The organism is Burkholderia ubonensis (genome assembly GCF_902833085.1).
In the GTDB taxonomy this organism is placed as follows: Bacteria; Pseudomonadota; Gammaproteobacteria; order Burkholderiales; family Burkholderiaceae; genus Burkholderia; species Burkholderia ubonensis.
The window spans coordinates 281,775-337,435 of the sequence record NZ_CADFEB010000009.1 but is presented as its reverse complement, the minus strand read 5'-3'; the positions used below and the strand labels follow the sequence as shown (position 1 = coordinate 337,435).

The following is a 55,661-nucleotide window of genomic DNA, read 5'->3' as shown; positions in this document are numbered from 1 at the left end:
TGTCGTTTTCACGGGGCGGCCACGTTGCGTGCGTCGGCCGTTTGCGTCAGAACGCCGGCACGATCGCGCCGCCGAACTTCGTCTCGATGAACTGGCGCACGTCGTTCGACTCGTAGGCGGCGACGAGCTTCTTCACCCACGGCTTGTCCCGGTCCTGCGCGCGCACCGCGATCAGGTTCGCGTACGGGCCTTTCAGGTCCTCGATCGCGATCGCGTCCTTCACCGGCGTGAGCCCGGCCTTCACCGCGTAATCGGTATTGATCGACGCGGCGTCGAGGTCGGGCAGCGCGCGCGGCAGCTGCGCGGCGTCGAGCTCGACGAGCTTGATCTTCTTCGGATTCTCGGCGACGTCGAGCGGCGTCGCGTTCACGCCGTTCGTGCCGGCGCCCGGCTTCAGCTTGATCACGCCGTACTTCTGCAGCAGCAGCAGCGCGCGGTTGCCGTTCGACGGGTCGTTCTGGATGCCGACCTTCGCACCCACCGGCAAATCCTTGATCGACTTGATCTTTTTCGAATAGAAGGCCATCGGCATCGTATAGGTCAGGCCGACGCTGACGATCTTGTAGCCGCGCTGCTTGATCTGGCTGTCGAGGAACGGCTGGTGCTGGAAGCCGTTCGCTTCGAGATCGCCGGCGTCGAGCGCGGCGTTCGGCTGCACGTAGTCGTTGAATTCAATGACCTTGATCGCGAGGCCGTCGCGCGCGGCCACTTTCGTCACCACGGCCCAGATGTCCGCGTCGGGACCGCTCATCGTGCCGATCTTCAGCGCCTGCGAATCGGCATGCGCGCCGGGCGCCGCGAACATCAGGGCCGCGCCGAGCGCGGCAAGGCCGGTCAACCAGTTCGAGCGTCGCATGTTGGTGTCCTCTGTCGCGTGTCGTTGTAAGAGCGCGCATCGTCGCACGGGGCCAGACCGGCACCAACCAAGCTTATTTCATGTGCATATTCCCGATCCGGGTGGAACGTCAGCCGAAATCGGCATAACCGCTGCGATCGCAACCGGGCATGATTTTGGTGTCGCATCGGCACCACACATTCTTCATATGACAGAAACTGTCACATTCATTACGCCGCCCGCCGTTAAAGTTGCCGCCGGTCCGCAAACGCGCCTGTAGAGCGCCGGAACCGCAACTGGACACGCAAATTACTCGCCTTACTCGCTCGGAGATTCCTTTGAACAAGAAACTGTTGACCGCTGCCGTCCTGGCAGCCACGGCCAGCGCGGCCCACGCACAAAGCAGCGTCACGCTGTACGGCTTGATCGACGCTGGTATCAGCTTCGCAAACCATTCGAAGACGGCAACCGGCAATGACCGCCTGTTCAAGTACGACGACGGCGTTGCCCAGGGCAGCCGTTGGGGCCTGCGCGGCACCGAAGACCTCGGTGGCGGCCTGAAGGCGATCTTCGTGCTCGAAAACGGGTTCAACAGCGGCACCGGCGCGCTCGGCCAGGGCGGCGCGATCTTCGGCCGTCAGGCGTATGTCGGCCTGAGCACGGCCCAGTACGGCACGGTGACGTTCGGCCGTCAGTACTCGTTCTCGACCGACATCCTCGGCGCGAATTACTCGACGGGCGGCAACACGGTCGCGGGCAACTATGCGTACCACGTGAACGACGTTGACCAGCTCACGTCGAGCCGCATCAACAACGCGGTGAAGTTCCAGAGCGCGAACTACGCCGGCTTCACGTTCGGCGCGTTGTACGGCTTCTCGAATTCGACGGACTTCGCCGGCTCGGCGGGCACGGGCACCCCGGCCACGGGCGGCTCGTCGCGTGCGTACAGCTTCGGCCTGAACTACGCTAACGGCCCGTTCTCGCTCGGCGCCGCGTACACGGACATCCGCTTCCCGGGCCAGTCGCTGACGCCGGCGGGGACGTCGAACTACTCGACGACGATCGCGGGCATCTCCACGGGCACCATCCGCGACCTGCGCTCGTATGGCGTCGGCGGCCGCTACATCTGGGGCCCGGCGACCGCATGGCTGCTCTGGACGCGCACGCAGTTCACGCCGGTCTCCGGCTCGGGCAGCTTCTACAACGCGTATGAAGCCGGCGTGAAGTACGCAATCACGCCGGCCCTGTCGGCAGCGGCGGGCTACACGTACACCAATGCGACGCTGCCGGGCCAGTCGGCTCACTGGAACCAGGGCGACCTCGCGCTCGACTACGCGCTCAGCAAGCGTACGGACGTGTACGGCCTCGTCGTGTACCAGCAAGCATCGGGCAACAACGTCCCGGCGCAGATCGGTTCGAGCACGAGCTACTTCAACACGTCGGGCAACGCGCAGAACCAACTCGCCGTTCGCCTCGGCATCCGTCACAAGTTCTAAAGCGTTCGCTTAACACGCGGATCACGACGGCAAAAGCGCCCCGCCTCCCAGGCGGGGCGCTTTTTTATGGGCTTTTAAGTTTCGCTTAATTCTGGGCTGAGACGATGCAGTCACCCCCCCTGTTGGCCGCCTGAGCATCGGCGGCTTTTTTTTTGATTCCGGCGGCGCGGCTGTCGGCCACTACGAGACAGGATCGGAGGCCACGATGATCGAAGATACCGTTTTCAGCCATCTGCATGCGATTCTGACGCGCGAGCACTCGCTGCCCGTCCAGAGTTGCCGCGTGTCGGTCGAGATGCAGCGCCCGTGGGGGCGCCCGTACCGGCTCGTCGAATGGACGATGCATCTCGACGCGCCTGCGCGGCGCCAGGTCGTGCCGGCCGAATCGACCGACGCGGAGATCGCCGAAGTGGTCGCGTCGCACGTGCCGGGACGGCTCTACGGCGACGGCCGGCTGCAGTTCTGACGCGCTGCCGCCTCGTGTGCGGCACTCGGCCCCGTTTGACGCGGCATTGAAGTCTGCTACGCTGCGCGTTTTCGTCCACGCCACACATGATGGAAAACGCTTTCAACGAACGGGGCGTGACGGTCACGCGCAACGGCCTGTCGGCCGCCGGGCAGGTCTTTCCCTTGCGTGACATTCGTCGCGTCGATGTCGTCAAGATCCCGAAAAACAAACTCGTGCCGTCGCTGATCTCGCTGATCGGCGCGGTGTCGGCTGTCGCGGGCGGCCTTTACGGATCGAACGCCGCGCTCGTCGTCGGCGTGATGCTGGTGGTCGTCGGCTATCTGGCGTGGACGACGCAGGACGTCACGTACCGCCTCATCGTCGAGATGCCCGACGGCAAGCGTGAAGCGCTGTCGAGCATCGACGCCGGGTTCGTCGAGCAGGTCGCGCAGGTCGTGCGCGACGCGCAGGCGGGGGCCGCCACCGCCGGCTGAGTGCTTCCGGCCGCTTTCCCCTTCCTCTCCGCCGCCATATGGCACAAAACCCCGTAAATCATTGATTTAACGGGGTTTCTTCTTTATGGCACCCGAATCGATTATCAAACGCTCACGCCGCCATCGCGAGCGGACCAATCGACGGCTTCTCGCCAATATTTCCAAGCATTGTTGCGCATTCGTTCCGTTCAGTCACGGAAGCATAGAGCCATGTCATGCGCATGGATCCATTACACTTCCCACCGACCAGTTTTAATTGCAACTTCCATCATCCCAACTGTGAGAGGGCGTTCCAGCACTTTATTTCCGGCACTGGCACTGAATGGCGACTTCAATGCTTCCAAAACAAATCTACCAAATTTTAAATTTCTTGACGGGTAATAATAATTTATATCGAAATCACTAATATCAACATCAAAAAATTCCGAGAACTTCTTCATCAGCCTCAACATGGCTCTATCAGAAATTTCCAGATCGATGCAGAGATCCGTCTCCGGGGTGATTTCAAGCTCTCCCCACAACGGTGAGTCCGCCTCATCCCTCACCATTTCTATTAGACGAGCATCCATTAAAGGCGATCCTCCGGTTTAACCTGGCCATTGTAATTGACTCCAGACCGATGCATTACGTGATAGATGCAGCGTCAATAACAATAAAACCAAAAAGCCCTGACAACGCAAGATCGATGTGAATTCCACAATTATATGCATTGTTAACGAATGTGAAATCCCGTCTGAAACACACTCAACAACTCTATTGAACCCCTGATTTTTACAGGAAAGCTGGTCACATCAATTCTGTCGCCGCACCGCCACGCTCGCGCGCCGACCGCCTAGTATGGAAAGACCGGCGCCCGGCGCCGCATCGACCAAGGGAGTCCGCATGAACGCTCAATCGCTGTCCGGCATGCTCCGCGCGCAGGAATTGCTGCTCGTCTCGATGATCCGTGCGCTTCCCCCCGATGCCCGCCGCGCGCTCGGCGAGATCTTCGCCGAGCAGATCGCGTTCGCGGAAGAGCACCACCTCGAAGGCCGCAGCGAGCGCGACACGCACGACGCGTTCATCGCCCATGCGCGCAATCTGCTGATCCGCCTCGAATCGCTGTCGTAACGCGGCGTCCGCGCGTGCGGGCGGCGTCCGCGCTGGCGGCATCCGCGCGTCCTTGCCGCCTCACGGCACCCGGCGCGCTCCTTCACCTTGAATTGATAATAATTCTCATTTACAATTCGGCACGTTTTACCCTTTTCCTTTCATCCAGCCGTTCGGCGCCTCGCGTGCGCGAACGGGCCAGCCAGGTGAACGCGTCACCCAGCCAGCCTTCGGGCTTGTTTCATCACTGGGAGACCACCTGTGCATTGCTACACGCTGGCGCGGCGGCCGATTTGCGCTGCGCTGTTCGGCGCGTTCGGCCTGTCCGTCGCTCCGGCTTTCGCCGATTCGTTGCCGCAAGGCGCCACCCCGCCGACCACCACCCGGCTCGCCGCGTCCACGCGCGGCGATGCCGCGCTGCTCGACCCCGTCACCGTCACGGCCACCCGCACCGCGACGGCCGCGAGCCGCACGGCCGCGTCCGTGTCGGTGATCACCGACGAGGATCTCGAGGAACAGCAGGCGGCGAACATCAAGGACGCACTGCGCTACGAGCCGGGCGTCACGGTGCGCCGCACCGCGTACCGGCCCGGCAGCGCCGCGCTGGGCGGCGGCCGCGACGGCGACTCGAGCATCAACATCCGCGGCCTCGAAGGCAATCGCGTGCTGCTGATGGAAGACGGCATCCGCCTGCCGAGCGCGTTCTCGTTCGGCCCGCTCGAAGCGGGCCGCGGCGACTATGCGGACCTCGACACGCTGAAGCGCATCGAGATCCTGCGCGGGCCGGCGTCGGCGCTGTACGGCAGCGACGGCCTCACCGGCGCGGTGAACTTCATCACGAAAGACCCGCAGGACCTGCTGTCGATCTATCGCAAGCCTTACTATTTCTCGTTCCGGCCGAGCTACGACTCGACCGACCGCAGCATCGGCGCGACGGTGTCGGCCGCGGCCGGCAATGATCGCGTGCAAGGGATGATCGTCGCCGACGGTCGGCGCGGCCACGAGATCGATACGCGCGGCAGCAACAACACTGCGAGCACGCTGCGCACCACGTCGAATCCCCAGGATGTCTACTCGGAATCGCTGCTCGGCAAGCTGGTGCTGAAGCCGACCTCGCGCGACACGATCAAGCTCACCGCGGAAACCGTGCAGCGGCGCATCAGCACGAACGTGCTGTCGGCGATCAATCCGCCGACGACGCTCGGCCTCACGACGAGCGACCGCCTCGAGCGCAACCGCTTCAGCATCGACTACGACTTCCACGACGATGTCTTCCGCTGGTTTCAGAACGCGCACGCGCAGTTCTACTACCAGGAGGCGACGCAGGACCAGTTCGCGTTCGAGACGCGCGGCGGCTCGCTGCGCTCCCGCTCGCGCGACAACCATTACGAGGAACGCACGTTCGGCGGCTCGGCGTTCGCGGAAAGCGGCTTCTCGACCGGCCCGTTCGCGCACAAGCTGCTTTACGGCGTCGACGGCAGCCTGTCGCGCGTGAAGAACTATCGCGACGGCACGGTGCCGGGCGTCGGCGAGGCATTCCCGAACAAGGCGTTCCCGGACACCGACTACACGCTGCTCGGCGCGTTCGTGCAGGACCAGATCGGCTACGGGCGGCTGCTCGTCACGCCGGGGCTGCGCTTCGACGCGTACCGGCTGAGCCCGAGCGCGAACGACCCGCTGTTCACCGGCAAGGCCGTGTCGACGAGCGCGCGCGAACTGTCGCCGCGCGTCGCAGTGCTGTACGAGATCACGCCCGCGCTGATTCCGTACGCGCAGTATGCGCACGGGTTCCGCACGCCGACGCCGGACCAGGTCAACAGCAGCTTCTCGAACCCCGTGTTCGGCTATACGTCGATCGGCAATCCGAACCTGAAGCCCGAGACGAGCGACACGTTCGAGGCAGGCCTGCGCGGCAAGGCGGGCACCGGCTACGGCGTCGTGCGCTACAGCGCCGCCGCGTTCACGGGCCGCTATCGCAACTTCATCTCGCGCACGACGATCGCCGGCAGCGGCCGGCCGAACGATCCGTTCGTGTTCCAGTACGTGAACTTCGCCGACGCCCGCATCCACGGCCTCGAAGGCCGCGCGGAATGGATCATGCCGAACGGCATCACGCTGAAGACCGCGCTGGCCTTCACGAAGGGCTCGACGCAGAACAACGGCGCGGCCAGCCAGCCGCTCGATTCGATCAACCCTTTCTCCGCGGTGTTCGGCGTGCGCTACGAGCCCGGCGAGCGCTGGTTCGTGCAGACCGACCTGCTGTTCCAGGCCGCGAAGCGCGACAAGGACATCCCGGCCGGCACGTGCTCGCAGTCCAACAAGCCGTGCTTCGCGCCGCCGTCGTCGTTCGTCGTCGACGTGCGCGGCGGCTACCGCTTCAACAAGCACGTGAGCGCGACGATCGGCATCCGCAATCTGTTCGATCGCAAGTACTGGAACTGGTCGGACGTGCGCGGCATCGCGGCCGATTCGCAGGTGCTCGACGCGTATTCCGCGCCCGGGCGCACCGTCGCCGTCAGCATGAAGGTCGATTTCTGATGCGTGCCGCCGGCGTTCCCTACCCATCCGTCACACGAAGGAGTCCGACATGATGCAATCCGCCGTTCCCGGTCAACCCGCCAGCCAGGCGCGCACGGCCGCCGCGCTGCGCGACGCGTTCGTCAAGCTCAAGGCCGAGCGCCAGCTGCGCAACCGCGACGCCGCGCAGGCGCTCGGCGTCAGCGAAGGCCAGGCGCTCGCCGCGTTCGTCGGCGAGCACGTCGTGCGGCTCGACGCGCGCTTCCCGGCGATGTTCGAGGAAATGCCGCGGCTCGGCCGCGTGATGGCGCTCACGCGCAACGAGACCGCCGTCCACGAGAAGGACGGCGAATATGCGCAGATGAGCCACGACGGCCCGGTCGGCCTCGCGCTCGGCGACATCGACCTGCGCATCTTCTACCGTCACTGGGCATTCGCGTTTGCGGTCAGCGACGCGACCGCGCACGGCACGCTGAAGAGCCTGCAGTTCTTCGATGCGCACGGCGATGCGATCCACAAGGTCTATCTGCGCGCGCACAGCGATCATGCCGCGTACGACGCATTCGTCGAGCGCTGGCGCGCGCCGTCGCAGGAACCGGGGCTCACGGTCACGCCGGCCGCGCCGAAGGCGCCCGAGCGCGCGGACAGCGAGATCGACGTCGAGGGCTTTCGCGCGGCGTGGGACGCGATGACCGACACGCACCAGTTCTTCGGCATCACGCAGCGCTTCGGCGTGAGCCGCTTGCAGGCGCTGCGGCTCGCCGATCCGCGATTCGCGTACCCGGTCGACACGCGTGCGCTGCGTCACGCGCTCGAACGCGCGGCCGGCAGCGGGCAGCCGATCATGGTGTTCGTCGGCAACGCGGGGATGATCCAGATCCATACCGGGCCGGTCGCGAACGTGCGCGAGATGGGCGCGTGGCTCAACGTGCTCGATCCCGGCTTCAACCTGCACGTGCGCGAGGACATGATCGCCGCCGCGTGGGTCGTGAAAAAGCCGACGAGCGACGGCATCGTCACGTCGCTCGAGCTGTTCGACCGCCAGGGCGAGCACGTCGCGCTGCTGTTCGGCGAACGCAAGCCGGGCCGGCCGGAACGCGACGACTGGCGGACGCTGGTCGCGGGCCTGCCGCCGGTGGAGCACGGAGACGCACGGTGAGCGGCGGGCCGCTCAACCGGCAGCGCCGCATCCTGCTCGCGAGCGCGGCAGTCGGAGCGCTCGCTAGCGCGCTGCCGGGCCGGGGGCACGCGCAGACGCCGGCGAAGCGCGTCGTCGTGATCGGCGGCGCGCTCGCGGAAACGGCGTTCGCGCTCGGCGCCGCCGACGCGCGCGGCTATACGCTCGTCGGCACCGACACGACCTGCACGTATCCCGACGCCGCGCGCCGCCTGCCGAAGGTCGGCTACCAGCGCGCGCTGTCGGCCGAGGGCTTGCTGTCGCTGCGGCCGGACCTCGTGCTCGCGTCGGCCGAAGCCGGGCCGCCGGCCGCGCTCGCGCAGGTGAAGGGCGCCGGCGTCGCGGTGTCGACGTTCCGTGAAGGCCACGACGTCGATTCCGCCCGCGCGAAGATCACGGGCGTCGCGCAGGCGCTCGACGTGCGCGACGCGGGCGCAGCGCTGCTGCAGCGCTTCGACCGCGACTGGCAGGTCGCACGCGCGACGGTCGCCGCGCAGCCGCCCGGCGGCGCGCAGGCGCCGCGCGTGCTGTTCGTGCTCAACCACACCGGCAACCAGGCGCTCGCCGCGGGCCAGCGCACCGCCGCCGACGCGATGATCCGCTACGCAGGCGCGCGCAACGCGATGCAGGGCTTCGATCACTACAAGCCGCTGACGACCGAGGCACTCGCCGCGGCCGCGCCCGACATCGTGCTGATCTCCGACGAAGGGCTCGCGGCGGTCGGCGGCCGGGCGGCGCTGCTGGCCGCGCCGGGCTTCGCCGCGACGCCGGCCGGCCGCGCGCGGCGCGTCGTGTCGCTCGACGCGCTGCTGCTGCTCGGCTTCGGCCCGCGCCTGCCGCTCGCCCTCACCACGCTGCACCGGCAATTGTCGGATGCGCTCGCCTGATTCCGGATCGTCACGATGCCCGCTCATGCTTCGCCCTTCGCCGCCCCGCCGCACGCGGCCTCGCCCGGCGCCGCACGCATCGGCGCGTCGCGCCGGCTCGCGCCGTTCGCGCTGGCGGCCCTTGTGGTCCTGGTCGCCGCTGCCGCCGTCGCCGCGCTGTGCATCGGCGCGTATCGCATCCCGCCTGCCGAGCTCTGGGCCGCGCTGACCGGCGACGCCGCCGCGCGGCAGGCGCGCGCGGTCCTGCTCGACATCCGCGCGCCGCGTGTCGCGCTCGCGCTGCTGGTCGGCGGCGGGTTCGGCGCGGCGGGCGCCGCGATGCAGGCGCTGTTCCGCAATCCGCTCGCGGACCCGGGGCTCGTCGGCGTGTCGAGCGGCGCGGCGCTCGGCGCGACGACGACGATCGTGCTCGGTCCCGCGCTGTTCGCCGCATTGGCCGGCACGGCCGTGCTGCCCGCCGTGCTCCCTGTTGCCGCGTTCGCGGGCGCGCTCGCGGTCGCGGCGCTCGTCTACCGGCTCGCCGCGTCGCGCGGCCGGCTCGCGCTGCCGCTGCTGCTGCTCGCCGGCATCGCGATCAACGCGCTCGCCGGCGCGGCGATCGGGCTGCTCACGTTCGCCGCGAACGATGCGCAGCTGCGCACGCTGACGTTCTGGAGCCTCGGCAGCCTCGGCGGCGCGCAATGGCCCGCGCTCGCGGCGGTCACGCCGTGCGTCGCGATCGGCTGCGCGCTGCTCGCGCGCGAGCGCGATGCGCTGAACGCGCTGCAGCTCGGCGAAACCGAGGCGCTGCATCTCGGCGTGCCGGTGCAGCGGCTCAAGCGGCGCGTGCTCGTCGCGGTCGCGCTCGCCGTCGGCGCGCTCGTATCGTGTGCGGGGATCATCGGCTTCATCGGGCTCCTCGCGCCGCATTGCATCCGCCTCGCGTGCGGCCCCGACCAGCGGATCGTGATGCCCGGCGCCGCGCTGCTCGGCGCGGCGCTGACGCTCGCCGCCGATCTCGCGGCGCGCACCGTCGCCGCGCCGGCGGAAATTCCGCTCGGCGTGCTGACTGCGCTGCTCGGCGCGCCGTTCTTTCTCGCGCTGCTGTGGAAAAACCGCGGCGCGCTCGGCGGATGAGCGCGCCGATTTCCACGCCAGCGAGCCCTTCCTTCACGACCATGCTGATCGCCCACCAACTCGAAGTCGCACGCCGCCGCGCCGTCATCCTTCGCGACTTGTCGCTGTCGATCGAGCCAGGCCATGTCACCGCACTGCTCGGCCGCAACGGCGCCGGCAAGAGCACGCTGCTGAAGACCTTCGCCGGCGAGCTGAGCGGGCGCGGCGCGCCGGCCGGCGCACGCGTGTCCGGCGCCGTCACGCTGAACGGCGAAGCGCTCGCGCACATCGACGCGACCCGGCTCGCGCGCCTGCGCGCCGTGCTGCCGCAGGCGGCGCAACCGGCGTTTCCGTTCAGCGTCGACGAGATCGTGCTGCTCGGCCGCTATCCGCACGCACGCCGCGGCGGCGCGGCGTCGCGCCGCGATCGCGACATCGCGTGGTGCGCGCTCGAACGCGCGGGGGCCGACATGCTGGTCGGCCGCGACGTCACGACGCTGTCGGGCGGCGAACTCGCGCGCGTGCAGTTCGCGCGCGTGCTGGCGCAATTGTGGCCCGACGACGACGGCGAAGATGCCGCGCAGCCCCGCTATCTGCTGCTCGACGAACCGACCGCCGCGCTCGATCTCGCGCACCAGCATCGGCTGCTCGAGACCGTGCGCGCGGTCGCGCGCGAATGGCGGCTCGGCGTGCTCGCGATCGTCCACGACCCGAACCTCGCCGCGCGCCACGCGGACCGCATCGCAATGCTGGCCGACGGCAAGATCGTCGCGCACGGCGCGCCGCGCGACGTGATGACGCCCGCGCATATCGCGCGCTGCTACGGGTTTGCGGTGAGGATGGTCGAGACCGGCGACGGCGCGCCGCCGGTGATGGTGCCGGCGTAGCGCACGCTTGCGTCGACGTCCGGCATGCGCCGCCTGTCAACGCTCGACGTCGGCCACGCCGAACGTCCGCATCTTCCAGCCCAGCCGCACCGCGAGCATCCGCATCGCGAAACCGGCCGCGAGCGCGACCACGGTCGCCACGTCGGCGTCGATGCCCAGGTACTGCATCCCGACATAGAGCGCGCCCGTGCAGAACGCGACGCTCGCATACAGCTCCTCGCGCAGGATCAGCGGCATTTCGTTGCACAGCAGGTCGCGCAGCATCCCGCCGCACACGCCGGTAATCGCGCCGGCCAGCACGACGATGATCGGCGCGCTGCCGGTCTTCGCGCCGACGTCGCAGCCGATGATCGTGAACGCCGCGAGGCCGACCGCGTCGACCGTGACGAACAGCGTCCTCATCCGCGCGAGACGGCGCGCCGCCCACGACGCGAAAGTCGCCGCGGCCAGCGTGATGACGAGATACTCGGGATGCGCGATCCAGCCGAGCGGATAGTGGCCGAGCAGCACGTCGCGCACCGTGCCGCCGCCGAGCGCCGTCACCGCGCCGACGAGCGCGAGGCCGAAACGGTCCATCCCGCGCCGCATGCCCATCAGCGCCCCCGACATTGCTTCCGCGACGATCGCGATCAGGTACAGCGTATGCATGTCGCGTCGCCTCAGTCGTCGGTGCGGAACAGGTCGAGCACGCGCTCGCGCTCGGCCGCGTCGACCGCGGCGGGCATCGCGACGCCCGCCGCCGCGTCATGTCCGGCCACGGCGGACGCGCCCGCCGGCGCAGGCGCGGCGGCGCACGCGAAGTCGCTGCGCACGAACGGCGGCACGTCGGCCGTGCACGTGCCCTGCGTGTATTCCGCATAGACGAAATCGCCGTCGACGACCGCGACGTCGCGCGGCTGCGCGGCATCGGCCGGCGCGCGTCCATCGACCGCCGTCTTCATGTAGTCGAGCCATACCGGCAACGCGAGCGTCGCGCCGGTCGCGCGCCCCACGCCGCGCGGCGTGTCGTAGCCGAGCCACGCGACCGCGACGACGCCCGACGAATAGCCGGCAAACCACACGTCCTTCGAGCCGTTCGACGTGCCCGTCTTGCCGGCCGCATCGTCGCGGCGCAACGCGAGCGCGCCGCGTCCGGTGCCCGCGCTCACGACGTCGCGCAGCATGCTGTCCATCATGAACGCGTTGCGCGCGGAGATCACGCGCACGCCGGCCGCGGGCGACGCTTCATACAGCACGCCGCCGTGCCGCTGCTTCACCGACGCGATCAGGCGCGGCTCCAGCCGCATCCCGCCGCTCGCGAACACCGCATACGCGCTCGCCAGCTCGAGCGGCGTGACCGCGCCCGAACCGAGCGCGAGCGGCAGCGACGCGGGATTGCGCCGCGCGTCGAAACCGAAGCGCATCGCATGCTGCTGCACGTATTGCGGATCGGCCGCCTGCATCAGGCTCACCGCGACGAGGTTCTTCGAGCGCACGAGGCCGCGCCGCACCGGGATGAAGCCCTCGTAGCGGTTGCCGAAGTTGCGCGGCCGCCACGGCTGCGCGCCGGTCTCCGCGCGGGTCAGCGTGCGCTGCGTATCGTCGACGAGCACGCCCGGGAAATAGCCCTTCTCCAGCGCCGCCGAATAAACGAACGGCTTGAAGCTCGACCCCGGCTGGCGATACGCCTGCAACGCGTGATCGAAGCCGTTGCGGGCAAAATCCGCGCCGCCGACCAGCGCGAGCATGTCGCCGCTCGCCGCGTCGAGCGACACGAGTGCGCCTTCGAGCGCGGGCTTCGCATCGCGCGCCGCCGGCTGGCGCCGCAGCCCGCGCGCGAGCGCCGCTTCGGCCGCGTGCTGGTCGCGCATCGAGATCGTCGTCGTCACGTCGAGACCGAGCGTGTACGCATCGTCGTGGAAGCGCTCGACCATCATGCGCCGCGCGCGTTCGGCCACATACGGCGCGGCGAGAATGCCGGGCGGCGGCGTGGTCGACAGCGCGAGCGGCGCGTCGACGGCCGCGCGATACGTCGCGTCGTCGAGCCGGCCGAGCGCATGCATGCGGCCGAGCACGTAGTTGCGGCGCGCGGTCGCGCGCGCGGGATTGACGACCGGATTGAACGCGGACGGCGCCTTCGGCAATCCGGCCAGCACCGCCGCCTCGCCCGCGCTCAGCGCATCGAGCGGCTTGCCGAAATACACCGACGCGGCCGCCGCGAAACCATACGCGCGCTCGCCGAGGTAGATCTCGTTCATGTACAGCTCGAGCAGCTTGTCCTTGCTGTATTCGCGCTCGAGCTTGTACGCCATCAGGATCTCGGCGAGCTTGCGGCTCAGCACCTTGTCGCGCGTCAGGTAGAAGTTGCGCGCGACCTGCATCGTGATCGTGCTGCCGCCCTGCCCCGGCTGCCCGGTGACGAGGTTCGCGAACGTCGCGCGCGCGAGGCCGCCGAGGTCGACCGCGCCATGCCGGTAGAACTGCGCGTCCTCGGCCGCGAGCAGCGCGTCGCGCATCAGCGGCGGCATGCGTTCGAGCGGCACGAACTCGCGGCGCTCGACGCCGTATTCGGCGAGCAGCTCGCCGTCGCGGGAAAAGACCCGCAGCGGCAGCGCCGGGCGATAGACGGCCAGATGCTCGACGGACGGCAACTGCGTCCAGATGCGCTGGATCGTCCACGCGCCGATGCCGGCGCACGCGACCGTCAGCCCGAGCAGCACGCCGGCGAGCATGCGCCACACGCGGCGGCGTGGCGGGGCGGGAGGTGGGGAAGCGGTAGTGTCGGTCATGTCGGGCTCCTTCTTCGATGCGGTGAATCCGCGGCGCGCAACCTGTCGCCGCTCGTCGCGAAAGGCGCGCATTGTCGAAGGGATGCCCCGAAACCGGAACATTCTTTAGCCAATGTTGGGCTGGCTAAATTTTATTTAGGGATGAGTCTGGGTCGTTCGCTACGGACGATTCGCCTGCCGTCGTGCGACGCTCGGCGCCGCGCCGGTCCACCGTTTATAGGCTTGCGAAAACGACGACACGTCGCAGAACCCGAGCGCCTGCGCGATCTCCTTGATGGACAGGCGCCCTTCGTCGATCAGCGCCTGCGCCCTGGCCTTGCGCACGGCGTTCGAGATGTCCCGGAAGCATGCGCCCTCCTCCTGAAGCCGGCGCTTGAGCGTGCGCTCGCTGGTGTTGAGCAGCGCCGCGATGTCCTTCAGTTGCGGGGGGCTGTCGAACGTGTGCGTGGCCAGGTATTCGTTCAGGAACGACACCATGTCCAGGCGGGTGCGCCTGCGCGCGAGCAACTCGGCGCACATGCGCTCGCACATCGCCGCCGTGACCGCATTCGCTTGCGGCAGCGGCCGTTCGAGGTGGGCATGCTCGAACGTGAGGGCGTTCGCGGGCTGGCCCGGCCGAATCCTGGCGCCGAGGACGTGGCGCTTTCCACCGGGCTCGTCGCCGTAAGCGAGGTCGAACGCGGCGAGTTCGAACTCGCTGCCGATCACGTCGCGCAGCACCCGGCAGGTCGCGCCCATCGCCCGCTCGACGAAGAAGCGCTGCAATTGCCCGGACAGCTCCGGCGCAGGCTCGAACGTGATCACGTCGTGCCGCCCGGCGCGGCGATGCGCGATCCGGACGAAGGTATAGGTCAGCGCCGGATAGCGGCCCGCGAGCGCGATGGCCGCCTTGCCCGTCGCGCTGCTGAGCAGGCCGTACCCGAGCAGTCCGTAGGCCGACAGGTGGTAGGACAGGCCGACCTTCAGGCCGACGCCGCCTTCGTGCCCGATCAACCGCAACAGGTTCGACGCGACCGTCAGCTCCTGCGCGGCCAGCACCGTGAAGTCGGGGTCGGCGAGCTGCTTCAGCGTGAGTTGCGAGCCCTTGAGCAACGCCGGCGGCGCGATCTGCCGGCCGCGCGCGTACTCGATCATGAGCAGGACGGAAGCCGGACTGCGTGCAAAGTTCCAGACGTTCATGGGGCGCCTCGCCACGGGGTTGGCCTAGATTCTAAAGCGATTGGCCTGCCCCGGCATGGACTGCCCGAGGCTGCCCGGCCAAGATTGGCGGCATCGCAACCCGCACCGCGGCGGCGTCATGAACGTCGCCCCGTGCACCTCACCGGACCCCGCCGCCATGCCTGACACCTACGCAAGCCAGACCGTCTGGCGCGACATGCAGAAGTTCCTCCCGCCCGACTTCCAGTGGAAGGACGACCAGCTGCCACGAGAGGAATGGTGGAGCTGGCACGGCCATCGCCTCCATCTCGACACGTACCGCAACCCGCGGGCATCGGTGAAGGTCATCCTGTTCCACGGCGTCGGCACCAACGGGCGGCAGATGTCGATGATCGTCGGCGAGCAGCTCGCGCGGCGCGGCTACGAGACGATCGCGGTCGACATGCCGGAATACGGGATGACCGAGGTGGCCAGGGGCGCGCTGATCCGTTACGACGACTGGGTGCGCGCCGGCAGCGATCTCGTCGATGCGGAACGGGCCAGGGACGGCCGCCCCATCGTGCTGTACGGACTGAGCGCGGGCGGCATGCTCACGTACCACGTGGCCGCGACGAACCGGAAGGTGAAGGGGATCGTCGGCATGACGTTTCTCGATCAGCGTCTTCAGCAGGTGCGCGACGAGACCGCGCGCAACCGGTTCATGAGCCGCGTCGGCGGGCCGATGACGAACTTCGCCGCGAAGACGCCGCTGAAAGCGCTGCGCGTCCCGATGACGTTGGCGAGCAAGATGTCCACGCTGGTCAACGACGACGCTGCCCTGAAGGTCTGGCTGTCCGACCGGCGCTCGGCGGGCAACGCGATGACGATGGCCTTTCTCGCTTCCTACGTGTCGTATCGGCCCGTGACGGAGCCGGAGGATTTCGACGTCTGCCCGATCCTGCTGACCCAGCCCGCCGCCGACCGATGGACGCCTTTGCATCTCAGCGAACTGTTCCTCACGCGGGTCCGGAAGGTGCCGGTGAAGGTCGTGATGCTCGACAACGCCGGGCACTATCCGCTCGAGCAGCCGGGGCTCGCTCAGATGGTGGAGGCGATCGATGCGTTCTATCGCGAGGTGGCGGCGCAGTCGTCGGTTGCCGACTGAGTCTTGTCGACCGAAAACAAAAAACCCGCCGGCTTGCACCGGCGGGCCCGTTCAGCGATCGCGCGTTTCGCTCAGCGCGCCGCGTTCAGCGTCAGGTTCATGTGACGGTTCACGTCCTTGTACAGCAGGTAGCGGAAACGGCCGGGGCCGCCCGAGTAGCATGCCTGCGGACAGAACGCGCGCAGCCACATGAAATCGCCGGCCTCGACCTCGACCCAGTCCTGGTTCAGGCGATAGACCGCCTTGCCTTCGAGCACGTACAGCCCGTGCTCCATCACGTGCGTTTCGGCGAACGGAATCACGCCGCCCGGCTGGAACGTCACGATGTTCACGTGCATGTCGTGGCGCATGTCGCTCATGTCGACGAAGCGCGTCGTCACCCACGCGCCGTCGGTGCCCGGCATCGGAATCGGCTCGACGTCCTGCTCGTTGGTCACGAACGCTTCCGGCGGCGCAATGCCGTCGACGGCCTGGTAGCGCTTGCGGATCCAGTGGAAGCGCGCGGCGGCGTCGCTGACGTTGTGCAGCGTCCAGTTCGCGCCCGGCGGAATGAACGCGTAGCCGCCCGGCTTCAGCACGTGCTTCGAACCCTGCAGCGTCAGCTCGACTTCGCCGTCAACGACGAACAGCACGGCTTCGGCTTCCTTGTCCTGCTCGGGCTTGTCGCTGCCGCCGCCCGGATTCACTTCGACGATGTACTGCGAGAAGGTCTCGGCGAATCCCGACAGCGGGCGCGCGATCACCCACAGGCGCGTGTTCTCCCAGAACGGCAGCCAGCTCGTGACGATGTCGCGCATCACGCCCTTCGGAATGACCGCGTACGCCTCGGTGAACATCGCGCGATCGGTCAGCAGGTCGGTCTGCGGCGGGTGGCCGCCATGCGGCGCGTAATACGTTGTCTTAGACATAAGCATCCAGGCAATGGGTGGGTCCGTTCCGCGGCGGCGTGACGCCGCTGCCGGGGAAACGTGAAAGCGGTGCGGCTTCCGCTCGCCGGCCCGCACGGCCTTGCGGTGACGCAACGGCGGCGGGCACGGTTGACGATATCGAAGTCGCCCGCGATTCACCAATTAAATGTTGGGATGGATGCCATTCGTTTTCGCACTACCCGCGCGGCGCGCAACGGCGTACGGAAAACCTGCGTGGAATCAGGAAGGCACACGCACGCGGCGTGCAGATCGGGAGAAATTCAGGAGAGCGGGTGCAGCGAGGCAACCTGCGGTGCCCGGCGGACGCGGGCGGCGCGTGCCGCCCGGCCGGGTCTTGGGCGTGACCGCCGCGTACTGCGGCGCGCCAGTCGCGCACCGCTCACGACGGCGTGTCACGCGGGGACGATCAGTCCCAGTCGCGGCGATGATGCTTATGGCGGTGACGGCGGCCACCGCGCTCGTCGTCATACGAGTTGCTGCGCGACATGTTGCCGCCCAGCGCCGCGCCTGCGCCGCCGCCGACGGCCGCGCCGAGGAGGCCGCCGGTGCGGCCGCCCATCGCGTTGCCCGCCGCGGTGCCCGCGCCGCCGCCGAGTGCGCCGCCGATGATCGCGCCGGTGCGCTCGCGACGGTTCGACGTGACCGCGCCGCCTGCGCCACCGCCGATCGCGCCACCGATCACCGAGCCGGTGCTGCCGCCGACGGCGCCGCCGACTGCCGCGCCGGCAACCCCGCCGAGCGCGCCGCCAAGCGCGTTGTTCAAATCACTCGCTGCTGCCGGCAGCGCAGTCGCGCCGGCAAGAGCGGCGACGACGAGGGTGGAGGCGATCTTCTTCCACATGCTCGGGTTCTTCCTTGTTCGCAATCTGTTATCGAGAGTTCGCTCTGGTATGACGATTGAATCGATCGGCGTTGATTCGAGCATTGTGCTGACCGCCGGACGAATTCATTTCATTGAGCTTGCGGCGAAGAATAGCATCGGTCCCCGACGCTTGCCTTCTACATTGTGGTAACAAGATGTTCGCACTTTGGAAACACTCGGCGCACCTGTCGCGGCAAGCCCGGAAACCCGCGCCGGCACTGGCTGCGCAGAGGTTCCGTCCCTCTGGAACGAGGCGCCGGCCGCGTCGCGCGGACGCCACTCGCGGTGCCGCCGGATACCGATCGAGGGCACGCGGTTGCGTATGACGGGCAAAGAGGGTCAGTAGACGCCGGGAATCAGCCGCCAGGTCCGCGCGCAATACGCGTCGTACTCGGCCCCGAAATGCGAGCGCAGCAGCGCTTCCTCGGAACGGATGCGCGCGACGAGCGGCGGAATCGTCAGCACGGTCAGCAGCACGCCGACGCCGGCGCGAAACGCCAGCGCCCAGCCCAGCGAATTGACGAGCAGGCCGAGATAGCTCGGATTGCGGATGACGCGATAGATGCCGTCCGTGACCAGCGTATGGCCGGGCTGGATCGCGACCAGCCCGCTGAAGCGGCGGCCCAGCACGAACACGGGCCAGAGGCGCAACGCGCCGCCGGCGATGTACAGCGCGACGCCGGCCCAGCGCAGCGTTTCCCCCTCCAGCGTCCAGACGTCCAGCCGGTCGGTGAGCGCTGGCAGGTACGCGGCGGCGAAGCCGATCGCGCCGAACGCGGCGAGCACCCAGCGGTTGCCGCGATCCTCGCGCTCGCCTGAGCTCAGGTTGCCGCTGCTGAAGGCCGCGACGACGGTCATGACGACGGTCGCGATCGCGACGACCGTCAGCGCGGGATGCGAGAAGAACGCGGCGAACCCGCCGCTGCCGAGCACGGCGAGCCCGAGGTAGACGAGCGTGGCCGCGACCGACAGGGCCGCGACTTTGGGCGTGAGCGTCATGGCTGCCTCGCTGGGACGAGCGTTTTCCGCAGAAGTATAGGACGGCGGCGTCCCGGCGAGGCTGTGCCTGTTTGCGCTCGTTTGCGCCCCGCGCCGCGTCAGCGGATCCGGAACGAGCCGCCGATACCGACGCTGACCGGCGGCGCGTAATAGGCCGGTGCATAGCCGTAGTAGGCCGGCGCAGGCGCATAGCCGTACGGCGGCGCGACGACGCAGCCGGACAGGCCGCCGATCAGCGCGAGCGTGAGGAGAAGTCTGGACATGAGGGTTCCCGGTACAGGACGAATGACGCCGTGCGAAGGTTGCGCAGCGGGACGCGATGCGCCCGCTGCGAAACGCCCGAACCGCAGTCCATATCGTCCGATGAAGCGATGAACCGAGTGTAGCGTCCGCACGCTTGCGAGACGTTTCGCGCACCGTTACACGTGTTACCCGGGATGACCGCTGAAACATCCGGCGAGCCGGGCGCTGCCGCCCTGCTCGCCGCATCGCCTGTCGCGATGCGCGCCCGCGTCAGACGAAGCGTTCGCGAATGCGTTGCGCGATCGATTCGAGGGTCGCCGCGTCGGCGACGTCGCGCGCGTGCAGCTTCAGCGCAACGCCTTCCCAGCGCGGGATCACATGGAAGTGCACGTGCGCGACCGTCTGGCCCGCCGCGCGACCGTTGAACTGGCCGATGAACATGCCGTCCGGCTGCAGCGCATCGCGCGCGGCGGCCGCGACGCGCTGCGTCATCCGGATGCACGCGGCCGCGGCATCGGCGGACAGGTCGAAGATTTCCGCTGCGGGCTCCTTCGGGATCACGAGCACATGACCGTCCGCCTGCGGCATCAGGTCCATGATCACGAGCGTGGTGTCGTCTTCCGCGACCTTGACGCACGGCAGGTCGCCACGAAGGATTTTTGCGAACGGGTTGTTGGTGTCATAGGACATGGCAGGTTCCGATAAGCGTGAGTCCGGGATGTCGATCGAGTCCGGACGATTATCGGCCGACCGCCGGACGGATTTCAACCTGTCAGGTTGCCCGGCGCGCGGCATGCATCGATGCACGCGCAACCCATGCAGACGAAAGGAATAACCGTGTACGTCAATGCGTTTACGCACAGCGCCGCTTCGCGCCGCGCGCCGCAACGCCGCGCGCGAGCCGACGCCGGACACCCGTAGACTGCGCAGGCCGGCAGCCCGGATGGTCTTTCACGATCGTCTACTGGAGTCATGCCATGATCCCTCTCCCCTCCTGTCGTTCCCCCGACCCGCCAGCCATCGCCCGCACGTCGCGCGCGATGGCCCGCACGCTACGCCGCGCGGTCTGCGGCGCCGGTCTGGTCGCGCTGTCGTCGGCCTTCGCATGGGCTGACGGCGGAACGATCCTGCCGCCGTCGTCCGTCATCGCGTCGACGGTGCCGACCAACGGCGACCTCAACCCGTACGGCATCGCCTTCGTCCCGCCCGGCGTGCCGGCATGGAGCACGCTGAAGCCGGGCGACGTCGTCGTGTCGAACTTCAACAACAGCTCGAACCTGCAAGGCACCGGCACGACGATCGTGAAGCTGTCGCCCGACAACTCGCCGACGGTCTTCTTCCAGGGCCAGAACCTGGGCCTCACGACCGCACTCGCGGTGCTGCGCAGCGGCTTCGTGCTGGTCGGCAACGTGCCGACGTCGGACGGCCAGCACGTCATCCCGCCGGGCTCGCTGCTCGTCATCAATCCGCAAGGCAATCTCGTCAAGCAACTGGTCGACGCCACGCTGCTCGACGGGCCGTGGGACCTGACCGTGATCGACGGCGGCCAGCGCGTGACCGCGTTCGTGTCGAACGTGCTGAACGGAACGGTGGCGCGGATCGATCTCACGATCGACAGCAACGGCGTCACGATGCTGCCGAGCTCGCGCACCATCGCGTCGGGCTACACGTTCCGGACCGATCCCAACGCGCTGGTCGTCGGCCCGACGGGTCTTGCGTACGACGCCAACAGCAACGTTCTCTATGTCGCGTCCACCGGCGACAACGCCGTGTTCGCGATCCAGAACGCCGCGACGACGAATCGCAACGCCGGCGTTGGACGGCTGGTCTACTTCGACAAGGTTCATCTGCACGGCCCGCTCGCGCTGGCGCTCGCGTCGAACAGCCATCTCGTGACCGCCAACGGCGACGCGGTGAACCCCGATCCGCAACACCCGAGCGAGATCGTCGAGTTCACGATAGGCGGGCAATTCGTCGCGCAGATGCAGGTCGATATCGTCCCGGGGGCGGCATTCGGTCTCGCGTTTGGGCGCGACAGCAACGGCCAGCCGCAGTTCGCGGCCGTCAATGACAACACGAATTCCGCGACCGTCTGGACGCTGCGTCCGAACGGCAACAATCAGCAATAACGCGGTAACCGGGCAAGCCGCCCACGCCAGAATCGGCGGCGGCCCATTCGATCGCAGGCGACGCGCAACCGGGGGCGCGGCCGAGGGGCGCGTCGCGCGTCGGCCTGTGCCTGTCTTCGTGTCCCGCCGGGGGAGTCCGCTCGACCCCGGGCCTTGCCCGGGGGACGGCGGCATCATGCGCCGCGCCGCGACACGCCCGCGATTGCCACCACGCGCCCGAACCTGCGACACTGCCGGTCGTGACCCGACGGCAGACCATAGGACGCTCGCGCATGACGCCCCCCATCAAGCCGCTGCTTCGACGCGCCGCCGCGCTCGCGCTGATCGCCGCGCTCGGCTACGCGGGCTACACGCTGTCCCGGCTCGCGCCGATCGCGACCGGCTACGCGGCCAAGGCGCTGTGCTCCGGCGTGTTCGTATCGGGCCGCCCCGCGGCGTCGGTGATCGACGTGGACATCATGGCGGGCGTGCATCCGCTGCTCAAGCTGGTCCGTCCGTCGGTCGACCCCGCCCGTCATCTGGCGCGCGCCACCTTCGCCGGCTTCGCCGGGCGCGAAGCGGTATTCCGGCCGGGGCTCGGCTGCACGCTCGCGCTCGGGCCGTCGACCGGCGCACTGCCCGCCGCGCTGCCCGACCCGGCCCCGCCGCCCGCCGCGCCCGCGGCAGCGCCCGCGCCGGATGACGGCGTGGACGCGCGCAAGCTGCGGACGGCGCTCGACCGCGCGTTCGACGAGCCCGATCCCGCGCGGCCGCGGCGCACGCGCGCGGTGGTCGTGCTCCATCGCGGCCGGGTGATCGCGGAGCGCTACGCGCCGGGCTTTTCGGCGGAGATGCCGCTGCCCGGCTGGTCGATGACCAAGAGCGTGACCGCCGCGCTGATCGGCATGCTCGTCGCGCAGCACAAGCTCTCGCCGGACGCCTCGGCGCTGCTGCCCGAATGGCGCGACGCCGGCGATCCGCGCGCGCGCATCACGCTCGACGAACTGCTGCGGATGACGAGCGGCCTGCGATTCAACGAAGACTATGACGACCCGCTGTCCGACGTCGCCGTGATGCTGTTCACGCAGCCCGACGCCGCGCGCTTCGCGTCGGCCAAGCCGCTCGACGCGCCGCCGGGCACGCGCTGGCATTATTCGAGCGGCACGAGCGCGATTCTCGCGCGCGTGTTGCGCGACGCGATGGGCGGCACGGAAACCGACTACCTCGCGTTCCCCCAACACGCGCTGTTCGCGCCGCTCGGCATGCGCAATGCGTTCTTCGAGCCGGATGCATCGGGCACGCTCGCGAGCGCGTCGTTCATGTATGCCAGCGCGCGCGACTGGGCGCAGTTCGGGCAGCTGCTCCTCCAGGACGGCGTGTGGGACGGCAAGCGCCTGCTGCCCGAAGGCTGGGTGCGCTACATGGCGCGCGCGACGCCGCAAGCGCCGCGCCAGGAATTCGGCGCGCATCTGTGGGTGAAGGTGCCCGAGCCGTTCAACGACCCCGATCCGCACGCGCCGGCGCTGCCGGCGGACGCGTTCCATGCGGTCGGACACGAAGGCCAGTTCGTGAGCGTGGTGCCGAGCCGGCAGTTGGTGATCGTGCGGCTCGGTTTGTCGCGGCCGGAAGCCGCGTGGAATCACGAGGCGTTCGTCGCACGCGTGCTCGACGCGGTGCCGGCACGCGGCGAGTGAACGCGGCCGGGCCCGCGCGCCGGGGTGCGCTGGCTGCGGTTCGCGCCGCCTGCCGCTTAGGGCCTGTTCCCGCTCAGGGATTCTTGCTGCCGCCATAGGCCTCGAAGCCCGGACGCGCGGCGAGGCGCTCGACATAGCGCGTGACCGCCGGAAAATCCGGATGCTCGAACGGCGTGCCGAGCCAGCGGTTCACCGACAGCCCGATCGGAATGTCGGCGAGCGTGAAGCGCTCGCCGGCCACGAACGCGCCGGTCGCGTCGAGTTGCGCGTTCAGCACGCGCATGTGCTTCGTCCAGTCCGCGATCGACTTTGCGATGCCGTCCGGATTCTGATGATCGGGCGACTTTCTCACGAGGCCCTGAAACGCGAAGACCCACGAACGGTTCAGGTCCGAGGCCTGCCAGTCGATCCACTGATCGATCCGCGCGCGGGCCTGCGGTTCGGCCGGATAGAGCGCCTCGCCGCCGTAGCGGTTCGCGAGGTAGCGGATGATGGTGTTGGATTCCCAGAGCACGAAATCGTCGTCCTTGATGACCGGCACGAGGCCGTGCGGATTCAGCGCGAGGTAGGCCGGATCGCCGGTCGAACGAAAGCCGGCGCCCCAGTCTTCGCGTTCGAACGGCAGGTCGAGTTCCGCGCACAGCCACAACACCTTGCGCACGTTGATGGACGGGATCTTGCCGAGGATGTGCAGCATGCAGGCTCCTTGTTCCTTGTGAGGTCAGGGTACGGCGATTTCGGATTCGTCTGATTATCGCGGATTCCTTTCCGTCGAATCCATCGATGATCGCGTTGCAAGCAAAAAACCGGAAAGCGAGATTCATCGTTTGCACGCCTCGCTCACATCGGCTTCAGCACCATCAGGAAATAGACGGACAGCATCGCGAGAAACGCCGGATAGCCGAGCCGTTCCCAGGTCTTCGCGTAACGCCAGTACCTGTCCGGCAGTTCGGCGGCGCCGTTCGCATGCGCGAGCTTCGCCATCGCGGCCAGCTCGATCTGCAGCCACACGACCGGCAGCCAGCACGCGCCCGCAAGCAGGTACAGGCCGAGCGACGCGACGAGCCACGGCGTATCCCAGGGCCAGCCGGCCGCGTGCGCGAGCCATAGCCCCGACGCGGGCTGGAAGATCACGGCCGGCGTCGTGAACCACCAGTCGGCACGCACCACGAGACGCGACACGGCGGCGATCGCCGGCACCGAACGCGTGCGGTTCGCGAAGAACAGGTAGAACGCGGTGCCGAGCCCCGTGCCGACCAGCAGCACCGACGACACGATATGCAGCGCCTTGACGACGAGATAGATATTCACGAACGCTCCTCCTCAGCAAACAGGATCAACAGGACGGCGAGAATCGGCACGTTCTTGAGCACGGGGCCGAACGGTTCCGCCAGCAGGCCGGGCATCGCGACCGCGATGACGGCCGAGTACGCGACGATCAGCACGATTTGCGCAGCCCACAGGCGGCGCGACGGCGCGACGACGGTCGCGACGCCGAACACGAAATCGAGCGCGCATGCCGCATAGAGCGCGGCCAGCGCGGAGATTCCGGTCAGGTGCACGTGCGCGAGCAGCGCCAGGCTGTCGCGCAGCGGATGGATGAACGCGCTCGCGATGGCCGTCCAGATCCAGACGATCGCGAGCGAGCCCGTCAGCAGCGGACGCCGCCACGCCGCCAGCGCTTCGTGGCGCAGCGCCACGGCCTGCGCGCCGATGAACGCGCGCAGGCCGCGCGGCGGCCTGCCGAGCGCCGCGCTCGACGCGGCGACGTCGCCGGTATTGCCGGCGCGCAGCATCGCCCACGAGTCGCGCGTCAGCATCGCGCCCGGCATCCGCCCGGACAGCGTCGCCGCCACGGCGAACAGCGCCCCCGGCACACTGACCCGCATTGCACGCGGAAACCCCATCGCGCGCCGGTAGATCGCGAGCATCTCGCGGTACTCGACTTCGTCCGCGCCGACCACGTCGACGATGCGGTCGCCCGCGGCGGGCCGCTCGATCAGCCGCGCGACGAGCTCGGCCAGATCGTCGACGTGCACGGGCCGCAGCAACTGGCGGCCGCCGGCAGGCAGCACGTGCACCGGCAGGCTCGCGAGCATCCGGAAATAGCGTGCGGATGCGCCCGTCGCGCCGTACACGAGCGCCGGCCGCACGATCCGGAAATCGATCGGCAGCGTCTGCAGGTACGCGTCGGCGGCGAGCTTGCTCGCGAAATACTCGGTATCGCCGCGTTCGACGCCCAGCGCGGAAATCTGGACGATCTGCCGGACGCCGGCGCGGCAGCACGCATCGAACAGCGCGCACGGCGCCGCACGGTGCACGGCGTCGAGCGTCACGCCGCGCCGCCCGGTCAGCATGCCGACCGCATTGACCACCGCATCGATCCCGTCGAGCCGCGCGCGCCAGTGTTCGGGTTGCACGTCGCGCGCATAGTCGATCGCGATCTCCCCGGGGTCCGCCACCCGACGCCCGGCATGCACGCCACGCACGACGCGATGGCCGCCGGCCTCGAGACGCGCGCACAGCGCACGCCCGATGAATCCGTTCGCCCCGCAAACCAGGATATTCATGCCGATGCCTCCGTCGCATGCGCTGGCCACACCATTTTTCATCCTTTATTTACAGTTATTTCTGTATAGACAGAAATTCATACTCCGAAAAAAGCGGGCTGCATGCCCGCTTCGGCTTACTTCGACGACGGCTTGCGCCTGACGGTCTGGCTGATCTTCGCGCCGATGCCGAGCGCCTTCATCAACGTGTCCGGCTTGAGCCGCAGCATTTCGTCCGACCACGTCGTCAGCGTTTCGACGAACTGCAGCGTGTCGCGCAGGCGCTGCTCGGTCTCGCGGCTTTCGTCGGCGAGTTCCGGGCTCGTCAGGCAATCGCGCAGCACCGTGAGCGTCGGCTCGATCTCGCGCTGGCGCCGCCCTTCGACGATCAGCTTGAACAGCTCCCAGATGTCGGTCGACGTCTCGAAGTGATCGCGCCGGTCGCCCATCACGTGCACCACCTTCGCGAGCCGCCACGCCTGCAGTTCCTTCAGGCTCGTGCTGACGTTCGAGCGCGCGACGTTCAGCGTCTCCGCGATCTCGTCCGCGGCAACCGGCCGCCCGAGCAGGTACAGCAGCGCGTGAATCTGCGCGACGGTGCGGTTGACGCCCCAGCGGGAGCCCATTTCGCCCCAGTGGAGGATGAATCGTTCGGCAATCGGTGTGAGTTCCATGTCGCGAAATTTAGGCGTTTCAGTTATTTCTGTCAATAGAGAAATAACCGGCGGAAGGCCGGCGGGTTTTGGGGGGCGCTTGCCGCGTCGGCCGCCGCTTCCTTTACAATGCGCGAACTTCGCCGTTTCCAGGCTTTCCGCTTTTATAGAAGAGGGTTCCATGATCATCAAACCGCGCGTGCGTGGCTTCATCTGCGTGACGACTCATCCCGTCGGCTGCGAAGCCAACGTCAAGGAACAGATCGACTATGTGACTTCGCATGGCCCGATTGCCGGCGGCCCGAAAAAGGTGCTCGTGATCGGCGCATCGACCGGCTACGGCCTCGCCGCTCGCATTTCGGCCGCGTTCGGCTCGGGCGCGGACACGCTCGGCGTGTTCTTCGAGCGCGCCGGCAGCGAAACGAAGCCCGGCACGGCCGGCTGGTACAACAGCGCGGCATTCGAGAAGTTCGCGGCCGCGAAGGGCCTGTATGCGCGCAGCATCAACGGCGACGCGTTCTCCGACGCGGTCAAGCAGGTCACGATCGACACCATCAAGCGCGACCTCGGCAAGGTCGACCTCGTCGTCTACAGCCTCGCTGCGCCGCGCCGCACGCATCCGAAGACGGGCGAGACGATCAGCTCGACGCTCAAGCCGATCGGCAAGTCGGTCAGCTTCCGCGGCCTCGACACCGACAAGGAAGTGATCCGCGAAACCGTGCTCGAGCCGGCGACGCAGGAAGAAATCGACGGCACCGTCGCGGTGATGGGCGGCGAGGACTGGCAGATGTGGATCGACGCGCTGCGCGAAGCCGGCGTGCTGGCCGACGGCGCGAAGACCACCGCGTTCACGTACCTCGGCGAGCAGATCACGCACGACATCTACTGGAACGGCTCGATCGGCGCCGCGAAGAAGGATCTCGACAAGAAGGTGCTCGCGATCCGCGACACGCTCGCCCCGACCGGCGGCGACGCGCGCGTGTCGGTGCTGAAGGCGGTCGTCACGCAAGCGAGCTCGGCGATCCCGATGATGCCGCTCTATCTGTCGCTGCTGTTCAAGGTCATGAAGGAAAAGGGCACGCACGAGGGCTGCATCGAGCAGGTCTACGGGCTGCTCAAGGACAGCCTGTACGGCGCGACGCCGCACGTGGACGACGAAGGCCGCCTGCGCGCGGACTACAAGGAGCTCGATCCGCAGGTGCAGGCGAAAGTCGTCGCGCTGTGGGATCAGGTCACGAACGAGAACCTGTACGAGCTGACCGATTTCGCCGGCTACAAGACGGAGTTCCTGCGCCTGTTCGGCTTCGCGATCGCCGGCGTCGACTACGACGCCGACGTGAACCCGGACGTGCAGATCCCCGGCATCATCGAAGTGTCGGCCTGAGCTCCAGGCCGCTTGACGCGCGGCGCGCTCAGCGCGCCGCGCCGTCCTCCAGATAGACACCCGCCGACGTCACCGCACGTCGCGCGCCGCGTCCCAGAGATCGCGTGCGCCCAGCGACGCGTGCCACGCGTCGAACTGCGCGCGCCAGGATTCCAGCGGCTCGCCGAGCGAATGGCGCGGGTCGCCGCTCAGCGAATACGCCATTCCTTCGATCAGCCATCTCGGCCGGGTCGCGACGGCCACGTTGCCGAGCACTTCGGCCTGCCTGAAGTGGATCAGCTCGTGCGCGAGATAGAAGCTCCGCCAGCCGCGCGGCGCGACCACCACGCCGATATTCCCGACCGCTTCCGCCGCGCGCCGCCCGAGGCCGAACGCGTCGGCGCACGCTTGCGTCGCGCAGAACACCACGCGCGGCGACGCTTGAAATCGGCCGGTGACGGCCGCCGCGCGCGCATAGCCGTCGCCGTAAAGTTGCCGGGCTTCGCCGAGCTTTGACGCATCGTCGGTGCAGATGTCCGCGTCCGGGCACGTGACGCCCGGAATCAGCGCGGGCGCGACGACGCGCAGCGGTTTCACGAACGCGAATGCCGCGATCGGGAGCGTGATCAGGAGACCGGTAACGGCGACGATGAGGTGTTTGCGTTTCATGGCGATGGGCGAAGGGGCGTCGTCAACCTGACGACAGGTTTCAATCGGCAGAAGAAACCAAACGGTACACCATCACGACGCGCGCCGGACGATCAGGCGACGCACGCGCTTGCCGGAAGACTGGTTGACCGTTTCCGTATCCGAAACGATCGTCGCATTGCGCATCGCCGCGGTAACCAGCGCCGCATCGAACGACGCATACAGCCTTCCGGATGCATCGCGCCGGCTCTCGCCTTCCGACACGCGCCAGCTCAGGTACAGCACGCCGCCCGGCTTCAGGATCGCGAGCAGGCGGCTGCACGCGTCGCCGATGTCATCGGGCGGCAGATGCATGATGACCGTCTCGCACAGGATGTTGTCGAACGACGCGTCGTCGATGCCGTCGAGCGCCGGGAGCGCCGCGTCGAAGAAGCGCAGATGCGGATGGCGCGTGCGCGCCTGTTCGAGCAGCCCCGGCGACGCGTCATAGCCGACGGCGGGAAAGCCGTTCGCGTTCAGCCACGCGACGTCCCGCCCGGCGCCGCAGCCGATATCCGCCGTTCGCCCGCCCGGCGCGAAGTGCTGCGTCAGCAGCGCATACATGTCCGCGGGCGCGGGCTGGTCCCGCCATTCGTCGGCAAACGCCTGCGCCGCCGTGTCGTAGGCGTCGATCGTGATCCGGTCCATTCAATTCTCCATTCGCTCCGTTCAAGACGTCGATTCGATTGAAGACAGCACGGCCTGAACCGGCTTGCCGAGCGTGCGCGCGACCGGCGATGCTAGCGCCGCGGGGCGCGCACCAGTTCGCGCTCCTCGTCGCGCAGCACCGCGTCGAAGCGCACGCTCACGTCGAAGCGGGTAGCGGCGTCGTGCCGCGCTACGGTCACGTCGACCGTGGCCGCCGGCAGCGCGATGCCCGTGCGGTCGGCCGCCATGTCGATCGACATGCAGATGCATGCCGCGAACGCGCATTCCAGCAGTTCGTGAGGGCGCATGCCGGCGTCGCCGCCGATGCCGTTCTTGCAGGTGTCCGCGACGATCCGGTGGCGGCCGGACGTTAATGCGACGCCGTAGCGTGCGCCTTGTCTCGTGGCAGTCGCCATGTCGGTCTCCGGTTCTGGGGCGGTGACAGGTTACGCGTTACGCGTACGCCGGAAAAGATGTGCAGCTATTCCGGTATCGGCAGTACTACGTGCGGCATGCGTGTGCAATCATGCATTGCAAATGCATACGCGCAAATATTCGTCCGGAAACCGCGCGAGCGTCCTGACGCGATGCGTTTGTGCGCGAATGCGTCGTTGACGTTACGATTTCTTCCACAGCTAGGTGACTAAGCCGTGCGGAAAAATTGTCCATTTCTAGCGCACCGCGAGCTGTAACCACGTGTAATCGATTTGCGCGTCAATCCTCCCTATGCTGCAAGCACTCTTCCGCAAGTCTTGAATTTCCTGAAAGTGACGCTTTGCTAGCTGGAAGAGATATAGACGCCATAGGCGTCGCCACTTAGCACATCATTTTTCAACGTTACTGCGTAAAAGGAACCACCATGTCTAAAAAGAGTACCTTCGAGATTATTGACGTCCTGACTGTGTTAGATGTCGAAACGATCGTTCAAAATCAAAGCCCACTCAGCAACACGCCATACCCCGCGACCGGGCTGCAAGGCAACGTTGTCTACATGTTGACCGCTGACAAGAACGCCATCTCAGGTCAGGGTGAAAATGAGTTGAACATCAAAGCTGACGGTGGCGATGTTATTCGCTGGCGCACCGTTTCGGTTTCCGACGAGTCAGACTACAAGGCCTATATTTACGCAATTAATTACAGTGAAGGTGCCGATCTGCTGAGTGGTCCGACACCGCACTCGACCAACTTCGACGATCCTTACCCCCCGCAGGGCTGGCCGACGTCGACGGATGAACTGAAAGAGGAAAATCGTGCAGATTTCTTCTGGCAAACCACCGCGGTAGGCGCGGGCAAAGCAACCTATCAACTTATCGTGGCAATTTATGACCGGAAGAAGAATCTGAAGGGCTACGTCACATGGGATCCGTACATCACCATTTCTAACTGAGGACGGACGAGCGCCGTAAATGCCGCCACATCCAGAGCGGGACCATGGCGCTTAGCCGCTTTCGGCGGGCAGGGTCAGCCTGCCCGCCATTCCTCTTTGCTGTAATCAGCCTGTTGCCATAGACAGTCATGGCAGTCGGATTAAAGAAACAACAGCGCTTTGTTCAACTCGGATTCGCGTCGCGATTGCGCGCACCAACCCAACTCCACCGGAACTGAGTAGATACGCTGCGCACCGAAAGGCGACGAGAAATGGCAAGGCCCCGGCGCGATGACCTGCGCAATGCGTGATCACCACCGACAACGTAGCCGCGTCGACAGACTGCCGCGTCGAGTTTGTCGTGCAGCGCAAGCCGCTCGCCGGATACAGGAATTCGGTATCCGAAAGCTTCGTGCGATCCCACGGGTGCGGGGCATCCGCGGCAAGATCCAGCAACAGGCTGACTTGGGTCGGTGCACGCTACACGGCGATACAGGCCGTCCGGATGACAGCCGAAGCCGATCGAAAAGCGACCGTCGACCAGATTCTCGGCAATCGCGGCCACTGCCGGCACACCGAGATCGTGCGTGATATCGAGCGCGCCCACAGACGCCACTTGATCGTTTCGAGAAAAATCGAACCACTTACGTCAACGCGTGCAACATCTCCTCGGCGCGTCTGGCGATGCGGACCATTCCCGCCGTTGTTGAAATTCCCAATGCGCGCCGGCACGCGTCCAACGCTGCCTCGCCGCTGCCTCGCGGATCAACCCGGCGCAGGTACTCGCACTTTTTCAGCAACAGCTGCGCTTCGTAATACCGTTCGCCAGTTGCATCGCACCACGCCAGGCATTGCTCGACCTGCGCGAGTGCAGCGTCATAGTCGCCACGCTCGGCATCCATCTCGGCAATCAGCGACGCATGGTAAGTCATGCCAAGCAGCCCGCCCGATTGCCGCAGCGCGTCGAGATTCGCAGCGACACCGTCGCGATCCCCTTCCGCCCATGCGCGGATGATCGCCGCATAGTGCTCGACCGCGCGCAGCCGATGCGCGTCCGACAGGCGGAGAATCGCTTCCGACACGGCGCGAGCCGCGTCGCGGTCCCCGGCCAGCTGGTGCATGCGTGCGAGGTACATCATCGTGACGCCAAGCGTCGGCAAATGGTCGACGCAGGTCGCGCAGTACACGGCCTCGCGCGCCATCGCGAGCGACGCCTGCGGATCGTCGTCGACGCACCAGCGCACGCTCGCGAGCGCGGCCATCGTCCACGCGCGCGTATCGAGCCCGAAGAGGCGCCGATGGTCCGCGTCGCGCCGCACGTCGTAGCCGGCCAGCGCCGCTTCGAAAGCCACCCGGGCGCGTGAATAGTGGCCGTCGACCCACAGGCTCATGCCGCGCATCGCATCCGCCGCGACCTGAACACCGGCATCGCCGCGATCGGCGGCGAGTGCGTCGAGCCGCATGCTGATCCCGCGCACGGTGCGGCGATCGCCGGCGACGTGGTAGCAGGTCGACAGCGTCCACAGCGCGCTGATGGCGAGTTCCTGGTCGTCGAGCGCCTGCACTTGCCGCAGAAGCTGCTCCGCCTGCTCGCGCACCCGCGGACCGGCCCAGCCGAATCGCGCCATCGTCGCGTGCGTCAACGTCGCGCGAATGCGCGCGCTGTCGTGCTCGCGTTGCGCGTAGTCGGCGTCGACGAGCCAGTCGGACACGGCCTGCCCGTAGCGGATCGCGTCGTCGTACCGGGCGCGTTCGAGCGCGCGGCGCGCCGCGTCGATGCCGTGGCCGACCGCCTCGACGAAGTCGCCCGCGCGCGCAAAGTGCCCGGCGACGCCGAACGCATGCGCACCCGCCCCGTGATCGGCTTCCACCGCCAGCGCGCGGCCCACGCGTGCATGGTTGCCGCGCCGCACGGCGGGCGGCATCGATTCATACGCCGCATCCCGAATCAACGCGTGGCGGAACGAATAGAACACGCGATCGCGCCGATGACGCGCGTACACGATCCGCTCTTCGAGCAGGAGCCGCAGATGCGCGTCGAGCGTGGCCCGATCGTGCGGCGACGCGCCGGCGAGCAGTTGCGCATCCACTTCGAGCCCGATGGTCGCGGCGAGCTGGGCGGTGTCGCGCGCGTCGTCGATCCGGTCGAATGCGAGACCCAGCATGCCGCCGAGACTGACCGGCAGCGGATAAGGGTCCGTTGCCCGCAGCCCCGGCAACGCGCCGTCCGCGTCGATCATCGCGCCGCTCGCCATGAGCTCGCGCGCGACTTCCTCGATGAACAGCGGGATACCCGCTGTGCGCTGGGCGAGCAAACCAAGCAAGGCCGGATCGACCGCGCCCTGGTCGAGCAGCGCCGAGACCAGGCGCTGCGCGTCGTCGCGCGACAGGCGGCGCAGCATCAGGCGCTCGGTCGAGCCACGCCAGCGATCGAGCTTGTCGGGGCGCGACGTGAGCACGACGCAAATGGCCCGCGCCCGCGGCGAGCGGCGCAGGAACGCGAGAAAATCCTCCGTCGAGCAGTCGATCCACTGGACGTCCTCGACGACGAGCAGGATCGGCGCGCCGTTGCCGAGCGAGACGATCAGCTGCTCCAGGACGTCGAACAGCACGTGCTGTTCGCGCGCGCTCGACCACAGGAATCCCTTGGCATCGCACGGCAGCCCGAGCCAGGTGGCAAGCGCCGCACGGGCCGTCGCGCGATCGCATTCGAGCGGCGCGATCATTTCGTCGATCGTCGCGAGGGCGAGATCGACGGGGCAATCGGCATCGATGTGCCAATGCGCACCGATGAACCGCAGAATCGGAAACAGCGCATGATTCTCCCGCTCGGGCAGGCACGCACAATGCGCGAACGCATGGCCCTGCGCCCGGATCGCCTCGCACAGCTCGTGGACGAGACGCGACTTGCCGATGCCCACCTCGCCGACCACGAGCATCGGCACGCCATGCGGCGCAGGCACGCCGCGCATCTCGCGACGGTGGCGTGCAAGCGCGTCTTGCCACGCGCGCATCAGCGCATCGAGTTCGCGCGCGCGGCCGACCAGCGGCGCCATCACGCTATCGTCGAGCGAATCGAACGGGGTGTCGGCGCAACGCTCGCCGAGCAATTCATGGACAGGCTGTGGCGCAAGACCCGCGCGCGTCAGCCGCAGTGAGGTGGGCCGATAATCGGCATGCCGTTCGAGGGCCAGCCGGGCATCGTCGCTGATCAGAATCTGCCCCGGCGCGGCAAGACGCAGCAACCTCGACGTAGCGGCGGGCATCGACACGCCCGACATCAGCGATGCGTGAGCGAGAACCTGCCCGACGTGAATCGCGGCGGCAACCTCCACGCGCCAGCTTTCGCCGGCGGCGCAGCTGCCGGAAGCCGGCAGCGCCTGCAGCCGTGCGCGCGCGGCAACCCGGACCATGTCGAGCGCCGCACGCGCAGCGCGCCGAGTCGGACGGTCAATATCGCCCTGCAGGCCGAAATGGAACAGCAGCGTGTCGCCGAGCCGCCCGCCGACCTGCGCGCCATAACCGACGGCGATGTCCGCGCACGCCGTCAGCCATTGCTCTTCGTAGCCGTCGAGCGTGTCCCCGTGATCGGCGCCGGCATGCCGCTGCCGGCCCTCTCCGGCGATCGTGACGCAGCAGCACAGCGTGGTGATCTGCCGGTACTTCCCGACCGTGCCGGTCGTTTCGCCGCGTGGCGCGACCATGCGCGGGCGCGCTCGCCGGCCTGCATGGCAAGCATCGAACTGGCCGACGAGCGCGGCGAAATTGAGCGCGCGAAACTGCACGACGAGTTCGTCGGCCGATGCGGCGCGCTGCTCCGGATTCTTGCTCAACGCGCGGCGCAGTACCGAGCCGAGCGGATGCGATGCGATCGACGGAGGCAATGCGATATCTACCGGACTCAACTGCTGATAGAGAACGTCGGCCACGCTCGCGCCACGCATAACGACCTCGCCCGTCAGGCATTCGATGACGACGAGCCCCCATGCGTACAGGTCGCTCTTGAGCGTCGGCGCCTCGTTGCGCAATTGCTCGGGCGCGCAATATTGCGGCGAGCCGAGCACTTCGGTCGCCTGCGTCGCCGTCTGGCCCTCGACGCCTTCCATGCCGGGCAGCAATGCGCCGATGCCGAAATCGAGGAGCTTCGCGTGCGGCCCGTCCTCGGCCATCGCGATCACGATGTTCTGCGGCTTCAGATCCCGATGCACGACGCCTCGCCGATGCGCGGCCGCGAGCGCGTCGAGCACCTCCGTCATCAGCCGGCCCGTGTCGACGGCCGACAGCGGCCCGTCCTCCGCAAGCCAGTCGCGCAGGGTTCGGCCTCGCACGAACTCGAAAACGACGAACAGTCGCCCGTCGGGCGCTTCGCCCTTGTCCAGCAGCGCCACGATATTCGGGTGTCGCAGCCCCTCGCACAGATGTGCCTCACGCCGAAAGCGCGCACGCCGGCGCGCGCGCTCCGCCACGCTCTTCGTCGCATCGTCCCGCATCAGCTTGATGGCGACGTCCTGCGCCGTGTCGCTGCAGGTGGCGCGAAAGACCACGCCGTCGCCGCCTTCGCCCAGCAGCGGGCCGAGACGGTAACGCCATTTGCCGGCGAGTTCGGCGAACGGCGCGACGGTGGCGAGTGACGCAGCGGGCTGTCGCGGTTCCGGCGTCCCCGGCACGACCGGCTCGCGATACGCGGGAAGCAGCACGGCCGTTTTCATGGGGTTCATAGGGTTTGGACGACCGGACCCGGCGACAGGCGGCGCATGCCGACATGCGGATCGAGGCCCACCGCCGACTGGCATTCGACGTGCTCGCCGCGAATAATGCGAAACGGAAAGTCTCCGAAGCGAACGCTGCCGCGCCGACGCTCGACGAGCTGGCTCGCGTCGAGCCTCGTCAGGGCCGCGAATTGGGTTCGCGCACGGTGAATCTGCACGTTGACATGGGAGGAATCGATGCCGAGCATGCGCGCCAGCTCGCCTAGTTCGATCCAGCCCTGCGTCGCGGCGTCGTAGCCCGCCTGCATGTCGACGGAGCGCGCCCGAGCGAGCGTGACGAGGCCGTAGTGATGGACGCGCTCGCCGAGGTCGACCATACCCCCGCGAACATGCAGCAGCATGCGTACATGTTCTTCGTTCCGGCTGACGAAGAATTCGAGCAGTCGCGCCGGCGCGGCAAGATCGGCGGGCGCGCCGAGCAGCATCGTCGCGCTGCTGCGCACGAGCGCCAGTCGCCACGTTGCGTCTCCGGCCGCGACTTCGTCGCCGTGACGCAAGGTTCGCGGCGGCAGCGTGTCGTCGCAGAGCCAGTCACCGGCCGGCGACTTGACGATCGTGACCGGCCGCGCGGCGTGTGCAGTCAGGATCTGGCTCGCTTCGAGCACGATCGGATGCGTCGCGCCACGGATCGGCCAGAGCGTATCGGCAGGGTCGTCGAGCGAATCGACACGCCACGGCGCAAGGCCCGCCTTCCCGAACCGGATCACGTCGCCGTGCTTCAACACCGCGTGCTCACCGTCGCGCAACGGCGTGCCCGATATCGACGTGCCGTTGCTGCTGTGATCGTGGAGTTCCCAACCGCCGCCGATCCAGCGGATATGGGCATGGACGCGGGAAACCGACGGATCCGGGATGACCGTGTCGCAGCGCGCGGCGTCGCGACCGAACACGTGATACGGGCGGAGCAGGCACGCTTGCCCAGAAGAATCGTTCTTGAGTGTCGCCATGGCCGCCCCGTTTCGGAAATGCCCGGATCGCTCGAATGCAGCTTCGACGCGGCCGGGCAAGCGATTGATTCACTTGATCGCGAACAATCTCGGAATGTTCGCCGCCTCGTTACCTGTTGCCGTCCATCTGTCGAATCGTTGGTTGTTCGGCGTCAATTTATTGACCAACAAAATAATCGATTGTTTTGTTATTTTAAATCCGAGCAACTTACTGAAAATCCTGCCAAATAAATTGGCACATCACAACCGAAAAGGGCCCAGCCGGCATGAGATATTGCAATGCTTTACATTCTTGAATCAAGCAACCGGCAGCTTACAAAGGGTCGGGATATCTTGCGAGATTTCTGACCAGATCGCGTTCGAAATAATTCGCTTTCTGAAAAACCATTGCGCACGAGCAGATTTAAGTCGTTTCGATTATTTATATAATCATGACCGGTATTTTTTAAATTTACGCCTGGCGATGCGCGCGGCCCTGTCCTATATTTAGCCGCATGGCTAACCATGATGCCGGCATCAGCGACGTGTTCCATGCGCTGTCCGATCCGACCCGCTGCGCGATCATCAGCGCGCTCGGCCACGGCGAGCAGACCGTATCCGCGCTGGCGGCGCCGTTCGATATGGCGCTGCCGTCCTTCATGAAGCATGTCGCCGTGCTCGAGCGCAGCGGCCTCGTCCGGACCCGGAAGCGCGGACGGTCGCGCACCTGCGCACTGGTCGGAAGCCGGCTGTCGGAAGCGGAGCAGTGGATCGCCGCACAACGCGCAAGGTGGGAAACGCGGTCCGCGACTGCATGGCCGAATGCGTCGAACGCCATCATGCAGAGGAGCAAGCCGATGTCACCCGAACCCGCTGAACCCGACGACACTCGCGACCTGGTCATCACCCGCGTCCTGCATGCGCCGCGCGCCGCGTTGTGGCGCGCGTGGACCGATCCCGAACTGCTGAAAGCGTGGTGGTGCCCGAAGCCCTGGACCACCGAGGTGCGCGCGTTCGACCTGCGGCCGGGCGGCGCATTCCACACGTTCATGCGCGGCCCCGACGGCGGCACGAGCGACAACCCGGGCTGCTTCCTCGAGATCGCGCCCGAAGCGCGCATCGTGTTCACGTCGATGCTCACCAGCGGCTGGCGGCCGCATACGCCGTGGCTCGGGTTCACCGCGATCGTCACGCTGAACGACGACGACGCCGGATGCCGCTACGAAGCCCGCGTGATGCACCCCGACGCCGCGACGCGCGACCGGCACGAGCAGCTCGGCTTCTTCGAAGGCTGGAATATCTGCATCACGCAGCTCGACGAGCTGGCGGGCACGCTGCGTTGATCGTGTGCCGGCCGCCGATGCGCGACGGCACGCCCCGCGTTCGATCGAACGTTCTTCCGGAGGGAACGGCATGGCTCGCTTGAACTCGACCCGCGTCAGCCGACATCTGAACGCGCCCCGCGCGAAGGTGTATCGCGCGCTGCTCGATCCGCACGCGATCGAGCAGCGGAAAGCGCCCGACGGCATGACCTGCCGCGTGGATGCGTTCGATGCGCGCGAAGGCGGCGCGTTCCGCATCACGCTGATCTACGACGCACCGACCGGCGTCGGCAAGACGACCGGCCGCACCGACTCCTATCACGGCCGCTTCGTGACCCTTGTGCCGAATGAGCTCGTCGTCGAGATCGACGCATTCGAAACCGATGATCCCGCGCTGCGCGGCGCGATGACGATCACGATCACGCTGTCCGACGACGCAGGCGGCACGCGCATCGACGCGGTCCACGACGGCCTGCCGCCCGGCGTGCCGGCCGCCGACAACGAGATCGGCTGGCGCATGGCGCTCGCGAAGCTCGCGGCGCTGGTCGAAACCGGTTGAGGGTGACGGTCGAACGCCGCGCGCGGCAGGCGCTGCGCGAAACCCGCCCCCATGCGACACTGGCTCGCATCCGCGACCGCCTCGACACGCCGTGCCTTCGCGCCGTCGTCACCGGCGGCCACCCCCGCACATGCTTCGGAGAGCACCCGAAATGAGCACCGTGACCACCGCAACGTGGTATTTCGATTTCGTTTCGCCGTTCGCCTATCTGCAACTGGAACAGTTCGAGCGCCTGCCGCCGACGCTGACCATCGAGCCGCGCCCGATCGTGCTCGGCGCGCTGCTCGCGCACTGGGGCCAAAAGGCGCCCGCCGAGATCGCGGCGAAGCGCGTGTTCACCTATCGTCACGCGCAGTATCGCGCCGACAAGCTCGGCATCCCGTTCCGGATGCCGCCCGCGCATCCGTTCAATCCGATCCGCCCGCTGCGCCTCGCGATCGCGATGGGCGGCTCGCTCGACGTGATCCGGCGCATCTTCCGGTACATCTGGTGCGACGGGCATGACGTCGCGTCGCCGGAAGGCTTCGCCGCGCTGTGCGACGCCGTCGGCTTCCCCGAAGGCGTAAGCGCCGTCGATGCGCAGGACGTGAAAGACGCGCTGCGCGCGCATACCGACCACGCGATCGCGCACGGCGTGTTCGGCGTGCCGACGTTCGAATGGGATGGCGAACTGTTCTGGGGCGAGGATGCGACCGCGATGTTCGTCGATTGCGTCGCGTCGCGCGCGTGGCTCGACTCGCCCGAAGTGCAGCGCATCAGCGCGTTGCCGGACGGCATCCGGCGCAGTTGAGCCCGCGGGCCGGACGTGCTTCGCGACGTCCGCCCGATTCCGCCGCGCGCCGGCCAAACCGGCGCCGCAATTGTCATCCACAAGACAACTTCCGCCCGCCGCGCCGCCTACACTCGCGGCATCACAACCCGGGAGGAGACGCCGATGCGCTACGCAAACAAGGTGAGACCGGTCGACGACGCGCTGTCGCACGTGCACTCCGGCAGCCGCCTGATGCTCGGCGAATTCGTCGGCGCAGGCGAAGCCGCCGTCTGCATCGACGCATTGCTGCGTCGCGACGTGAACGGACTGACGCTGATCGCCAACACGCCCGGCCTGCGCGGCGGCTTCCTCAAGGCACAGCTGTTCGCGTCCGGCCAGCTCGCCGAATTCATCGGCACGCACGTCGGCACGACCGACGAATCGACGCACGCGTACCTGACCGACACGGTGCGCGTGACGGAGTTCTTCCCGATGGGCACCTGGGCCGAGAAGGTGCGCGCCGGCGCGATGGGCCTGGGCGGCGTGCTCGTGCCGGTCGGCGTCGGCATCCTCGACCAGCCGGGCATGTTCCCCGCCCTCGATGCGCCCAAGCGGAAGATCGAGATCGACGGCCGCACGTGCTTCGTCGAGCCGCCGCTCACCGCGGACGTGTCGATCATCAAGGGCTGGCGCGCCGACACGTTCGGCAACGTCGAGTTTCGCGGCACGTCGCTGCAGAACCAGCGCGACATCGCGATGGCGGGCCGCTACACGATCGTCGAAGTCAACGAGATCGTCGAGGTCGGCGCGATTCCGCCCGAGCGGGTCGGTTGTCCCGGCGTGTTCGTCGATGCGGTCGTGCAGGGGCTGACGCTCGACGAGCAGCACGCGCTGTACCGCCGGCAATGGACGAAGCTCGGCCGGCTGCCGACCGCCGACGACGCAGCGCACGCCTGATCGACGCGCCCCCGCACCCGCCATGAAGGAGACTGCCATGCCCGCCCTCGCGCTGCCCACGCATCCGAAGCAACGCATCGCCGCCCGCTGCGCGCAGGAATTGCGCGCGGGCGAAGTCGTCAACCTGGGGCTCGGCATCCCCACGCTGACCGCGAACTATCTCGACGCCGACGCCGGCGTGATCTTCCATACCGAGAACGGCGCGTTCGGCTTCGGCGGCCGGCCGTCGCTCGACGCGCTCGACAGCGACGTCACCAACGCCGGCTGCGAACCGATCACGTTGCCGCCCGGCGCGGCGCTGATGGATCTCGCGACGTCGCTCGGCGCGATGCGCAACGGCTATATCGACGTCACGATCCTCGGCGCGCTGCAGGTCGACGCGCAGGGCAACCTCGCGAACTGGGCGTGCCGGCGCGACGGCAAATGGTGGCCCGGAATCGGCGGCGCAATGGACCTTTGCCACGGCACGCGCAAGGTGATCGCCGCGCTCCAGCACACCGACAAGCACGGCCGCCCGAAGATCCTGCCGCGCTGCACGCTGCCGCTCACCGGCAGCGGCTGCGTGAAGGTGATCGTCACCGAGCATGCGGTGTTCGACGTGACGGACGACGGCCTGGTGCTGCGCGAAATCCTGTCGCATGCAACACTGGAGGACATCCGCGCCATGACCGGCGCGCCGTTCACGCTGGCGCCGACGCGGCACGCGCAGGCCGCGCCGGCAACCCCGGAAGGACTCGCGCGATGAGCCCCAAGCAAACCGCCACCTGGTATTTCGATTTCGGTTCGCCGTTCGCGTATCTGCAGCTCGAGCAGTTCGAGCGGCTGCCGCGGACGCTGAGCGTCGAGCCGCGCCCCGTCGTGCTCGCCGCGTTGCTGAAGCACTGCGGGCAAAAAGGCCCCACCGAGATCGCCGCCAAGCGCGGCTTCATCTACCGCTACGCGCATTACCGCGCCGGGCAGCTCGGCATCGCATACCGGATGCCGCCCGCGCATCCGTTCAATCCGATCAAGCCGCTGCGGCTCGCGATCGCGATGGGCGGCTCGCTCGATGCGATCCGGCGCATCTTCCGCCATATCTGGCGCGACGGGCATGACGTCGCGTCGCCGGAAGGCTTCGCCGCGCTGTGCGACGCCGTCGGCTTCCCCGAAGGCGTGACCGCCGTCGAGGCGCAGGAAGTGAAGGACACGCTGCGCGCGCATACCGACCACGCGATCGCGCGCGGCGTGTTCGGCGTGCCGACGTTCGAACTCGACGGCAACCTGTTCTGGGGCGAGGACGCGACCGCGATGTTCGTCGATTGCGTCGCGTCGCGCGCGTGGCTCGATTCGCCCGAAGTGCGCCGCATCAGCGCGCTGCCCGATGGCATCCGGCGTGACTGAGCCGCCCGTCCCCGGCGCCGGCCCCGCGCGCCCCGGCATCGGCCGCGCGCGGCTCGCGCATATCGCCGCGTGGTCGATCGAGCTGCCCGACGACGAGGCGGAGCGCGCCTGCGCGGGCATCGTCGAGAAGACGTTCGCGCGCGGCGCGTGCATCTGCCCGAAAAACACCGTGCTCGAAAGCTGGACCGGCGTCGTGACCGGCCTGATCAAGATCGGCACGGTGTCGCCGGAAGGGCGCAGCGTCACGTTCACCGGCGTGCCGGCCGGCGGCTGGTTCGGCGAGGGCACCGTGCTGAAGAACGAGCCTCGCCGCTACGACATCGTCGCGCTGCGCGACACGCGCATGGCCTTCATGGACCGGCCGACCTTCATGTGGCTCGTCGAGCACAGCGTCGCGTTCAACCGCTTCCTGGTCCGTCAGCTCAACGAACGGCTGTCGCATTTCATGGCGCTGCTCGAATACGACCGGCTGCTCGATGCGACGCCGCGGCTCGCGCGCTGCCTCGCGTCGCTGTTCAATCCGGTGCTGTATCCGGGCGGCGGCGATCATCTCGACATCACGCAGGAAGAGCTCGGCCTGCTGTCCGGCATCACGCGGCAGGTCGCGAACCAGTCGCTGAAGACGCTGCAGAAGGAAGGGCTCGTGCGGCTCGAATACGGCGGGATCACCGTCGTCGATCTCGCGCGTTTGCGTTGCTACGGCGCGTAAGGCACGCCGGGCGCGCCGAGCGCGTCACGCGTCGTGCCCTTCGACCAGCCCCGGCACCGCCTCCCGCATCAGCGCGGCGAACCGCACGAGCCGCGACGGATAGAACTGCGCATACGGATAGGTCAGGTAAACCGGCAGCGGCGCGGCCTCCCATTGCGGTGCGAGATGCACGAGGCGCCCGTGCGCCAGTTCGTCCGCCAGCAGCCACGACGAGCCGACGCACGCGCCGACGCCCAGCAGCGCGGCGCTGCGCAGCGCATACAGGTTCGCGGTGCTGATGCGCGGCCGGATCGCGATGCGCCGCGTCTCGCCCGTGACCGCATGCGTGAGCGCCAGTTCGTTGCGATAGTAAGTGCTCAGCGACAGCCACGGCAGCGCGGCGAGCGCGTCGGGCTCGGCCGGCACGGGGGCGCCGTTCAGCACCGACGGCGCGGCGACCACGAAGCGCGGCACCTTCGACAGCCGGATCGCGACGACGCCCGGATCGGTCGGCTCGCCGACCTGGATCGCGCAGTCGATGCCGCTGCCGACGAAATCCCGCACCTCGTCCTGCAGCAGCCACTCCACCGACACGCGCGGATAGTCGCGCAGAAACCCCGCCAGCGGCCCGACGAAGCGCTCCTGCCCGAACGCGTGCGGCACCGCGACCCGCAGCAGCCCCTCGGGCTCCTCCTGCGCGCCGCGCAGGTCGGCTTCGAACGACGCCCAGCTCGCCAGCAGCTCCTTCGCGCGCTTGAAGCAGCGCTCGCCGTCGACGGTCAGCCGCATCGTGTGCGTGGTGCGCTGCAGCAGCCGCACGCCGAGCGAGCGCTCGAGCGCCTGCAGCCGGCGGCTGATGGTCGGCTGGGTCGTGTTCAGTTGCGCGGCGGCGGCCGACAGGCTGCCCGATTCGACTATGCGCACGAAGGTTTCCATCAGCTCGAAACGATAGCCGGCGCCCTCCACCGGAACCGTGCGGTGACGCGCAGACCCGCCAGCAGCGGGCTTGACATGGGATTTTTCTTTCATACGCCAAGCGTATAACAAATCTGCGCCGCACGGTACTACCGTCGCTCGCGCCACGCCGGCACACTCGCGTCCATTCCTTCACCCGACATAGGTGCCCATCATGTCCACCCCGACGAACCTCGACGCCGCGGCCCGCGCGCCGCTTGCCCCGCCGCACGCGGCCACCGCCGCCGCTCCGCTCGACGGCCGCCTCGTGCTGCTGCTCGCCGCCGCGGCCGGCCTCGCGGTCGCGCCGCTCTACTACAGCCAGCCGATGCTCGGCGTGCTCGGGCCCGATCTCGGCGCGTCCGAGCGCGCGGTCGGCCTCGTGCCGACGCTGACGCAGCTCGGCTATGCGCTCGGCATCCTGCTGCTCGCGCCGCTCGGCGACCGGTTCGACCGCCGCCGCGTGATCGTGACCAAGGCGGCCGCGCTGGTGGGCGCGCTGCTGCTGGCCGCGGCCGCGCCGTCGATCGGCCTGCTGCTGGCCGCGAGCTTCGCGATCGGCCTGTCCGCGACGATGGCGCAGGACGTCGTGCCGGCTGCGGCCACGCTCGCGCACGACACGCATCGCGGCCGGACGGTCGGCACCGTGATGACCGGCCTGCTGATGGGCATCCTGCTGTCGCGGGTGGTCAGCGGCTTCGTCGCCGAGAACCTCGGCTGGCGCGCGATGTTCGTGATCGCCGCCGCGAGCGTCGCGGCGATCGGCGTCGTGGCTGCGCGCGGCCTGCCGCGCTTCGAACCGACGACGCGCCTGCCGTATCGCGCGCTGATGGGCTCGCTCGGCGAGCTGTGGCGCCGCCATCCCGCGCTGCGGCGCGCGGCGCTGGCGCAAGGCCTGCTGTCGGTCGGCTTCAGCGCGTTCTGGTCGACGCTCGCGGTGATGCTGCACGGCGCGCCGTTCCATCTCGGCAGCGCGGCAGCCGGCGCATTCGGTCTCGCAGGCGCGGCCGGCGCACTGGCCGCGCCCGTCGCCGGCCGGCTCGCCGACCATCATGGGCCGGAGCGGGTCACGCGGATCGGCATCGGCATCGCCACGCTGTCGTTCGCGGTCATGGGGCTCGCGCCGCTGCTGCCGGCGCATGCACAGCTCGCGCTGCTCGCGGTGGGCACGATCGGCTTCGACCTCGGCGTGCAGGCGACGCTGATCGCGCACCAGTCGATCGTGTACCGCATCGATCCCGCGTCGCGCAGCCGCCTCAACGCGGTGCTGTTCGTCGGCATGTTCATCGGCATGGCGGCCGGCGCGGCAATCGGCAGTCAACTGCTCGCGCAATTCGGCTGGACCGCGGTGCTGGCGCTCGCCGTCGCGGCGTCGCTCGCGGCACTCGCCACGCGGATCTGGCGGCGCTGACGCGGCACGCGCGCCGGCACGGCCGGCGCGTGGCACACCGGGCGGGCACGCACGTCGTGCCCGCCCTTTTTTATTTTCGTGCGACCGACCCGATGCGCACGTGCGAATGCAATGCGCAGACCAATCGGTTCAATTTTTTTCCAGTTCACCGAAATATTTTTTCAGGAGCCCGCATCCGGCCCCTTTGTCGAAAGCCCGTTTCATCAGGGGATTCCCGGTATTTTTTCGCATTTTCTTCGCAATTCCGGGTGGACATACTTGCCACCCCGTGGCGCTTGCGCCGAGAACCGCAGAACATGAACAGCTTCGATACCGCCATCCAGCTCTACCTCACCCGGATCACGCTCAGCCCGCTGCTGAATCATGCAATCCGCGTCGTCGCCGGCCTGTACACGTTCAAGGGCTTCGTGCTCGTTCCGGTGCTGTGCTGGCTGTGGTTCCAGCCGGGCCCGCACAGCGAGCGGCGGCGGGAGATGATCGTCGCGACGATCGCGAGCGGCCTCGTCGCGCTCGCGGCCGGCCGGCTGCTCGCGAAGACCCTGCCGTTCCGCTTGCGGCCGATCTACAACCCGGAACTGCACCTGCACTTTCCGTCCGCGGAACTGCGCGCGGCGACGCTGCAGACGTGGAGTTCGTTTCCGAGCGACCACGCGATGCTGTGGATGGCGATCTCGACCGGCATCTTCCTGATGTCGCGCCGCGTCGGCGTGCTCGCGCTGCTGTATACGATCGTGTTCATCTGCGTGCCGCGCGCGTATCTCGGCTTTCACTATCCGACCGACCTGCTGGCGGGCGCCGCGATCGGCGTCGCGATCACGTGGCTGATGACGCGCGACGTGATCCGCGCGCACTATGCGCCGCCGGTGCTGCGGCTGATCGGGCGCTTTCCGGCGCCGGCGTACACGCTTGCGTTCCTGCTGTGCTTCGAGCTGATCACGCAGTTCGACGAACTGCTGACGCTCGCGCTGTCGGCCAGGCACACGCTGTAATCGGGGCGGGCCTCGCGATGCTGCCGCTGCTGCTGTCACGTCGAACCACCGAGCGCTGCCGGTCGCTCGCGCCGGCGTCCCGCGATGCGGCCGCCGGCGCTAAAGCCGGCCATTCACGACCGCACGCCCGTCGGCGCGCCAGCGCAGCATGCCGCCGCCGAGATTCGCGATCGCGTCGAACCCCGCCTGCCGCAGGATCACGGTCGCCTGCGCGGACCGTCCGCCCGCGCGGCACACGGTCACGATCGGCCGGTCGCGCTTGAGCTCGGCCGCGCGCGCGGCCAGTTCGCCGAGGGGAATCGGCGTCGCGTCCGGAATGTGCCCGAGCGGCCCGGTGAATTCGGCGGGCTCGCGCACGTCGACGACCTGCACCGCGTTCAGATGATCCTCGAGCCACTGCGGATCGATTTCCCAGAAGCCGGCGAACGTGTAGACGAGCGGCGCCCAGCCGGGCTCGTCCTGCCGCTCCGGCGCGCTCGCCGCGATCCCGCATTTCAGGTTCGCGGGCACCGCGACATCGATCCGGCGAGGGTGCGGCAGCCCGAGGTTCGTCATGTAGCCGGCGAAATCGTCCTCGCTGAGATCGCCGCCGAGGCGCGGATTGAAGCGCCGCTCCTCGCCGACGCTCGTCACGGTCAGCCCGCGATAGTCGTGCGCCGGGTACAGCAGGCAGCTTTCCGGCAGCGTGAAGAGCCGGCCGTGCACCGCGCGATACATCGCGCGCGGGTCGCCCTGCTGGAAATCGGTGCGGCCGGTGCCGCGGATCAGCAGGCAATCGCCGGTGAACGCCATCGATTCGTCGTCGAGCACGAGGCTGATGCAGCCGTTCGTGTGGCCCGGCGTCGCGCGCACGGTCAGGTAGCGTGCGCCGAACGCGCAATGGTCGCCGTCGCGCAGATAGCGGTCCGCGCCCGCCGCGCCGCTCGCCGCGGAAATGGCGATGGCGCTGCCGGTGCGCTGCTTCAGCAGCCAGGCGCCCGTCACGTGATCGGCGTGCACGTGCGTGTCGATCGTCGCGCCGAGCCGCAGGCCGAGTTCGTCGATCAGCGCCGCATCGCGGCGCACCTGCTCGAACACCGGATCGATCAGCACCGCTTCCCGGGACGCGCGATCGGCCAGCAGGTACGTATAGGTAGACGATTGTTGATCGAAGAGTTGCCGGAAGATCATCACGATGTCGCTCCGCCTCCTGCCCTGCCACCTTTCCCGGCGCCGCGCGGCCTGCGCTGCGCGCCGCGTTACGTGCCACCCGCCCGCGCGGTCGGCCGCCTCGCAGGGCGAGCCGATCCGCATTCCGTCGTGCCGTCAACGCGGCTGCGTGACGTACCGCAGATACGGCTTCAGGGTCCTGAAGCCCTGCGGGTATTTCTTCTTCGCGTCGTCGTCCGACACCGACGTCGGGATGATGACGTCCTCGCCCGGCTTCCAGTTCACCGGCGTCGCGACCGTGTGCTGCGCATTCAGCTGCAGCGAATCGAGCAGCCGCATCACCTCGTCGAAATTGCGCCCCGCGCTCATCGGGTAGACCAGCATCGCCTTGACCTTCTTGTCCGGCCCGATGATGAACACCGAGCGCACCGTCGCGTTGTCGACCGCGGTGCGCGGCCCGCCGCTCGCGTTCGGGTGGATCATGTCGTACAGCTTCGCGACCACCAGGTTGTCGTCGCCGATCATCGGATAGTTGATCGCGTGCCCCTGCGTCTCCTCGATGTCCTTCACCCACCGCTGGTGATCGCTGACGGGGTCGACCGAGAGCCCGATGATCTTCGTGTTGCGCTTGTCGAATTCCGGCTTGAGCCCGGCCATGTAGCCGAGTTCGGTCGTGCATACCGGCGTGAAATCCTTCGGATGCGAGAACAGGATCGCCCAGTGGTCGCCGATCCACTCGTGAAAGCGGATCGTGCCCTCGGTGGTCTCGGCCGTGAAATCGGGCGCTTCTTCTCCTAGTCGAATCGACATTTCGTCCTCCATGGCATGGAACCGTCGAAATCCTCATGACGCGCGCGGGACGCAGGCAGGCACGCGCCGCGTCCCGCGCGCGCTTATAGCGTAGGTCAAATTGCGCGCGCCACGGGCGCCGCCGCGCAGCGCACGCGGCCGCAAAGTGTCCGATCCCGCATGCGCCCGCCGAGGCGCCGAACCGCCGCGTTGCGCCGCCTATACTTTTTTCATCGATTCCCCGAACGTGACGCACGCCCGCGTCGCGGCGCACCGGCGGTCGCGCGAACCGCCCGGCCGGTCCCCTTCCTGTTAGGAGAACATCATGCCTCGCCGCTATATCGATTGCCGCGAGTTTCCCAGCGCGATGAACTGCTCGGTCGCGATCTCCGCCGATTCCGACGGCGAACTGCTGGAGGCCGCGGTTCAGCACGCGGTCGCGGTGCACCAGCACACCGACACGCCCGAGTTGCGCACGCAACTGAGGACGCTGTTCCGCGACTGCACGCCGCCCGCCGAAGCACCCCGGCAGCCATGACCGGCGCACTTGCTTGACCCCGCCGCCCCTCCGTCGGCCGCTACCTCCCTTCGCATCGCCTCCCCTTCGCCCCCGCCGCGCCGGCGTCCCCGCCGGCCGGCGCGGTCATCGCCGGCCCCCGCATCCGCGCCCCGTTCTCCGCGTCGATCACACGTGAAACGTTTTTCAGGCGTTGCAGCGTGGCGCGCGCGTCAGGGAAAAAAATTCACCCATCAAATCATCGCGTTAGCACCCATGGCACGGCGCTCGCTTGCAACCGGAAGCAGGTTCGCATGTGCACGACATCAGCGCGCGCACGCCGGCGCGGTCGCGCCCACAGGAACATGGCGGCGTCGCCGACGCCGCGCCGGAACAGGCCGATGCCCTGTCCGCGCGTTCCGTTTCGTTGAACCCGACGCATCCCGGGAGCGCCGATCGGCGCCGACACGCCAGTCAGGCCGGCGGACGGGAAGTCATTTTTGCAACGTCTCGAACGACGCCAGTCGCTTCAGGAGGACACCATGAAAGTGCGAGGAACGAACGGATCGCTGCGCGTGTGGCGCGCGGTGCTGACCGGTCTGTGTGCGAGCGCCGTCGCGTTCGCCGCGCTCGGCACGACGGCATCGTTTGCCGCCGGCAAGGGGCCACGCCACGTCGGCCACGGCTCGCTGCCGTCGAAAGGAAACATCCCTGCCAAGTTTCCGACGCTGCCGACCGGCCCGCATCCGAGCGAGGCGAAGAACATCGGCAAGTTCAAGCCGCAACAACTCTAGGCATCGCGCTGAAGTCGTTGTCGGAGAAAAGATTCATTCATTCGATCACTGATGCGTGAGGTACGCCATGAGTGCAATACGTACGTTGTTCCGCTCCCCCGGGCCGCTGGCGCGCGCTCTGGCCGCGGCCGGGCTCTGCGCCGCGGCGCAGGTCGCCCACGCCGTCCCCGCGGACGCGCAAATCGACCTGAAGGTGCTGGTGCTCGCCAGCCAGCAGGCCGGCAACACACCCGAACTGCAGGCGACGCAGACGATCCTCGACCGGCTGGGCGTGCCGTACACGATCTGGTCGTACGACACCAACAACCCGACGCTGCCCCCGCTCGAAACCGGCGACCATGCGATGTACCAGGGCATCATCATGCCGATCAGCGACGCCCGCTACATGAACCCGTTCGCCGGCGGCGCGCTCGCGACGACGCTCGCGCGCTACCAGTTCAAGTACAACGTGCGGCTCGCGAGCGTCTACACGTGGCCGGGCGACACCGGCTGCATGCAGTACGTCGGCTACCGGGATACGACCGCGTCGCCGCTCGGCACCACGCTGACGGCCACCGGCAAGACGCTGTTCCCGTACATGAACGCCGGCACGAGCACGGCCAATCCGCTGACGGTGCAGAACGCGTGGACCTACTTCATGTCGCCCGCGAGCCCGCTGCCGGCCGGCACGACCACGACGACGCAGATCCAGGGCACGGCATCGAACGGCACGACCTATTCGGTCGCATCGACCTGCCTGTTCGGCAACACGACGCCGCTCACGGGCGACAGCACGTCGCGCGAGATCATGGCGGTGTCGTTCGACAACAACCCGTTCCTGATGCATTCGATGACGCTGTCGTACGGCCTCGTCAACTGGGTCACGCGCGGGCTGTTCGTCGGCGTGCGGCACGTGTACATGGATCCGCAGGTCGACGACAACGGCATCCCGGACGAGATCTTCCCGTATGCGGTGTCGGACTATACGGGCCAATGGTACGACGTCAGAAACGGTAACTGCCAGCCCAACAACCCCTGCGTGTACACATCCACGAACCCTCCGGGCCAGTGCCCGCTCGGCAGTCCCGTGGGCTCGACGAACCCGAACACGGGCACGACCGCGTGCGAGTACCGCACGGTCGGCTCGGACTTCGACAACACGATGAGCTGGCAGGACAACACCAACGCCAACACGGCCAACGCGGGTGCGCTGAAGTTCACGCTGGCGTTCAACGGGTCGGGCTACTCCACCGACTACGGCGGCCTCGGCAACTACCCGACGACGGGCACCGACACGCTGTCGGTCGAGACCAACTCGAACGAATACGAGTTCAAGTGGATCACGCACACGTACGACCACGTCCTGCTCGACCCGCCGTTCACGACCACGGCCTCGCAGGTCACGACCGAGCTGCAGAACAACGACAGTGTCGCGCAGACGTTCGGCTTCGAGCACTACAACAGGACCGTGATCGTCACGCCGGAAATCTCAGGGCTCTACAACGCGACGACGCTCGGCGCGCTGCAGGGGTACGGGATCACGGTGCTCGTCTCCGATTCGTCGAAGCCGACGCCGCCGGTCGGCACGTCGGGCTGCCCGATCAACAACAACGGCGTCGCGTGGCCGCTGCCGCCGTTCAACGCGGGCAAGTTCAACTGCGTGAACCAGAACATCTTCGAGATCCCGCGCTATGCGACGGCGCTGTTCTACAACGTGTCGCAGCCGGCGGAATGGGTCGCCGAATACAACTACTTCTATGGCGCGAACGGGATCGATCCGACACGGTGGGGCACCGACCAGACCTACGCGCAAGTGCTCGACCACGTGTCCGACACGCTCGTGAGCTACCTGCTCACGTATGACCTGCGGCCGCTGATGTTCCACCAGTCGAACCTGCGGATGTACAGCGGCACGAGCTTCCTGCTCGGCGATCTGCTGAACGCGGTGCTGACGAAGTACAACAAGTACTACAAGGGCATGCCGATCCGCAGCCCGTACCTGTCCGACGCCGGCACGCTCGCGAAGCAGCGGCTCGTGTTCAACTCGTCGAGCGTGGCCGCCACGCTGAAGCCCGGCGTGTCGATCACGCTCAGCGCATCGCGCAGCGACGGACAATCGGTCGTGGTGCCGGTCACCGGCGTAACGTTCGGCACCGTGCATGAAACGTACGGCGGCCAGAGCAATTCCACGATCACGCTGCTCCCGGCGACCAGCTATACGACCCAGATCACGCCGGCGCCCGCGTGGCAATAAATGGGAGGCCGACACGCAAACCGCGTCACGGAGGACGCCCGCCGCAAGGCGGGCGTTTTTTTGTGCACGGTCAGGGTGACGATCCGCGTCCGTCGACCGTTCGTGAATCTGTGAAACAATCGCGCTTCCCCGTCAGCCGGAATCCGGCTATTCAGCCAAGGAGCAGATCGATGATCACCTCGGGAAGCTGTCACTGCGGCAACATCTCCTTCGCGCTCGACTGGCGCGACGCCGCGCCTCGCATCGCCGCGCGTACGTGCACCTGTTCGTTTTGCCGCAAGCATGGCGGCTCCTGGACGTCCTGTCCGGCCGGCGCGCTCGAAATCACCGTGAAGGACCCGGCGCAGGTCAGCGCCTATGCATTCGGCACGCGCACGGCCCGATATCACGTGTGCCGCGCGTGCGGCGTCGTGCCGGTCGTGACGAGCGAAGTGGACGGCCGGCTCTACGGGGTCGTCAACGTCAACACGTTCGATGGGGTCGACGCCGCGCTCATCGACCACGCCGCGGCCGCTTCCTTCGACGGAGAGGGCACGGATGAGCGTCTCGCCCGCCGCAAGCGCAACTGGATACCGGACGTCGTGCTCCGCGAATGTCGCTGACGATCGACCCGAAACAGGCCGCCGCGCTGCTGGCCGTCGCCGACACCGGCAGCTTCGAGCAGGCGGCGCTGCGCCTGCACGTGACCGCGTCCGCCGTCACGCAGCGGGTGCGCGCGCTGGAGGCAAGCCTCGGCACGCCGCTCGTGCTGCGCACGCGGCCGTGCCGGCCGACCGTCGCCGGGCAGCGCGTGCTGCAGCACCTGCGCCGCGTCGCGCTGCTGCAGGCCGACCTGCAGAGCGCGCTTGCGGTCGAGCGCGAATCGCCGATCTCCGTCACGATCGCGCTCAATTCCGACAGCCTCGGCACCTGGTTCCTGCCCGCGCTGACGTCGGTGCTCGCCGGCGAGCGCATCCTGTTCGAGCTGATCGTCGAGGACCAGGACCATACGTTCGCGCTGCTCGAAAGCGGGATGGCGGTCGGCTGCGTGACGACCGAGCCGAAGCCGATGCGCGGCTGCGTCGCGACGCCGCTCGGCACGATGCGCTACCGGCTGCTCGCCGCGGCCGCGTTCGCCGCGCGCTGGTTTCCGCGCGGCCTCAATCGCGCGAGCGCGCGCCGCGCGCCGGTCGTCGCATATTCGCGGCGCGACACGCTGCAATCGTCGTTTCTGGAAGAAAAGTTCGGGCTGCCCGTCGGCGCATACCCGTGCCACTACGTGCCGGGCACGCACGCGCATTTCGCGGCGGTAAGGCACGGGCTCGGCTATGCGATGGTGCCCGCGCCGCTGCTCGGCGACACGCCGCTCGACGCGCAGGGCCTCGTCGATCTCGCACCCGCGCATCCGACCGACGTCACGCTGTACTGGCACGCGTGGACCGTGCAGTCGCCGGCGATGGCGTCGTTGTCCGCGCGCGTCGTCGAAGCGGCGCGGCGGCTGCTCGCGCCGCTCGCGCGCTGATCGCTTCGACAACGCAGCGACGCTGCGCCGCCGCCGCCCGCTTACGCGCGCCGCTGTGCGAAATACGCGCCGACCGCGGCGACGAACGTATCGACGTCCTCGCGCGACACGTCGCAGTGCGTGACGAAACGCGACGCGTACAGCATCTGCGTGAGGATTCCGCGTTCCTTGAGCCACGCTTCGAGCGGCGCGCAATCGGCCTCGGGAAACTGCGCGAACACCATGTTCGTCGCGTGCGACAGCACCTTCACCTCGTCGATGCGCGCGAGCCCCGCGGCAAGGCGCGCGGCGTTCTCGTGATCGTCCGCGAGCCGCTCGACGTTGTGATCGAGCGCATACAGGCAAGCGGCCGCGAGCAGCCCCGACTGCCGCATCGCGCCGCCGAGCACCTTGCGCCAGCGCCTTGCGCGCTCGATCAGCGGCCGGCTGCCGACCAGCACCGAGCCGACCGGCGCGCCGAGCCCCTTCGAGAAGCAGATCGACACCGTGTCGAACGGCGCGCACAGGTCCGCGATCGCGCGGCCCGACGCGACGGCCGCGTTGCACACGCGCGCGCCGTCGAGGTGCGTGGACAGCCCGCGGCTGCGCGCCACCGCAGCGGCCTCTTCCGCATAGCCGGCCGGCAGCACGCGGCCGCCGATCGTGTTTTCGAGCGCGAGCAGCCGCGAGCGCGCGAAGTGGTCGTCGAGCGGCTTGATCGCGGCGACGATCCTGTCGATCGGCAGCGTGCCGTCGGGCGCGTTGTCGATCGGCTGCGGCTGGATGCTGCCGAGCACCGCCGCGCCGCCGCCTTCGTATTTGTAGGTGTGCGCCTGCTGGCCGACGATGTATTCGTCGCCGCGTTCGCAATGCGCCATCAGCGCGGCGAGATTGCTCTGCGTGCCGCTCGGCAGGTACAGGCCCGCCTCCTTGCCCGCGCGCTCGGCCGTCGCGTCCTGCAGGCGCTTGACGGTCGGGTCGTCGCCCCACACGTCGTCGCCGACTTCGGCGGCTGTCATTGCGGCCAGCATCGCGGGGCTGGGGCGCGTCACGGTATCGCTGCGTAGATCGATCATCGGTGGTCCCTGAGTGAACGCGGGCCGGTACGGGCGTGCCCGAGCCGGCCTGCCGAAAGGAGACTCAGAGTGTACGCAATTCGCCGGGCGGTTGCCGGGCGCGTCAAGCGTCAATAACGCGGCGGCGGCGGCTGGACGCCCGGGGGCGGCATCGGCGGCGCGGCGCGCGGCGCGCCCTCATAGCCGCCGCTCATCCCGCCCGGCACCGGCACGCGGTTGCCGGTCGCGTACATGCATTGCAGGTACGCGTAGTCGTAGCGGCGCTGCACGTCGTACGCCGAACCCTGCGCGGCGCCCGCGCCGACCACGCTGCCCGCGAGCAGCCCCGCGCCCGCGCCGACGGCCGCGCCGCTGCCGCCGTTGAACGCGGCGCCGGCCGCCGCACCGAGTGCCGTGCCGGCCGCCGCGCTGCCGACCGCGCTCGCCGTCGACGCCTGCCCGGCGGTCACGCCGCCCGACTGCTGGAATGCGTACTGACGGCAGCTCGCGTCGTCGGCGCGGAACTGGTCGAACGACTTGCCCGTGCCGGGCAGCGCCATCACGGTCGGGCCGTTCGGCACGAACGCGCATGCGCTGACGAGGCCGGCCAACACCGCCAGCACGGGCCAGCGCGCATTTCGGATCGTGTTGCTCATCGTCGCACCTCCATCATTGCGGCCGCGCCGGCACCGACCGCCAACCCGACTTGCATTCCTTCACGTACGGGTAATAGTGCTTCGACGCGTCGCAGTAGTACCAGAGACCGCCGTCGTTCGCGTCTGCGCCGCCCTGCGCCTGGCCCTTCTCGATGTACTGCTGCGGCGGCGGCGGCGCGACGGGCACCACGACGACGGGCGGCGGGTAGTAATACGGCGCGGGCACGACGGGGTAGTAATACGGATAGCCCGGGCCGACGTAGACCCCGACGCGGGCGGCGTGGGCCACGCCCGCCGCGCCGATCGCGGCGGCGGCGAGCATGCCCCCCAGCGCTAGCTTCGATGCGTTCACGTCTCGTTCTCCGACAAACCGGCTCGCCACGCGAACCCGATGTCCTCAACGCTACGCCGCACGCGATCCGGCATCCATTACGGAGGCGCGCGGCAATGTTGCAAGACGTTACCGGTGTCACGGAAACCGCGCGCGGCGGCCGTCGGCGCGTGCGCCCGCGTTACCGGCCAACGGCTCGAAACGGACGTGCGGGCATCGCGCGCCCGATGATGCGACGCGCCATATTGACGCAGGTGCGGCGGGCCGCCGCGCCCCGCCCGCCGCGGGCCGCGCCGCGATCTTGATACGAATCAACGATTTAACGCGGCGCCGCCGCGCAGGGTCTGGACATCTGCGACGAGTTGGCGCATTTCGCAGCGCAATATCGCGTCCCATACTCCAGCCAACCCTGCAGCCGCGTTCGGCCAGGGTCCGCCGGCAGGCCCGCCGGCGGGTATCGACAGCTTCGGTCAACTGGTATGGATACCGCATTTTCGGCCCTCGATCTGGCCCGCCTGCAATTCGCGTTCACCGTCTCGTTTCACATCGTCTTTCCGGCGCTCAGCATCGGCCTCGCGAGCTTCATCGCGGTGCTCGAATACCGCTGGCTCAAGACCGGCAAGCCGTACTACAAAACCCTCTGCCTGTTCTGGTCGAAGATCTTCGCCGTCGCGTTCGGGATGGGCGTCGTCTCCGGCGTGGTGATGAGCTATCAGTTCGGCACCAACTGGGCCGGCTTCTCGAGCTTCGCCGGCTCGGTCACCGGTCCGCTGCTGATGTACGAAGTGATGACCGCGTTCTTCCTCGAAGCCGGCTTCCTCGGCATCATGCTGTTCGGCTGGAACCGCGTCAGCCCGCGCGCCCACTTCGGCGCGACGCTGATGGTCGCGATCGGCACGATCATCTCGACGTTCTGGATCCTCGCGTCGAACAGCTGGATGCAGACGCCGCAGGGCTTCGAGATCGTCGACGGCCGCGTCGTGCCGACCGACTGGTTCGCGATCATCTTCAACCCGTCGTTCCCGTACCGCCTCTTCCACATGGCGATCGCCGCGTTCATCGTGGCCGCGCTGGTGGTCGCCGCGACCGGCGCATGGCACCTGCTGAAGGGCCGTCGCGACCAGGGCGTGAAGAAGATGTTCTCGATGGCGCTGTGGCTGCTGCTGGTGCTCGCGCCGGTGCAGGCGCTGATCGGCGACCAGCACGGCATCAACACGCTGAAGCACCAGCCGGCGAAGATCGCCGCGATCGAGGGCCTGTGGGAAACCGAGAAGGGCGGCACGCCGCTCAACCTGTTCGGCATTCCCGACATGCAGGCCGAAACGACGCGTTACGCGGTGAAGGTCCCGCACCTCGGCAGCCTGATCCTCACGCACAGCTGGGACGGCGAGATCCGCGGCCTGAAGGAATACCCGCCGGAAGACCGGCCGAACTCGACGGTCGTGTTCTGGAGCTTCCGGATCATGGTCGGCCTCGGCTTCGCGATGATCGCGCTCGCCGCGCTCGCATGGCTGCTGCGCCGCCGCGGCCGGCTGTATGAATCGAAGGGGTTCCAGCGCTTCGCGCTGCTGATGGGCCCGACCGGTTTCGTGTCGCTGCTCGCGGGCTGGGTGACGACCGAGGCGGGCCGCCAGCCGTGGGTCGTGTACGGCGTGATGCGCACCGCGCAAGCCGTGTCGCCGCTCTCCGCGCAGCAGGTCAGCATCTCGATGATGGCGTTCGTGGTCGTGTACTTCCTCGTGTTCGGCACCGGCGTCTACTACATGCTCAAGCTGATGAAGGCCGGCCCCGCGCTGCCCGACGTCCCGCACGACGACAAGCCGGACACGCGCCCCGACCACACCGCGCGCCGCCCGATGTCGGCCGTCGAAGAGCT

54 protein-coding genes and 1 pseudogene (1 of these 55 only partly in view) are annotated in these 55,661 nt (G+C 68.0%); 30 read left to right on the top strand and 25 right to left on the bottom strand.

Annotation, left to right across the window (positions count from 1 at the left end; genetic code table 11):
• Positions 1-46: 46 nt before the first annotated feature.
• Positions 47-856 (bottom strand): MetQ/NlpA family ABC transporter substrate-binding protein, encoded by an 810-nt coding sequence (locus HWX31_RS25750; protein WP_174965747.1) that lies wholly within the window; start codon positions 854-856, stop codon positions 47-49.
• 317 nt (positions 857-1,173) lie between these two features.
• On the opposite strand from HWX31_RS25750, the gene HWX31_RS25745 reads away from it, so the two are divergent.
• The 3 genes from HWX31_RS25745 to HWX31_RS25735 all read left to right on the top strand — a co-directional run bounded on the left by HWX31_RS25745 (position 1,174) and on the right by HWX31_RS25735 (position 3,273).
• Positions 1,174-2,331 carry a porin gene (locus tag HWX31_RS25745; protein WP_174965746.1) on the top strand — a complete coding sequence of 386 codons (1,158 nt, stop codon included), beginning with the start codon at positions 1,174-1,176 and terminating at the stop codon, positions 2,329-2,331.
• A 205-nt stretch (positions 2,332-2,536) separates the two neighbouring features.
• Positions 2,537-2,797: a DUF2866 domain-containing protein gene (locus HWX31_RS25740; RefSeq protein ID WP_010090100.1), complete on the top strand. Its 261-nt coding sequence runs from the start codon at positions 2,537-2,539 to the stop codon at positions 2,795-2,797.
• 89 nt (positions 2,798-2,886) lie between these two features.
• A complete protein-coding gene (locus HWX31_RS25735) occupies positions 2,887-3,273 on the top strand; it encodes a DUF6232 family protein (protein WP_059998720.1) in 387 nt (128 codons plus the stop codon).
• A 230-nt stretch (positions 3,274-3,503) separates the two neighbouring features.
• On the opposite strand, the gene HWX31_RS25730 is transcribed toward HWX31_RS25735, so the two are convergent.
• Entirely contained in the window at positions 3,504-3,842 is a 339-nt protein-coding gene (locus tag HWX31_RS25730) for a DUF1493 family protein (RefSeq protein WP_174965745.1), read from the bottom strand.
• A 313-nt stretch (positions 3,843-4,155) separates the two neighbouring features.
• Between HWX31_RS25730 and HWX31_RS25725 the strand changes: the two genes are divergently transcribed.
• The 6 genes from HWX31_RS25725 (at position 4,156) to HWX31_RS25700 (ending at position 10,925) form a co-directional block, all read left to right on the top strand.
• Entirely contained in the window at positions 4,156-4,383 is a 228-nt protein-coding gene (locus HWX31_RS25725; RefSeq protein ID WP_059610501.1) for a hypothetical protein, read from the top strand.
• A 240-nt stretch (positions 4,384-4,623) separates the two neighbouring features.
• Positions 4,624-6,900: a TonB-dependent hemoglobin/transferrin/lactoferrin family receptor gene (locus HWX31_RS25720; RefSeq protein ID WP_174965744.1), complete on the top strand. Its 2,277-nt coding sequence runs from the start codon at positions 4,624-4,626 to the stop codon at positions 6,898-6,900.
• Positions 6,901-6,949: 49 nt separating this feature from the next.
• Entirely contained in the window at positions 6,950-8,038 is a 1,089-nt protein-coding gene (locus tag HWX31_RS25715; RefSeq protein ID WP_174965743.1) for a hemin-degrading factor, read from the top strand.
• The gene (locus HWX31_RS25710) at positions 8,035-8,943 is read left to right on the top strand and encodes a heme/hemin ABC transporter substrate-binding protein (RefSeq protein ID WP_175933980.1); all 909 of its coding nucleotides are present in this window, start codon (positions 8,035-8,037) and stop codon (positions 8,941-8,943) included. The genes HWX31_RS25715 and HWX31_RS25710 overlap by 4 nt, the downstream gene beginning before the upstream one ends.
• A gap of 15 nt (positions 8,944-8,958) precedes the next feature.
• Entirely contained in the window at positions 8,959-10,059 is a 1,101-nt protein-coding gene (locus HWX31_RS25705; RefSeq protein WP_175933979.1) for a FecCD family ABC transporter permease, read from the top strand.
• A gap of 41 nt (positions 10,060-10,100) precedes the next feature.
• Positions 10,101-10,925, top strand: coding sequence for a heme ABC transporter ATP-binding protein (locus tag HWX31_RS25700; protein ID WP_174965374.1), 825 nt, complete (start codon positions 10,101-10,103; stop codon positions 10,923-10,925).
• A gap of 36 nt (positions 10,926-10,961) precedes the next feature.
• Here HWX31_RS25700 and HWX31_RS25695 read toward each other — a convergent pair whose 3' ends face one another.
• From HWX31_RS25695 to HWX31_RS25685, 3 genes are all read right to left on the bottom strand, one after another.
• Positions 10,962-11,573, bottom strand: coding sequence for a trimeric intracellular cation channel family protein (locus HWX31_RS25695; protein ID WP_174965375.1), 612 nt, complete (start codon positions 11,571-11,573; stop codon positions 10,962-10,964).
• Positions 11,574-11,584: 11 nt separating this feature from the next.
• Positions 11,585-13,693 carry a penicillin-binding protein 1A gene (locus tag HWX31_RS25690; protein WP_174965376.1) on the bottom strand — a complete coding sequence of 703 codons (2,109 nt, stop codon included), beginning with the start codon at positions 13,691-13,693 and terminating at the stop codon, positions 11,585-11,587.
• Between the two features lie 159 nt (positions 13,694-13,852).
• Entirely contained in the window at positions 13,853-14,872 is a 1,020-nt protein-coding gene (locus HWX31_RS25685) for an AraC family transcriptional regulator (RefSeq protein ID WP_174965377.1), read from the bottom strand.
• 157 nt (positions 14,873-15,029) lie between these two features.
• Here HWX31_RS25685 and HWX31_RS25680 point away from each other — a divergent pair, with 157 nt between their 5' ends.
• Entirely contained in the window at positions 15,030-15,995 is a 966-nt protein-coding gene (locus HWX31_RS25680; RefSeq protein WP_174965378.1) for an alpha/beta hydrolase, read from the top strand.
• 71 nt (positions 15,996-16,066) lie between these two features.
• On the opposite strand, the gene HWX31_RS25675 is transcribed toward HWX31_RS25680, so the two are convergent.
• From HWX31_RS25675 to HWX31_RS25655, 5 genes are all read right to left on the bottom strand, one after another.
• Complete coding sequence (locus HWX31_RS25675; protein WP_174965379.1) at positions 16,067-16,903, bottom strand: bifunctional allantoicase/(S)-ureidoglycine aminohydrolase; 837 nt, start codon at positions 16,901-16,903, stop codon at positions 16,067-16,069.
• A 427-nt stretch (positions 16,904-17,330) separates the two neighbouring features.
• Entirely contained in the window at positions 17,331-17,765 is a 435-nt protein-coding gene (locus HWX31_RS25670) for a hypothetical protein (RefSeq protein WP_174965380.1), read from the bottom strand.
• A gap of 360 nt (positions 17,766-18,125) precedes the next feature.
• Positions 18,126-18,785: a methyltransferase family protein gene (locus HWX31_RS25665; RefSeq protein ID WP_174965381.1), complete on the bottom strand. Its 660-nt coding sequence runs from the start codon at positions 18,783-18,785 to the stop codon at positions 18,126-18,128.
• A 98-nt stretch (positions 18,786-18,883) separates the two neighbouring features.
• Positions 18,884-19,048, bottom strand: a complete 165-nt coding sequence (locus tag HWX31_RS25660; RefSeq protein ID WP_174965382.1) for a hypothetical protein — start codon at positions 19,046-19,048, stop codon at positions 18,884-18,886.
• Between the two features lie 250 nt (positions 19,049-19,298).
• Positions 19,299-19,718, bottom strand: a complete 420-nt coding sequence (locus tag HWX31_RS25655) for an HIT family protein (RefSeq protein ID WP_076475161.1) — start codon at positions 19,716-19,718, stop codon at positions 19,299-19,301.
• A 287-nt stretch (positions 19,719-20,005) separates the two neighbouring features.
• On the opposite strand from HWX31_RS25655, the gene HWX31_RS25650 reads away from it, so the two are divergent.
• A complete protein-coding gene (locus HWX31_RS25650; protein ID WP_244143849.1) occupies positions 20,006-21,157 on the top strand; it encodes a YncE family protein in 1,152 nt (383 codons plus the stop codon).
• Positions 21,158-21,429: 272 nt separating this feature from the next.
• The gene (locus HWX31_RS25645; RefSeq protein WP_174965383.1) at positions 21,430-22,830 is read left to right on the top strand and encodes a serine hydrolase domain-containing protein; all 1,401 of its coding nucleotides are present in this window, start codon (positions 21,430-21,432) and stop codon (positions 22,828-22,830) included.
• Between the two features lie 73 nt (positions 22,831-22,903).
• Here HWX31_RS25645 and HWX31_RS25640 read toward each other — a convergent pair whose 3' ends face one another.
• The 4 genes from HWX31_RS25640 to HWX31_RS25625 all read right to left on the bottom strand — a co-directional run bounded on the left by HWX31_RS25640 (position 22,904) and on the right by HWX31_RS25625 (position 26,053).
• On the bottom strand, positions 22,904-23,527 hold the full coding sequence (locus tag HWX31_RS25640; RefSeq protein WP_174965384.1) for a glutathione S-transferase family protein: 624 nt from the start codon (positions 23,525-23,527) through the stop codon (positions 22,904-22,906).
• 143 nt (positions 23,528-23,670) lie between these two features.
• A complete protein-coding gene (locus HWX31_RS25635; protein WP_059483068.1) occupies positions 23,671-24,141 on the bottom strand; it encodes a DUF2269 family protein in 471 nt (156 codons plus the stop codon).
• Positions 24,138-25,400 carry an SDR family oxidoreductase gene (locus HWX31_RS25630; protein WP_174965385.1) on the bottom strand — a complete coding sequence of 421 codons (1,263 nt, stop codon included), beginning with the start codon at positions 25,398-25,400 and terminating at the stop codon, positions 24,138-24,140. Before HWX31_RS25630 ends, HWX31_RS25635 begins: the two co-directional genes overlap by 4 nt.
• Before the next feature lie 116 nt (positions 25,401-25,516).
• Positions 25,517-26,053, bottom strand: a complete 537-nt coding sequence (locus HWX31_RS25625) for a GbsR/MarR family transcriptional regulator (RefSeq protein ID WP_029226786.1) — start codon at positions 26,051-26,053, stop codon at positions 25,517-25,519.
• Between the two features lie 160 nt (positions 26,054-26,213).
• Here HWX31_RS25625 and fabV point away from each other — a divergent pair, with 160 nt between their 5' ends.
• Positions 26,214-27,416: an enoyl-ACP reductase FabV gene (gene fabV / locus HWX31_RS25620; protein WP_174965386.1), complete on the top strand. Its 1,203-nt coding sequence runs from the start codon at positions 26,214-26,216 to the stop codon at positions 27,414-27,416.
• Between the two features lie 69 nt (positions 27,417-27,485).
• Here the strand turns inward: fabV and HWX31_RS25615 are convergent, their stop codons facing one another.
• From HWX31_RS25615 to HWX31_RS25605, 3 genes are all read right to left on the bottom strand, one after another.
• Positions 27,486-28,064, bottom strand: coding sequence for a hypothetical protein (locus HWX31_RS25615; protein WP_059775678.1), 579 nt, complete (start codon positions 28,062-28,064; stop codon positions 27,486-27,488).
• 72 nt (positions 28,065-28,136) lie between these two features.
• Positions 28,137-28,730 carry a class I SAM-dependent methyltransferase gene (locus tag HWX31_RS25610; protein ID WP_174965387.1) on the bottom strand — a complete coding sequence of 198 codons (594 nt, stop codon included), beginning with the start codon at positions 28,728-28,730 and terminating at the stop codon, positions 28,137-28,139.
• 92 nt (positions 28,731-28,822) lie between these two features.
• Positions 28,823-29,146: an OsmC family protein gene (locus HWX31_RS25605; RefSeq protein WP_244143848.1), complete on the bottom strand. Its 324-nt coding sequence runs from the start codon at positions 29,144-29,146 to the stop codon at positions 28,823-28,825.
• Between the two features lie 443 nt (positions 29,147-29,589).
• On the opposite strand from HWX31_RS25605, the gene HWX31_RS25600 reads away from it, so the two are divergent.
• Entirely contained in the window at positions 29,590-30,117 is a 528-nt protein-coding gene (locus HWX31_RS25600) for an AidA/PixA family protein (protein ID WP_174965388.1), read from the top strand.
• Positions 30,118-30,740: 623 nt separating this feature from the next.
• Here the strand turns inward: HWX31_RS25600 and HWX31_RS25595 are convergent.
• Both HWX31_RS25595 and HWX31_RS25590 read right to left on the bottom strand, forming a co-directional pair.
• On the bottom strand, positions 30,741-34,814 hold the full coding sequence (locus tag HWX31_RS25595; RefSeq protein WP_174965389.1) for a TOMM system kinase/cyclase fusion protein: 4,074 nt from the start codon (positions 34,812-34,814) through the stop codon (positions 30,741-30,743).
• Positions 34,811-35,812 (bottom strand): FHA domain-containing protein, encoded by a 1,002-nt coding sequence (locus HWX31_RS25590; protein ID WP_174965404.1) that lies wholly within the window; start codon positions 35,810-35,812, stop codon positions 34,811-34,813. The genes HWX31_RS25595 and HWX31_RS25590 overlap by 4 nt, the downstream gene beginning before the upstream one ends.
• A 494-nt stretch (positions 35,813-36,306) precedes the next feature.
• On the opposite strand from HWX31_RS25590, the pseudogene HWX31_RS25585 reads away from it, so the two are divergent.
• The 8 genes and pseudogenes from HWX31_RS25585 (at position 36,307) to HWX31_RS25550 (ending at position 41,469) form a co-directional block, all read left to right on the top strand.
• A pseudogene (locus tag HWX31_RS25585) lies at positions 36,307-36,668 on the top strand (ArsR/SmtB family transcription factor).
• The gene (locus tag HWX31_RS25580; RefSeq protein WP_059634997.1) at positions 36,649-37,134 is read left to right on the top strand and encodes an SRPBCC family protein; all 486 of its coding nucleotides are present in this window, start codon (positions 36,649-36,651) and stop codon (positions 37,132-37,134) included. The pseudogene HWX31_RS25585 and the gene HWX31_RS25580 overlap by 20 nt, the downstream one beginning before the upstream one ends.
• A 70-nt stretch (positions 37,135-37,204) precedes the next feature.
• Positions 37,205-37,672, top strand: a complete 468-nt coding sequence (locus HWX31_RS25575; protein ID WP_174965390.1) for an SRPBCC family protein — start codon at positions 37,205-37,207, stop codon at positions 37,670-37,672.
• Between the two features lie 151 nt (positions 37,673-37,823).
• A complete protein-coding gene (locus tag HWX31_RS25570; protein WP_174965391.1) occupies positions 37,824-38,462 on the top strand; it encodes a 2-hydroxychromene-2-carboxylate isomerase in 639 nt (212 codons plus the stop codon).
• A 144-nt stretch (positions 38,463-38,606) separates the two neighbouring features.
• Positions 38,607-39,380 carry a CoA transferase subunit A gene (locus HWX31_RS25565; protein ID WP_174965392.1) on the top strand — a complete coding sequence of 258 codons (774 nt, stop codon included), beginning with the start codon at positions 38,607-38,609 and terminating at the stop codon, positions 39,378-39,380.
• Between the two features lie 37 nt (positions 39,381-39,417).
• Entirely contained in the window at positions 39,418-40,125 is a 708-nt protein-coding gene (locus tag HWX31_RS25560; protein ID WP_174965393.1) for a 3-oxoacid CoA-transferase subunit B, read from the top strand.
• Positions 40,122-40,760 (top strand): 2-hydroxychromene-2-carboxylate isomerase, encoded by a 639-nt coding sequence (locus tag HWX31_RS25555; protein WP_174965394.1) that lies wholly within the window; start codon positions 40,122-40,124, stop codon positions 40,758-40,760. The genes HWX31_RS25560 and HWX31_RS25555 overlap by 4 nt, the downstream gene beginning before the upstream one ends.
• Positions 40,753-41,469 carry a Crp/Fnr family transcriptional regulator gene (locus HWX31_RS25550; protein ID WP_198390946.1) on the top strand — a complete coding sequence of 239 codons (717 nt, stop codon included), beginning with the start codon at positions 40,753-40,755 and terminating at the stop codon, positions 41,467-41,469. Before HWX31_RS25555 ends, HWX31_RS25550 begins: the two co-directional genes overlap by 8 nt.
• A gap of 24 nt (positions 41,470-41,493) precedes the next feature.
• On the opposite strand, the gene HWX31_RS25545 is transcribed toward HWX31_RS25550, so the two are convergent.
• A complete protein-coding gene (locus HWX31_RS25545; RefSeq protein WP_174965395.1) occupies positions 41,494-42,477 on the bottom strand; it encodes a LysR family transcriptional regulator in 984 nt (327 codons plus the stop codon).
• A gap of 100 nt (positions 42,478-42,577) precedes the next feature.
• Here HWX31_RS25545 and HWX31_RS25540 point away from each other — a divergent pair, with 100 nt between their 5' ends.
• Together HWX31_RS25540 and HWX31_RS25535 are read left to right on the top strand one after the other, a co-directional pair.
• Positions 42,578-43,813: an MFS transporter gene (locus HWX31_RS25540; RefSeq protein ID WP_174965396.1), complete on the top strand. Its 1,236-nt coding sequence runs from the start codon at positions 42,578-42,580 to the stop codon at positions 43,811-43,813.
• A gap of 296 nt (positions 43,814-44,109) precedes the next feature.
• A complete protein-coding gene (locus HWX31_RS25535) occupies positions 44,110-44,802 on the top strand; it encodes a phosphatase PAP2 family protein (RefSeq protein ID WP_174965397.1) in 693 nt (230 codons plus the stop codon).
• Between the two features lie 99 nt (positions 44,803-44,901).
• On the opposite strand, the gene HWX31_RS25530 is transcribed toward HWX31_RS25535, so the two are convergent.
• Together HWX31_RS25530 and HWX31_RS25525 are read right to left on the bottom strand one after the other, a co-directional pair.
• Entirely contained in the window at positions 44,902-45,972 is a 1,071-nt protein-coding gene (locus HWX31_RS25530) for a rhodanese-like domain-containing protein (protein WP_059610669.1), read from the bottom strand.
• A 135-nt stretch (positions 45,973-46,107) separates the two neighbouring features.
• Positions 46,108-46,761, bottom strand: a complete 654-nt coding sequence (locus HWX31_RS25525) for a peroxiredoxin (protein ID WP_174965398.1) — start codon at positions 46,759-46,761, stop codon at positions 46,108-46,110.
• A 304-nt stretch (positions 46,762-47,065) separates the two neighbouring features.
• Between HWX31_RS25525 and HWX31_RS25520 the strand changes: the two genes are divergently transcribed.
• The 5 genes from HWX31_RS25520 to HWX31_RS25500 all read left to right on the top strand — a co-directional run bounded on the left by HWX31_RS25520 (position 47,066) and on the right by HWX31_RS25500 (position 51,764).
• Entirely contained in the window at positions 47,066-47,278 is a 213-nt protein-coding gene (locus HWX31_RS25520) for a DUF1059 domain-containing protein (protein ID WP_174965399.1), read from the top strand.
• Between the two features lie 500 nt (positions 47,279-47,778).
• Positions 47,779-48,030, top strand: coding sequence for a hypothetical protein (locus HWX31_RS25515; protein WP_244143847.1), 252 nt, complete (start codon positions 47,779-47,781; stop codon positions 48,028-48,030).
• Positions 48,031-48,097: 67 nt separating this feature from the next.
• Positions 48,098-50,263 (top strand): Agd3-related carbohydrate deacetylase, encoded by a 2,166-nt coding sequence (locus HWX31_RS25510; RefSeq protein WP_244143846.1) that lies wholly within the window; start codon positions 48,098-48,100, stop codon positions 50,261-50,263.
• A 170-nt stretch (positions 50,264-50,433) separates the two neighbouring features.
• Positions 50,434-50,865: a GFA family protein gene (locus tag HWX31_RS25505; RefSeq protein ID WP_174965400.1), complete on the top strand. Its 432-nt coding sequence runs from the start codon at positions 50,434-50,436 to the stop codon at positions 50,863-50,865.
• Positions 50,856-51,764, top strand: coding sequence for an HTH-type transcriptional regulator ArgP (locus HWX31_RS25500; protein WP_174965401.1), 909 nt, complete (start codon positions 50,856-50,858; stop codon positions 51,762-51,764). Before HWX31_RS25505 ends, HWX31_RS25500 begins: the two co-directional genes overlap by 10 nt.
• A 41-nt stretch (positions 51,765-51,805) precedes the next feature.
• Here HWX31_RS25500 and ltaE read toward each other — a convergent pair whose 3' ends face one another.
• The 3 genes from ltaE to HWX31_RS25485 form a co-directional block, all read right to left on the bottom strand.
• On the bottom strand, positions 51,806-52,819 hold the full coding sequence (ltaE, locus tag HWX31_RS25495; protein ID WP_174965402.1) for a low-specificity L-threonine aldolase: 1,014 nt from the start codon (positions 52,817-52,819) through the stop codon (positions 51,806-51,808).
• 110 nt (positions 52,820-52,929) lie between these two features.
• A complete protein-coding gene (locus HWX31_RS25490) occupies positions 52,930-53,454 on the bottom strand; it encodes a hypothetical protein (RefSeq protein WP_175933978.1) in 525 nt (174 codons plus the stop codon).
• 13 nt (positions 53,455-53,467) lie between these two features.
• Positions 53,468-53,806, bottom strand: a complete 339-nt coding sequence (locus HWX31_RS25485) for a hypothetical protein (protein WP_174965791.1) — start codon at positions 53,804-53,806, stop codon at positions 53,468-53,470.
• A 458-nt stretch (positions 53,807-54,264) separates the two neighbouring features.
• Here HWX31_RS25485 and HWX31_RS25480 point away from each other — a divergent pair, with 458 nt between their 5' ends.
• On the top strand, positions 54,265-55,661 hold the 5' portion of the coding sequence (locus HWX31_RS25480) for a cytochrome ubiquinol oxidase subunit I (RefSeq protein WP_174965790.1). Its footprint extends 16 nt past the window's final position; only the first 1,397 of its 1,413 coding nucleotides appear in the window; the start codon lies at positions 54,265-54,267; the stop codon falls past the right edge of the window.

Excerpts from the sequence above, each read along its gene's own strand:
- HWX31_RS25750 (WP_174965747.1), bottom strand. The coding sequence starts at position 856 with ATGCGACGCTCGAACTGGTTGACCGGCCTTGCCGCGCTCGGCGCGGCC.
- HWX31_RS25740 (WP_010090100.1), top strand. The coding sequence starts at position 2,537 with ATGATCGAAGATACCGTTTTCAGCCATCTGCATGCGATTCTGACGCGC.
- HWX31_RS25735 (WP_059998720.1), top strand. The coding sequence starts at position 2,887 with ATGGAAAACGCTTTCAACGAACGGGGCGTGACGGTCACGCGCAACGGC.
- HWX31_RS25730 (WP_174965745.1), bottom strand. The coding sequence starts at position 3,842 with ATGGATGCTCGTCTAATAGAAATGGTGAGGGATGAGGCGGACTCACCG.
- HWX31_RS25725 (WP_059610501.1), top strand. The coding sequence starts at position 4,156 with ATGAACGCTCAATCGCTGTCCGGCATGCTCCGCGCGCAGGAATTGCTG.
- HWX31_RS25715 (WP_174965743.1), top strand. The coding sequence starts at position 6,950 with ATGATGCAATCCGCCGTTCCCGGTCAACCCGCCAGCCAGGCGCGCACG.
- HWX31_RS25705 (WP_175933979.1), top strand. The coding sequence starts at position 8,959 with ATGCCCGCTCATGCTTCGCCCTTCGCCGCCCCGCCGCACGCGGCCTCG.
- HWX31_RS25700 (WP_174965374.1), top strand. The coding sequence starts at position 10,101 with ATGCTGATCGCCCACCAACTCGAAGTCGCACGCCGCCGCGCCGTCATC.
- HWX31_RS25695 (WP_174965375.1), bottom strand. The coding sequence starts at position 11,573 with ATGCATACGCTGTACCTGATCGCGATCGTCGCGGAAGCAATGTCGGGG.
- HWX31_RS25690 (WP_174965376.1), bottom strand. The coding sequence starts at position 13,693 with ATGACCGACACTACCGCTTCCCCACCTCCCGCCCCGCCACGCCGCCGC.
- HWX31_RS25685 (WP_174965377.1), bottom strand. The coding sequence starts at position 14,872 with ATGAACGTCTGGAACTTTGCACGCAGTCCGGCTTCCGTCCTGCTCATG.
- HWX31_RS25680 (WP_174965378.1), top strand. The coding sequence starts at position 15,030 with ATGCCTGACACCTACGCAAGCCAGACCGTCTGGCGCGACATGCAGAAG.
- HWX31_RS25675 (WP_174965379.1), bottom strand. The coding sequence starts at position 16,903 with ATGTCTAAGACAACGTATTACGCGCCGCATGGCGGCCACCCGCCGCAG.
- HWX31_RS25670 (WP_174965380.1), bottom strand. The coding sequence starts at position 17,765 with ATGTGGAAGAAGATCGCCTCCACCCTCGTCGTCGCCGCTCTTGCCGGC.
- HWX31_RS25665 (WP_174965381.1), bottom strand. The coding sequence starts at position 18,785 with ATGACGCTCACGCCCAAAGTCGCGGCCCTGTCGGTCGCGGCCACGCTC.
- HWX31_RS25660 (WP_174965382.1), bottom strand. The coding sequence starts at position 19,048 with ATGTCCAGACTTCTCCTCACGCTCGCGCTGATCGGCGGCCTGTCCGGC.
- HWX31_RS25655 (WP_076475161.1), bottom strand. The coding sequence starts at position 19,718 with ATGTCCTATGACACCAACAACCCGTTCGCAAAAATCCTTCGTGGCGAC.
- HWX31_RS25650 (WP_244143849.1), top strand. The coding sequence starts at position 20,006 with ATGATCCCTCTCCCCTCCTGTCGTTCCCCCGACCCGCCAGCCATCGCC.
- HWX31_RS25645 (WP_174965383.1), top strand. The coding sequence starts at position 21,430 with ATGACGCCCCCCATCAAGCCGCTGCTTCGACGCGCCGCCGCGCTCGCG.
- HWX31_RS25640 (WP_174965384.1), bottom strand. The coding sequence starts at position 23,527 with ATGCTGCACATCCTCGGCAAGATCCCGTCCATCAACGTGCGCAAGGTG.
- HWX31_RS25630 (WP_174965385.1), bottom strand. The coding sequence starts at position 25,400 with ATGAATATCCTGGTTTGCGGGGCGAACGGATTCATCGGGCGTGCGCTG.
- HWX31_RS25625 (WP_029226786.1), bottom strand. The coding sequence starts at position 26,053 with ATGGAACTCACACCGATTGCCGAACGATTCATCCTCCACTGGGGCGAA.
- fabV (WP_174965386.1), top strand. The coding sequence starts at position 26,214 with ATGATCATCAAACCGCGCGTGCGTGGCTTCATCTGCGTGACGACTCAT.
- HWX31_RS25615 (WP_059775678.1), bottom strand. The coding sequence starts at position 28,064 with ATGAAACGCAAACACCTCATCGTCGCCGTTACCGGTCTCCTGATCACG.
- HWX31_RS25610 (WP_174965387.1), bottom strand. The coding sequence starts at position 28,730 with ATGGACCGGATCACGATCGACGCCTACGACACGGCGGCGCAGGCGTTT.
- HWX31_RS25605 (WP_244143848.1), bottom strand. The coding sequence starts at position 29,146 with ATGGCGACTGCCACGAGACAAGGCGCACGCTACGGCGTCGCATTAACG.
- HWX31_RS25600 (WP_174965388.1), top strand. The coding sequence starts at position 29,590 with ATGTCTAAAAAGAGTACCTTCGAGATTATTGACGTCCTGACTGTGTTA.
- HWX31_RS25595 (WP_174965389.1), bottom strand. The coding sequence starts at position 34,814 with ATGAACCCCATGAAAACGGCCGTGCTGCTTCCCGCGTATCGCGAGCCG.
- HWX31_RS25590 (WP_174965404.1), bottom strand. The coding sequence starts at position 35,812 with ATGGCGACACTCAAGAACGATTCTTCTGGGCAAGCGTGCCTGCTCCGC.
- HWX31_RS25580 (WP_059634997.1), top strand. The coding sequence starts at position 36,649 with ATGTCACCCGAACCCGCTGAACCCGACGACACTCGCGACCTGGTCATC.
- HWX31_RS25575 (WP_174965390.1), top strand. The coding sequence starts at position 37,205 with ATGGCTCGCTTGAACTCGACCCGCGTCAGCCGACATCTGAACGCGCCC.
- HWX31_RS25570 (WP_174965391.1), top strand. The coding sequence starts at position 37,824 with ATGAGCACCGTGACCACCGCAACGTGGTATTTCGATTTCGTTTCGCCG.
- HWX31_RS25565 (WP_174965392.1), top strand. The coding sequence starts at position 38,607 with ATGCGCTACGCAAACAAGGTGAGACCGGTCGACGACGCGCTGTCGCAC.
- HWX31_RS25560 (WP_174965393.1), top strand. The coding sequence starts at position 39,418 with ATGCCCGCCCTCGCGCTGCCCACGCATCCGAAGCAACGCATCGCCGCC.
- HWX31_RS25555 (WP_174965394.1), top strand. The coding sequence starts at position 40,122 with ATGAGCCCCAAGCAAACCGCCACCTGGTATTTCGATTTCGGTTCGCCG.
- HWX31_RS25545 (WP_174965395.1), bottom strand. The coding sequence starts at position 42,477 with ATGAAAGAAAAATCCCATGTCAAGCCCGCTGCTGGCGGGTCTGCGCGT.
- HWX31_RS25540 (WP_174965396.1), top strand. The coding sequence starts at position 42,578 with ATGTCCACCCCGACGAACCTCGACGCCGCGGCCCGCGCGCCGCTTGCC.
- HWX31_RS25535 (WP_174965397.1), top strand. The coding sequence starts at position 44,110 with ATGAACAGCTTCGATACCGCCATCCAGCTCTACCTCACCCGGATCACG.
- HWX31_RS25530 (WP_059610669.1), bottom strand. The coding sequence starts at position 45,972 with ATGATCTTCCGGCAACTCTTCGATCAACAATCGTCTACCTATACGTAC.
- HWX31_RS25525 (WP_174965398.1), bottom strand. The coding sequence starts at position 46,761 with ATGTCGATTCGACTAGGAGAAGAAGCGCCCGATTTCACGGCCGAGACC.
- HWX31_RS25520 (WP_174965399.1), top strand. The coding sequence starts at position 47,066 with ATGCCTCGCCGCTATATCGATTGCCGCGAGTTTCCCAGCGCGATGAAC.
- HWX31_RS25515 (WP_244143847.1), top strand. The coding sequence starts at position 47,779 with ATGAAAGTGCGAGGAACGAACGGATCGCTGCGCGTGTGGCGCGCGGTG.
- HWX31_RS25510 (WP_244143846.1), top strand. The coding sequence starts at position 48,098 with ATGAGTGCAATACGTACGTTGTTCCGCTCCCCCGGGCCGCTGGCGCGC.
- HWX31_RS25505 (WP_174965400.1), top strand. The coding sequence starts at position 50,434 with ATGATCACCTCGGGAAGCTGTCACTGCGGCAACATCTCCTTCGCGCTC.
- HWX31_RS25500 (WP_174965401.1), top strand. The coding sequence starts at position 50,856 with ATGTCGCTGACGATCGACCCGAAACAGGCCGCCGCGCTGCTGGCCGTC.
- ltaE (WP_174965402.1), bottom strand. The coding sequence starts at position 52,819 with ATGATCGATCTACGCAGCGATACCGTGACGCGCCCCAGCCCCGCGATG.
- HWX31_RS25490 (WP_175933978.1), bottom strand. The coding sequence starts at position 53,454 with ATGAGCAACACGATCCGAAATGCGCGCTGGCCCGTGCTGGCGGTGTTG.